The sequence below is a fragment of the Providencia sp. PROV272 genome (assembly GCF_049901975.1).
GTDB classification, from domain to species: domain Bacteria; phylum Pseudomonadota; class Gammaproteobacteria; order Enterobacterales; family Enterobacteriaceae; genus Providencia; species Providencia stuartii.
This window is the reverse complement of sequence record NZ_CP096292.1, coordinates 112916-156586: the sequence shown is the minus strand read 5'-3', so window position 1 is coordinate 156586 and position 43671 is coordinate 112916. Positions and strand designations below refer to the sequence as shown.

The following is a 43671-nucleotide window of genomic DNA, read 5'->3' as shown; positions in this document are numbered from 1 at the left end:
CTGCAATATCTAATTATGGTTCTGTTAAAACAAACTTTAAACAAAAAAACGGCCATGAAGGCCGCTTATTGACAAGGTTTGTGCTGTCAGCGCAATTGATTTGCTGCTCCAAGCCCATTCGCCAATAACTGCATCGCATCGTTGAACAGCGCGGAGCCCCGTTCCGGTGTGAGCAATTCCGGCATATCTTCTCGCGGCCAAGTACCGGCTACTTGAATGAGCAAACTGGCAGCCCAGTGGATCTGCTTTTCTTCACTTTCATCGGCCAGAGTGCATACGACGGGGAAACCGTACTTACGCCCCCAGCGACTCACCTCTTTGAACGATACCAGCTCAGGCTTTTGCAAATCCCGGCTGTAGGCCTCAGCTATCATGTGGTTCAGTTCTTTAGCGTCCATTTATCCCACTCTATTGTAAACAAGACATTTTTATCTTTTATATTCAATGGGTTATTTTCCTGCTAATTGGTAATACCATGAAAAATACCATGCTCAGAAAAGGCTTAACAATATTTTGAAAAATTGCCTACTGAGCGCTGCCGCACAGCTCCATAGGCCGCTTTCCTGGCTTTGCTTCCAGATGTATGCTATTCTGCTCCTGCAGCTAATGGATCACCGCAAACAGGTTACTCGCCTGGGGATTCCCTTTCGACCCGAGCATCCGTATGAGACTCATGCTCGATTATTATTATTATAGAAGCCCCCATGAATAAATCGCTCATCATTTTCGGCATCGTCAACATAACCTCGGACAGTTTCTCCGATGGAGGCCGGTATCTGGCGCCAGACGCAGCCATTGCGCAGGCGCGTAAGCTGATGGCCGAGGGGGCAGATGTGATCGACCTCGGTCCGGCATCCAGCAATCCCGACGCCGCGCCTGTTTCGTCCGACACAGAAATCGCGCGTATCGCGCCGGTGCTGGACGCGCTCAAGGCAGATGGCATTCCCGTCTCGCTCGACAGTTATCAACCCGCGACGCAAGCCTATGCCTTGTCGCGTGGTGTGGCCTATCTCAATGATATTCGCGGTTTTCCAGACGCTGCGTTCTATCCGCAATTGGCGAAATCATCTGCCAAACTCGTCGTTATGCATTCGGTGCAAGACGGGCAGGCAGATCGGCGCGAGGCACCCGCTGGCGACATCATGGATCACATTGCGGCGTTCTTTGACGCGCGCATCGCGGCGCTGACGGGTGCCGGTATCAAACGCAACCGCCTTGTCCTTGATCCCGGCATGGGGTTTTTTCTGGGGGCTGCTCCCGAAACCTCGCTCTCGGTGCTGGCGCGGTTCGATGAATTGCGGCTGCGCTTCGATTTGCCGGTGCTTCTGTCTGTTTCGCGCAAATCCTTTCTGCGCGCGCTCACAGGCCGTGGTCCGGGGGATGTCGGGGCCGCGACACTCGCTGCAGAGCTTGCCGCCGCCGCAGGTGGAGCTGACTTCATCCGCACACACGAGCCGCGCCCCTTGCGCGACGGGCTGGCGGTATTGGCGGCGCTGAAAGAAACCGCAAGAATTCGTTAACTGCACATTCGGGATATTTCTCTATATTCGCGCTTCATCAGAAAACTGAAGGAACCTCCATTGAATCGAACTAATATTTTTTTTGGTGAATCGCATTCTGACTGGTTGCCTGTCAGAGGCGGAGAATCTGGTGATTTTGTTTTTCGACGTGGTGACGGGCATGCCTTCGCGAAAATCGCACCTGCTTCCCGCCGCGGTGAGCTCGCTGGAGAGCGTGACCGCCTCATTTGGCTCAAAGGTCGAGGTGTGGCTTGCCCCGAGGTCATCAACTGGCAGGAGGAACAGGAGGGTGCATGCTTGGTGATAACGGCAATTCCGGGAGTACCGGCGGCTGATCTGTCTGGAGCGGATTTGCTCAAAGCGTGGCCGTCAATGGGGCAGCAACTTGGCGCTGTTCACAGCCTATCGGTTGATCAATGTCCGTTTGAGCGCAGGCTGTCGCGAATGTTCGGACGCGCCGTTGATGTGGTGTCCCGCAATGCCGTCAATCCCGACTTCTTACCGGACGAGGACAAGAGTACGCCGCAGCTCGATCTTTTGGCTCGTGTCGAACGAGAGCTACCGGTGCGGCTCGACCAAGAGCGCACCGATATGGTTGTTTGCCATGGTGATCCCTGCATGCCGAACTTCATGGTGGACCCTAAAACTCTTCAATGCACGGGTCTGATCGACCTTGGGCGGCTCGGAACAGCAGATCGCTATGCCGATTTGGCACTCATGATTGCTAACGCCGAAGAGAACTGGGCAGCGCCAGATGAAGCAGAGCGCGCCTTCGCTGTCCTATTCAATGTATTGGGGATCGAAGCCCCCGACCGCGAACGCCTTGCCTTCTATCTGCGATTGGACCCTCTGACTTGGGGTTGATGTTCATGCCGCCTGTTTTTCCTGCTCATTGGCACGTTTCGCAACCTGTTCTCATTGCGGACACCTTTTCCAGCCTCGTTTGGAAAGTTTCATTGCCAGACGGGACTCCTGCAATCGTCAAGGGATTGAAACCTATAGAAGACATTGCTGATGAACTGCGCGGGGCCGACTATCTGGTATGGCGCAATGGGAGGGGAGCAGTCCGGTTGCTCGGTCGTGAGAACAATCTGATGTTGCTCGAATATGCCGGGGAGCGAATGCTCTCTCACATCGTTGCCGAGCACGGCGACTACCAGGCGACCGAAATTGCAGCGGAACTAATGGCGAAGCTGTATGCCGCATCTGAGGAACCCCTGCCTTCTGCCCTTCTCCCGATCCGGGATCGCTTTGCAGCTTTGTTTCAGCGGGCGCGCGATGATCAAAACGCAGGTTGTCAAACTGACTACGTCCACGCGGCGATTATAGCCGATCAAATGATGAGCAATGCCTCGGAACTGCGTGGGCTACATGGCGATCTGCATCATGAAAACATCATGTTCTCCAGTCGCGGCTGGCTGGTGATAGATCCCGTCGGTCTGGTCGGTGAAGTGGGCTTTGGCGCCGCCAATATGTTCTACGATCCGGCTGACAGAGACGACCTTTGTCTCGATCCTAGACGCATTGCACAGATGGCGGACGCATTCTCTCGTGCGCTGGACGTCGATCCGCGTCGCCTGCTCGACCAGGCGTACGCTTATGGGTGCCTTTCCGCAGCTTGGAACGCGGATGGAGAAGAGGAGCAACGCGATCTAGCTATCGCGGCCGCGATCAAGCAGGTGCGACAGACGTCATACTAGATATCAAGCGACTTCTCCTATCCCCTGGGAACACATCAATCTCACCGGAGAATATCGCTGGCCAAAGCCTTAGCGTAGGATTCCGCCCCTTCCCGCAAACGACCCCTGGAAGCCCCGTAGCGACGCGGAGAGGGGCGAGACAAGCCAAGGGCGCAGGCTCGATGCGCAGCACGACATAGCCGGTTCTCGCAAGGACGAGAATTTCCCTGCGGTGCCCCTCAAGTGTCAATGAAAGTTTCCAACGCGAGCCATTCGCGAGAGCCTTGAGTCCACGCTAGATCTATCTCATCTGCGCAAGGCAGAACGTGAAGACGGCCGCCCTGGACCTCGCCCGCGAGCGCCAGGCGCACGAGGCCGGCGCGCGGACCCGCGCCACGGCCCACGAGCGGACGCCGCAGCAGGAGCGCCAGAAGGCCGCCAGAGAGGCCGAGCGCGGCCGTGAGGCTTGGACGCTAGGGCAGGGCATGAAAAAGCCCGTAGCGGGCTGCTACGGGCGTCTGACGCGGTGGAAAGGGGGAGGGGATGTTGTCTACATGGCTCTGCTGTAGTGAGTGGGTTGCGCTCCGGCAGCGGTCCTGATCAATCGTCACCCTTTCTCGGTCCTTCAACGTTCCTGACAACGAGCCTCCTTTTCGCCAATCCATCGACAATCACCGCGAGTCCCTGCTCGAACGCTGCGTCCGGATCGGCTTCGTCGAAGGCGTCTATCGCGGCCCGCAACAGCGGCGAGAGCGGAGCCTGTTCAACGGTGCCGCCGCGCTCGCCGGCATCGCTGTCGCCGGCCTGCTCCTCAAGCACGGCCCCAACAGTGAAGTAGCTGATTGTCATCAGCGCATTGACGGCGTCCCCGGCCGAAAAACCCGCCTCGCAGAGGAAGCGAAGCTGCGCGTCGGCCGTTTCCATCTGCGGTGCGCCCGGTCGCGTGCCGGCATGGATGCGCGCGCCATCGCGGTAGGCGAGCAGCGCCTGCCTGAAGCTGCGGGCATTCCCGATCAGAAATGAGCGCCAGTCGTCGTCGGCTCTCGGCACCGAATGCGTATGATTCTCCGCCAGCATGGCTTCGGCCAGTGCGTCGAGCAGCGCCCGCTTGTTCCTGAAGTGCCAGTAAAGCGCCGGCTGCTGAACCCCCAACCGTTCCGCCAGTTTGCGTGTCGTCAGACCGTCTACGCCGACCTCGTTCAACAGGTCCAGGGCGGCACGGATCACTGTATTCGGCTGCAACTTTGTCATGCTTGACACTTTATCACTGATAAACATAATATGTCCACCAACTTATCAGTGATAAAGAATCCGCGCGTTCAATCGGACCAGCGGAGGCTGGTCCGGAGGCCAGACGTGAAACCCAACAGACCCCTGATCGTAATTCTGAGCACTGTCGCGCTCGACGCTGTCGGCATCGGCCTGATTATGCCGGTGCTGCCGGGCCTCCTGCGCGATCTGGTTCACTCGAACGACGTCACCGCCCACTATGGCATTCTGCTGGCGCTGTATGCGTTGATGCAATTTGCCTGCGCACCTGTGCTGGGCGCGCTGTCGGATCGTTTCGGGCGGCGGCCGGTCTTGCTCGTCTCGCTGGCCGGCGCTGCTGTCGACTACGCCATCATGGCGACGACGCCTTTCCTTTGGGTTCTCTATATCGGGCGGATCGTGGCCGGCATCACCGGGGCGACTGGGGCGGTAGCCGGCGCTTATATTGCCGATATCACTGATGGCGATGAGCGCGCGCGGCACTTCGGCTTCATGAGCGCCTGTTTCGGGTTCGGGATGGTCGCGGGACCTGTGCTCGGTGGGCTGATGGGCGGTTTCTCCCCCCACGCTCCGTTCTTCGCCGCGGCAGCCTTGAACGGCCTCAATTTCCTGACGGGCTGTTTCCTTTTGCCGGAGTCGCACAAAGGCGAACGCCGGCCGTTACGCCGGGAGGCTCTCAACCCGCTCGCTTCGTTCCGGTGGGCCCGGGGCATGACCGTCGTCGCCGCCCTGATGGCGGTCTTCTTCATCATGCAACTTGTCGGACAGGTGCCGGCCGCGCTTTGGGTCATTTTCGGCGAGGATCGCTTTCACTGGGACGCGACCACGATCGGCATTTCGCTTGCCGCATTTGGCATTCTGCATTCACTCGCCCAGGCAATGATCACCGGCCCTGTAGCCGCCCGGCTCGGCGAAAGGCGGGCACTCATGCTCGGAATGATTGCCGACGGCACAGGCTACATCCTGCTTGCCTTCGCGACACGGGGATGGATGGCGTTCCCGATCATGGTCCTGCTTGCTTCGGGTGGCATCGGAATGCCGGCGCTGCAAGCAATGTTGTCCAGGCAGGTGGATGAGGAACGTCAGGGGCAGCTGCAAGGCTCACTGGCGGCGCTCACCAGCCTGACCTCGATCGTCGGACCCCTCCTCTTCACGGCGATCTATGCGGCTTCTATAACAACGTGGAACGGGTGGGCATGGATTGCAGGCGCTGCCCTCTACTTGCTCTGCCTGCCGGCGCTGCGTCGCGGGCTTTGGAGAAATTCTTCAAATTCCCGTTGCACATAGCCCGGCAATTCCTTTCCCTGCTCTGCCATAAGCGCAGCGAATGCCGGGTAATACTCGTCAACGATCTGATAGAGAAGGGTTTGCTCGGGTCGGTGGCTCTGGTAACGACCAGTATCCCGATCCCGGCTGGCCGTCCTGGCCGCCACATGAGGCATGTTCCGCGTCCTTGCAATACTGTGTTTACATACAGTCTATCGCTTAGCGGAAAGTTCTTTTACCCTCAGCCGAAATGCCTGCCGTTGCTAGACATTGCCAGCCAGTGCCCGTCACTCCCACTCGATTGTAAACAAGCACACAAAACCCTTTAGTGACAACAATTTGCAAGAACTATCAGGCTCAGTGCCATGAAAAATACCATGACCAGATCATGAGGTTGAACACGGCTTGCGCCGGCAGCGTTCACGCTCCTGGTCGGCGATCTCGCCCGGCTGCAATGCTAGCTCAGCATCGGTCATGCGCTCCAGCACGTCGCGTAGGCGGATGGTGCAAGGAATGGGCGGCAGCTCGAACTCATAGCCGCCGGCGATCATTTCGGCCGCAATCTCCTCGGTGATGAAAAACGGCTCGTCGTCTTGGTTCGGCTTCTTCATGCCCTTTCCTCCTGGCGCTCATCCTGGCCGACAGCGGCCAGGGCATCGGCTTCCGTCAATGCGTCCTCCACGAACGCGCCGTGCTGCTTCGCTTCGGCCTGGCTGACCTCGGCCCATATCCGTTTCACCTGGGCCGCACTGTACCCGGCCAGCTCGGCGGTCTTGTTGATGCTGTAGCCGGACTTGCGCAGCGCGACAACTTGGGCGCGGCGCTTCGGATCAGCACGGCGGCCCTTGTACCGCCCGGCCTGGCGGGCCAACTCAATGCCTTGGCGCTGGCGTTCGCGCCTGTCCTCGTAGTCGTCGCGGGCCATCTGCAAGGCCAGGCGAAAAAGCATGATCTGCACGGCTTCCAGCACGATCTTGGCGACGCCCTGGGCCTCGGCCGCCAGGTCGGATAGATCGACCACGCCAGGGACGGCCAGGCGTGCGCCTTTGGCCTGTATCGAGGCCACCAGGCGCTCGGCCTCGGGCAAAGGTAGGCGGCTGATGCGGTCGATCTTCTCGGCAATGACCACCTCGCCGGGCTGTAGGTCGCCGATCATGCGCAGCAGCTCAGGCCGGTCGGCGCGTGCGCCGGATGCCTTCTCACGGTAGATGCCGGCGACGTAGTAGCCGGCGGCCTTCGCGGCCGTAGTGATCGCCTCTTGGCGTTCCAAGTCCTGCGCGTCGGTGCTGACGCGCAGATAGACCCGCGCCACCATCGGCGCGGCTACTGGCTTCGTCCTGCGCATACTTGCGGGCTCCTTTGGGCATACGCAAAGTGTCCGGTCATGCTACCCCCGGCCAAAAAGGCCGTCATGCGATTTATCTTGGCCGGGTCGTTATTGGCGGGTCTAAATGGCCGCTCCGTGGATCTCATCGCCAGAAATGGCGATGCGAGATCCAGGGCAGGGCGGCCGCCATCGTCAGACCTGGCGATGGTCGACGCCGGCGCGCATCGTCGGATGTGGCGATGCGAGCTCGAGGTCGGTGGCCACCGCCGGCGACCTGGTGCCATCGTCGGCAATGGCGATGCTGCAGCTCGACGTGCGCGGCCTGGTCGTCTCGGCATCGTCGGATGCGGCGATGCTCGAGCGAGGCGAAAAAAAACCGCCTCGGGGTGTCCGAGGCGGCAAGTCTGCATGCGGTTCAGGGAGGAAGAAACCGCGCCGGCGATCAGGGAGGAAAACCGCGCGGCCTGATGTGCAGCTCGGCCACTTTAGCCGGATTTTTCGACTTATCCGATGCGAGCGGCCCGCCGTGGGCGCTGCTCGATCTGCTGTTGCTTTTTCTCGACGTGCTTCTGCTCCTGGTGCTGCTGCTCGTCGCGCGGCACTGTTGCAAAGTTAGCGATGAGGCAGCCTTTTGTCTTATTCAAAGGCCTTACATTTCAAAAACTCTGCTTACCAGGCGCATTTCGCCCAGGGGATCACCATAATAAAATGCTGAGGCCTGGCCTTTGCGTAGTGCACGCATCACCTCAATACCTTTGATGGTGGCGTAAGCCGTCTTCATGGATTTAAATCCCAGCGTGGCGCCGATTATCCGTTTCAGTTTGCCATGATCGCATTCAATCACGTTGTTCCGGTACTTAATCTGTCGGTGTTCAACGTCAGACGGGCACCGGCCTTCGCGTTTGAGCAGAGCAAGCGCGCGACCATAGGCGGGCGCTTTATCCGTGTTGATGAATCGCGGGATCTGCCACTTCTTCACGTTGTTGAGGATTTTACCCAGAAACCGGTATGCAGCTTTGCTGTTACGACGGGAGGAGAGATAAAAATCGACAGTGCGGCCCCGGCTGTCGACGGCCCGGTACAGATACGCCCAGCGGCCATTGACCTTCACGTAGGTTTCATCCATGTGCCACGGGCAAAGATCGGAAGGGTTACGCCAGTACCAGCGCAGCCGTTTTTCCATTTCAGGCGCATAACGCTGAACCCAGCGGTAAATCGTGGAGTGATCGACATTCACTCCGCGTTCAGCCAGCATCTCCTGCAGCTCACGGTAACTGATGCCGTATTTGCAGTACCAGCGTACGGCCCACAGAATGATGTCACGCTGAAAATGCCGGCCTTTGAATGGGTTCATGTGCAGCTCCATCAGCAAAAGGGGATGATAAGTTTATCACCACCGACTATTTGCAACAGTGCCCGAAAAACCACGTTAAGAAAGCAACCTTCTGAAAAGGCGACGTTTATCAGTTTTTTTTCCGGCCATAAAGGGGGCGGAAATTATTCCCTGCACGGGTATTCGCAAGGATTTCGGTAGTGCTCTGGCTCTGCCCCCCATAACCTGGCGGACAGAGCATGATTGGGAAAGCGGTACCCTCACGGCAGAAACGATTGACGCAGGCTATATTTCTATTATTCTGGAAATATAGATAAAGGAGGTATTATGGATTTAAACACTGCTGCAAACGCACTTCGAGAACTGGGCCACCCGACACGTCTCAGCATATACCGGGAGCTGGTCAGGGCGGGTCATGAAGGCCTGCCGGTTGGCGAACTGCAGAAGCACCTTGAGATTCCTGCCTCCACGCTCAGCCATCATCTTTCAGCGCTGATATCCGCTGGACGGCACTGTTGCAAATAGTCGGTGGTGATAAACTTATCATCCCCTTTTGCTGATGGAGCTGCACATGAACCCATTCAAAGGCCGGCATTTTCAGCGTGACATCATTCTGTGGGCCGTACGCTGGTACTGCAAATACGGCATCAGTTACCGTGAGCTGCAGGAGATGCTGGCTGAACGCGGAGTGAATGTCGATCACTCCACGATTTACCGCTGGGTTCAGCGTTATGCGCCTGAAATGGAAAAACGGCTGCGCTGGTACTGGCGTAACCCTTCCGATCTTTGCCCGTGGCACATGGATGAAACCTACGTGAAGGTCAATGGCCGCTGGGCGTATCTGTACCGGGCCGTCGACAGCCGGGGCCGCACTGTCGATTTTTATCTCTCCTCCCGTCGTAACAGCAAAGCTGCATACCGGTTTCTGGGTAAAATCCTCAACAACGTGAAGAAGTGGCAGATCCCGCGATTCATCAACACGGATAAAGCGCCCGCCTATGGTCGCGCGCTTGCTCTGCTCAAACGCGAAGGCCGGTGCCCGTCTGACGTTGAACACCGACAGATTAAGTACCGGAACAACGTGATTGAATGCGATCATGGCAAACTGAAACGGATAATCGGCGCCACGCTGGGATTTAAATCCATGAAGACGGCTTACGCCACCATCAAAGGTATTGAGGTGATGCGTGCACTACGCAAAGGCCAGGCCTCAGCATTTTATTATGGTGATCCCCTGGGCGAAATGCGCCTGGTAAGCAGAGTTTTTGAAATGTAAGGCCTTTGAATAAGACAAAAGGCTGCCTCATCGCTAACTTTGCAACAGTGCCTTTTCAACACAAGCGTGATCATCGGTGCATCCGCACCCTATACATTTAGCAGTGAGCATAAGCGCCTCCCCAAGTAAATTAACAACATCATAGTATCATTATGTGATGCTGTAAATATTAAAAAGAAAGCGGCCATAGCCGCCCTTCCGAAGTAATTTTCCTTTAGTGGTTGTCTTGGCCCTGTTTCCAAGCGACGAATGCCTGCACTAGCGGTACGCCATCATCACTCAAGGCATTCCCTTCTATCCATCCGCCTCGTATGACGACAGACTGCCCTGATTCCAAGCCAAAAGGTTCCCACTCAGAAGCCACCGGGGAACCGTCCACCAGCAGGTCGAGATCTTCAATCCATTTATCCCGGCCATCCAGAGTTTTCCAAACTGAGTCATCGACCCAAAAGGCCTTGATTTGTTCTGGTGTGGCATTGGTCCAATCGTTGTCTTTCCCGTCAGCAAGTGAAAGTACAGAGTCAACCGTTTGCTGCCAGTTCGGCCAATCTTCTTCGACAACAACGCAAGTAAGCGAGCTCTTGCCATTTGCTCTGCGGCCATCATCAACCTTCCGGATCAGCCTTTCCAGTGTCGCCAGCTCCTCATCGCAGAGCACGGCCTGTGCATCGCTTATCTTTGCCACGAAGTAACGTGCTTCAAGCATCGACATAATTATTTTCCTCCCCAGGGCACAAGTTTTGTCGAATATCCAAGCATTAGTGGGTGCTTCGGGTCCCCCGAACCAGTCACGCCAAATGCCAATACCGGCTTCCCAGATGCAACGAGCTGCTCTAAAAGCCTGTCCAAATGAACATGCAAAGACTTAGGCAGCTTAGTTCGGCTCCCCCAGCAGGGCACCAAGACATCAGCATCCCGAATAATCCTTTCCAAGTGGATTTCATTTTCAGGCCCGACAGGATCAACCGCCGTAGCCAGCTCTCGAACGTCGGTCGCCCGAAAAGCAAAAGCATTACCGACTATGAATCGCCTCCCTCCGTTGACCTTGGTAAACCCTATCCACTTTCTGACCGTGTGATCGTCCTCGGTGGCCGTGGCCGTAGAGCCGTTTACACCAAAATAACCGAACACAAGGCCTTCGGGTTGCACATCCCTTTCCAGACGGTATCTGTACATGCCGCACTTGCTGATAATTGCACTCAAAGTGTCACCTCTTTTTGAATGAAAAATGCCCTTTCACAGTTGCATTTTTTAATGCTGTGATAGGATAAAAGTGTAAGTTGAAAAGGAGAGATGACCATGAAACATGTACTGAATATCGCGCTGATGGCTGTTGTTATTCTTGGCCTGGCTATGCTTGAGGCCACCAACTGGGGTTACGCAGTGCTGGCTATCCCGGCAGTGATTTGGGCCAAGTCGGTGCTCAACCTTCTGCACAAACTGCCGGTTCTGGCTGCTGCTTTTTGGATTCTGGTTGCTGTTTTCGCGTGGCAAGCGGCACTTGTTGGTATCCTGTTCTATGGCGTACTTGCGACCCCTAAAGCGCCAGCAAACACCAATGGCAAGAAAAGCCGAAAAGCCAATCTGATGGGCACTTACAGCTACGACTTTAAAACCGGCGAATGCTTTAGCTAAGACTGGCTCCACGGTTATTTCTCCTCAGCCTTCCTGATGGGCGCTCTCAGCGCTCTCAGGACAGCTTCTTCAAGAGCTGCGGCCCCTGCCCTATCACGTCGCTTTGTTAATGCCCCATATTGCTTCCTGATGGGTAGCATCAGCTCTTCGAGTTCATTGCGCTTCCTATCGTCGGCTTCAAGTTTCTCGCTTCGCGCCAAGGCTTCGGCTTGCTCGCTTTTTGCTTGCCACTCTATCTTGTCGCCTTGCACTTCCCATGCTTTAACGTAATGAGCATCATCCAGACCTTTTGCTCCGTTGTCCGAAAACGAGGCCCCTGAGTAAATGCCACCGACAACCCAGCGCCTTTTGCTTTTTCCCTTTGAGAAATACATCTCACGGCCTAAAACACCATCGCGCAAAGTGGCTACCGAGATAAATAGCCCAGCGTCCCCTTTCCTAAAGCCGCAGAACACAAACTCAAGCGGTTCGTATAAATCACTCATGCTGATCACTCCGAAGAACAGACAAGACCTTCTCAGCTCGCTCCTGGAGGTCTATGAGTTCGGCAGCATCATTACCGCTCAATGACATGTCCCCGCCATAGAGGCGATACTCAACGCTGTCCATCGCCTGGCGAAGCAATCCTAGAAGAGCATTCACGTTTGCCGGTGTTGATAGGGCGACGGCTTCACCTTTCAGCTCACGTCCATTAAATTCCGACCACTCGGCTATGCCTGTCAGTTCGCAACAATTTGAGCAGGACATACTGGCAACATTCTGGGGATCGTCTGGACAGTGTTCATTGATGACAAAGTTCATCTCGTCACTGCCGCACTTTCCACAAATGATGTGTACTTTTTTGCCCATGCTGCTGCCCTTAGTGGAGAGTCTGCTCTTCCACAACAATCATCCCGTCAACCAAGCTGATTGTGGCGGGACCGCAGTTACCCAGCACCTCAGCTTTGACTCCGTTGTTCAACGCGACATAAAGCCGTCTCGCCCCGTTGGTGACGCGGATGCCTTTCTGGTCGAGTTGTTCAAGCATTTCTTCGTAGGTAATTTTTTCGTCCATCAGTTCTCCTCAGCAAGGATCTCGTCGATGAGGTTCTTTGCTATCAATCTGGCATCCAAAGGGACAGCCAGGCTGTCAATTCTGCCTCTTTCATGGGCAACAATGAGTTGCGCCTTCCAAGCTATCCCGGAAAGAGAAGCATCAGGTTCTTTACCTGAGCTTCTCATACATCTTGCGTTTCGGTACGCCGCCAGCCACTCAGGTCTGGTTGAGTTATAACGCCCAAGGCCAGCTTTTCGTTGGAAGCACATTCATCGCGCACCTTTACAGATTCATTTTATGATACTGTAAACAATAAAAAGACACCTTGCAAGACTTTCACATGTGAAAGTTTTCTGGTTTACATCTGCTCGCTTGGATCAAACCCCAAAGCCTTGCACACGTCATCCAGGTCATCGAGCGTGAAGAATCCCAGCGTCAGTTCCCCGGAGCGCTTCGCGGGGTTATAGCGAACTTTGATAGGCCTACCCGTAGCATCGCTCATCAGGGTCTCCAGGCGCTTAATGTCTGCATCCCTGTCCACTTCTTTGCCCTTCGCTATCGCCTCAAATTTATGAACCGGTGTCCTGGTATGCAGGAGATCCCTCAGGAGCTTTTCTCTCTTGCTGAAAGGTAACTTAGCCACGGCCCTCACATGCCCCAGGGTGATCTTGCGTGGATTTCTGAGCCAGAGTGTTAGCTCTTCCTCCGATAGCGTACCGGCGCGTTTCAGGTGTGTAACCGTATAGACCTTCTCAATACCCAGATCCTCTCTGATCTGACTGTTTGAACGCCCCTCTCCGCTTAGGAACGCGACCACATAGGCCTTTTCTGCATCAGTCATGCCTGGATGCTGGTGGTAGTAGTCAATGGCTTCTCTTGCATCGAGCAGTAGGGGTAGGTTGTTCATTCAGGACACCTTTTAGTCACATGACTATATCGAGGCTTATTCTACCCCCTATTTTAGTCACATGACTACTTACTGACATTTCGGCCCCCATCGCCGCCGATTTTTCTTGATTATAGGTTTGAATCTATATAGGATTGCACCTATATTAAGTAAGGAGAAATCATGTGGGTCATCGAGACAACCGACACCTTTGATGAGTGGTTCGATGCTCTGGATGATACCGATAGAGCAAACGTGCTGGCTTCGATGATGGTGCTGCGAGATAGAGGCCCCATGCTGTCGAGGCCATACGCGGATACTGTTAACGGTTCATCCTACAGCAACATGAAAGAGCTTCGGGTCCAAAGCAAAGGAGATCCTATCAGAGCGTTCTTTGCGTTCGATCCAAAGCGTAAGGGGATTCTTCTCTGCGCCGGTAACAAGACCGGGGACGAGAAAAGGTTTTATGAAGTAATGATCCCAATTGCAGACCGTGAGTTTGCGGCGCACTTGGATAAATTGAAGAAGGAGTGACGTTATGGCAAGAACTCTTGACCAAATGCTGGCAACAGAAAAGCCTGAGGTTGTTGCCAAAGCACAGAAAGCGGCCACTGAGATGTTACTGAACATCCACTTGGCAGAGCTTCGTGATCGCATGAACCTTACCCAGGGGGAAATTGCTGCATCTCTGGGTGTGAGACAGCCGACAGTCTCCGAGATGGAAAAACCTGGACGAGATCTCAAGCTGTCGTCCATTAAGCGGTACGTTGAGGCCTCCGGTGGCAAGCTACGCCTCGATGTTGAACTTCCGGACGGCACCCACTACGGCTTTGCCGTTTAACTCGATACGCCCCGTTATGGGGCGTATTACTTCTCTTGCTCTTCTTCCAGCCGTTTTCGGTATATCTCTCCTGCACGTTCCCTGCCATCGTCGGTCAGCCTAAAGGCCAGCTTTAGAGAAGCATTCCGGTACTTGTTCAACAGGCCGTTCTCCACCAGCGTGTGGCATGACGTTCGGAAGTTCGTTCCATGAATACCGCTCTGGCGAGCTGAATTGATCATCTCCAGTATTTTTACACCTGGTACAGGCTCGGCTTTTCCACCGGCCTCAATTGCGTATAGAATGAACAAAACGTCTTTTTGAGTTGACGACAATCTCATCCCTTCCCCTTATTCATGTCTGATATGAATAAGGCTCCCACGAAGGAGCCTTATGTAAACCTTATTCATGTGTCACATGATTAAGATCTAGTTCACGGAGTCTTTCAACCCCTTACCAGCTTTGAACCCAGGAATGTTGGCCGCCGCGATCTGGATGTTCTCTCCAGTCTGGGGATTCCGCCCGGTTCGCGCTGCGCGTTCCTTAACGTGGAAAGTACCAAACCCAGTGAGCGCTACTGTCCCACCCGCTTTAAGCTCCTCTGTCACTGAGTTGATCAGCGCATTTACCGCAGCTTCGGCCTTTGCTTTGCTAATGTCAGCGTCTTCGGCCACTTTCATAATCAGTTCACTTTTGTTCATCGTTATTCCTGTTTGTTTTCTTGGTTACTGTTTACACCTGCATACTCTGGGGTGTGGTTAGTGCTTTCTTCGCCACTCCCAAGGGGGAGTTCTCTCCGATTCCGGTAATGCCCAGAGACCTCGCTTATCGGCTTTGGCTTCGGCCTCCAGCTTGAACAGCTCCGGTGTTTTGGCGTACTGCCGGTACACCCACGCACTCCCAGAACGGACCATTTCGGCATTGACCCATTTGCCATCGACATAAAGGTTGGCGACCAGACGGCCATAACGGTCTTTGTCGATTTGCTCGACTTTAATCATTCGACCAAACACCAGATCGGACAACGCCTGTTTCGCCTTTGAGCCGTAGGGTTGTTTCTTCTCTGGGGTGTCGATTTCCGCCAGCCTTACCCGGTACTGGATTTTGCCGCTCCGGCAATCTTTCCCGGAGTCACAGCTTTGTTCAGTCAGGACCTTGACCGTATCACCGTCAGACACCCCCACAACCTTCGCAGTAAAGGTTTCTGCCCATACCTGAGGGGCCACCACCAGCATGGCTACCAGGAACGCTGAAACCCCCGTATTTTTCACAAAACCTAACCTCATAATCACTCCATCCAAATTACTTTTTTTTCCCAGCCGGTAGAGCCTTGGCCCAACAGAGCCTTGTTTCATCCACCTTGCTGTCTACGATTCGACAGGCATCCCAGTTAAGAGATGACCAGTGAGCAATGGCAGAGGCCAACCAGTACCACGGTGCCGTAAACACCGGCTGGCCCCCTTCCTTCGTTTTAAATACCTGGTATCGCATGTTGATCCTCCTGTTTGGGTGAGGCTTAGGCCTCGTAATAGAAATTTTTTGTGTCCGGATAGGGTTTAAAGCAATGAGCCGTGGCTCTCCCCAGGGAAAGCACTGAAGCCTCAGCTTCCGGCGCTTCCTCAGTGTCTTCACGAAATTCCCCGCCAAGTTGCTTCACCCATTCGGCAGCGAGCTGCACACCTTCATCAAAGGGAACTTTGTTCTTTTGAAGCACATCCAGATAGGAAAGCAGCAAGCAGTGAGGCGTAATGACGGCGGTGTTCCAATCGGTTGCGAGCCGTGTTTCGTCCATATCTGCATACCAGGCATCAACCTGATGTTTCAATCCGATCTCGGCCATCATGCCGTGCTTACCGGCGACCTTTCTGCCTTCCTCTACCACATCAACCGGGGCGTCCCAGTAGAGGACTCCCCCGTCCGCTTCTTGGGTCGCACAGGTTGCACCTTGCGGCCAATGCCTCCGTTCCATAACGAGCTCGCAGAGCGTTTGGTTGCCTACAGGAGCCTTGTAGTCCTCATCGAGATTCACCACGATGGTTTCCGGCTCCTGTTCAACCGGTGGCAGGTATCTGGCGACCAGAGGCATTGTCAAAATCACAGCCCCATCCATGTGAAAGGATGTTGGAGCCTTCACTATTCGGTCCATTACCCAGCACCAAGCATGAAGCAACCGATCCTCTACCTTGTCGTCAGCCTCAATCTCTTGAACGAACTGGTTGAAACGAACCTGACTATCCAGAAACAGGCCTGTGCTCTGACACTTATCGCTGATCGTATGAATGAGCTCCGCCTGCTCCAGAAGCATTTCTCGGGTGACTTCCTCCACATCACCAAATGCGTCAAACAACTTTGTCATGTAGTCACGAATTTGCATGTTCTTCCCCCTCGGCATCGAATTGCTTTGCAAGCTCAGGATCACCGGCCCAGCGAAGGGCGTCTCCCATATGCGTGAAAGCGCGTTTATTGTTATCCTGCTTATTCACCCTGACCGGCGTCTTTTGGTCACGAGGCTGTAGTAGCCAGTACCCGGCCTCTTCCCTGATTAGTTCTGCGGCCACCAGAAAGCCGTTCTTCGTTGCAATGATCATCATCAGCTCCCGTGGTTAAGCCAGTAGGCATAGATAGTGATGGCAAGGCCTCCCGCGAGCACAATGACTGCGGCGGTACGCTGGACCCACTTCGATGCACCAAACCGCGCCAGGTGTCTCCCCAGGAACTGGAAAGGTGCTGTCTTTCCGATAGCGCGAATCACCCAGGAGATTGCCAACAGAAGGATGGCTGTGGCCGGGTATATACCAACCCCTAAGAGATTCATCTCTCCGACCGCGAGCTGATAGATGAATGCCAACAGCATGGCTACCGCAGTCAATACAGCTACAACCTTGGTCCCGTTTCGCCAGTCCCACGCTCGACGTGCGTCACTGGTAAAACTCACCATCGAGACAAGGAACGGCATAAATGGCAGGTTCATGCTGGTGGGTTTATCCATGAATGCGTCAAGACCCACAAACATGGCCGTCATCACCACATAGAACAACAGGGCGGGGACAAGCATGTCGCGTAAAGACCGAACCTGGTTGGCGTTCGCGTTTTGAGTATTCGTCGTCATTGTGTTTGCCCCTTCAACATTCCCCATAGCTGACGGTGAAGATCAGCGATTACCTTGTACGTCCCCTTCACTGCTGGTTGCTCAAGGGTCTTGAGCATCCACAAAGCAATAAACAGGCTGGAAAGCAGTGCCACCACCAACTGGATGTTGTGGCTACTCAAATAGACGGCATAGCCGTTTAGGCAGGCACTCAATAGCAACCAGACCCTGGCCGTCATCAGCCCCCAGCGGTGATAGGTCACGAGCAGGTAGGCTGTTACGACAGAACAGAGTGTCATGGCACCAGAAGTGGCTAGGTAAACGACCCATGTACTGGCCTCGCCAGTGACGTAAGTGCCACCAACGGAGAAGGACAAGCCAAAGATCCAAATTGCTGCATTCCGGAGTAGGGCATCAACAATGATGTAACTAGCAGCGAGATTGATAATTCCGCGTTTTAGCATTACCCCCTCCCGTTATTCTGATACCTGCCCAGCTCAGCCCTGAGCCTATTAATTTCTTCCGTGGCTTCGGCCAACTGCTCCCGATACTTCTTGAACTGCTGATATGAATGCCAGGACTGTCCTTTCGATACTGACTTCGTGATGGCGGCGACCTCATCCGGCGTCAACCGGGTGAGCTGCTCTTCCGGATAGATCAGGATGGTGTTGCTGTCCCAGTCAAAGCCTGCGTGAATAGCTTTCACCCCCACTGTAGGGGTTCCACCAATCCCACCTGGCTGGTGGATGACAAGCCTCAAAGGCGCTGAGGCCTTGTGTGGATGAAGGCTATCGAGAGCCTCTTTTGCTTCTTGTAACTCCATAGATTCACCTCATAGTGAAATCAGGCCCCGGAGAGCCTGACTTTCACATGTGAAAGTTAATTTGCCTTCTGCTGTCTGGCAGAAACCCTCAAGGCCAGCGCCTTTTGCATGTCGGGCTGCTGGAAACGCACCTTGGTCCGATCAGGCCAACTGTCCATTTCATTGCACCGCAGGGTGTCTATGGCCGCATCACGGTAAACCTGATAGAAGTCGGTTCCACCTATGGAGTTAATTGCCATCATGGCGGCAAACATCGGGTTACTGTTCATGACGCTTGTAAGAGTCTCGGGGGTCATTGGGGTGTCGCATGACTTGTTGAGGGCAACCAGCAGGTCATTACCAACCAGGGCACAGGCAGCGCATACCTGTTTGGTATCATCCAAGGCCTTCGCGTATTCGTTGTTTGGCTGAGGGACGCTTGAGCAAGCCGACAGGACAAGCAGCCCCGCCAGAAGGCATCCCAATTTAGTTGTAATCTTGATCATCAGTTCTCACTCCACTTTCACATGTGAAAGTTTTTATTGGTTCGCGGAGTCGTCTTGTTGCGACTCAATCATCATTTTTCGCATCACGGCCATGATGGCTTGCGCCGGTTGAGCGCCGCCGAGAAGCTGGCTCTTGCCGGTATGGTTGTCCACTACAAAAGTGGCTGGTGTCCCGTTGACGCCATAGCTCTTGGCTTTCTGGATGTCAGCTTCAACCTTGTCTTCGTACTTTCCTGAGCCGAGGCACTCCCGGAACGCATCCAGATCAGCACCAACACCAGTGACAACAGAGGCCAGGTCAGCAACACCGCCACCATTCCCCTGGGTATGGTGGAAAATGTCGTTAACGAAGACCCAGAAGCCACGGTTGCCCTTCTGCTCAGCAATACATTCAGCGGCCAGAGCTTCCTTGTGAGCTGCCGGGTTATGGAAATCGAGAGGCATGTGCTTCCACTGCCAATTCACATTGCCTTTGCTGGCATCCACAATTTGTTTGGGTGTGTCGTGGAATCGCTTGCAGAATGGGCACTCCATATCGGAGAACTCCACCAGCGTGAACCGAGCACCAAGGTCCCCGTAGATGTGTTTGCCTTCTTCGACCTTCTCAGGTGCTGCCTCGAACTGGGCATACTTCTGATCGATGTCGGCTTGTTGTTTCTGCGCGACAAACTTGTTGATGCTTTCGGCCACAGCAGCTTCAAACTCTGCCTTGCTTTTGAAGGTGACGCCTTCGGCATCCTTCACCTGGTTGACCGTAGACTTCACGTTGGCGATCTCTTGCGCCAGATCCTTCTCTTTCACGAACTGGTAGATCCCGAACCCGGTTCCTACGAGCCCCAAAAGAATGGCGGCAACAACCCCGAGACGTAGTGATTTGGTACTTTGTTCTGTCATATCAAACTGCTCCTATCAGTAAACTTTCACAGCGCTGAGTTCTTGCACGAAGGAACTGGCTTCGAGCTTCGCTCGTTGGGTCAGTCGCCGGATGATGTCTTCGGTTGGTGTGTAGTCCACCAAGTTGCTCTGGTGGATGACGTCTCGCGCCACGGAGTTCAAACTACCCAGGCCATCAATCAGCCCAATGTCTTTGGCCTGCTCCCCGTTCCAGAGCAATCCAGAAAACACCTCTGGGTCGTCTTTCAGTCGATCACCCCGCCCAGCCTTCACTCGTTCGATGAACTGCTGGTGGGTTTTCGATAGAACGCCCTCCCAGAATTTCTTCATGTCAGAGGTAAGAGGGGAGAATGGGTCGAGAAGCGCTTTGTGCTCTCCGGAAGTGATAGCCCGGCGCTCGATGCCGAGCTTGTCCATCAAGCCGGTGAATCCAAACCCCGAGCTGATGACGCCGATAGAACCGACAAGGCTGGCGCGGTCAGCATAGATTTCATCCGCAGCAGAGGCGATGTAGTAACCGCCAGAGGCACCGATGTCATCAATGATGGCGTAGACCTTTTTCTCCGGATGAAGGGCTCGCTGCGCCTTCACTTCGTCATAAATCCGTCCTGCTTGAACCGGGCTACCGCCAGGGCTGTTTATGCGAAGCACGATAGCTTGTGAGTTCGGGTTGTCGAATGCAGCTTGGATGGACGGGATAAGGTGATCAGCATCGGCCAGAGTGCCAGCAGCAATTTCACCACGGATGTTGATATACGCGGTGTGAGGGGCTCCTGCCTTGGCGCTTTGCCACGGCATCCCACCCGGATTAGATGCCAAAATGATGAAGCCGATCATGAGAAGCACGAAACCAGATGCGCGAAGCACACGCAACATGGTCCGCCAGCGCCGGTCTTTCACCTGCTCTTTATGCAGGGTGAACATGTACTTCTCAATGAGTTCTTTCTCCCAGGGGATCTCTTTGTTTTCTGCCATTAGTTTTTCCTTTTGCATGTTTCGATTATCAGTCCCCAGAACTCTTCATCAGCGCTATCAGCCCGGTCTTTGACTTTCTGGTAAACAAGGTTGGTGTTGAGCTGATGCTCACGACAGAACTGAGCAATGTTGCTGTAGGTCCTGTCCAGATAGGTGAAGGGTTTCCCTTTACCTTTTTTCTTGGCGAGGATGAGCTTCCACTCATCATTGGAGAGTTTGTCTGCGGCCTTCCCGGTGTCCGCAATGCGCCTACGCACCGTTACCGGATCAAGTCCATGTGCTCTGGCTATGCTGGCAACGCAGTTGAACTTCCGACCGTCAATCATGACAGTAGGCAAATCACCAGCGGCAGCCTCCTTGAATCGGAAACCTCTGTAACCTGGTTTGAAGATCCCAGGAGCAAGTTGCTCACGGAACTCGATTGCTTGTTCTGACCTGACAAACTTGCTGTCGATTTTGCCGAGCATGTACTTAGCCCGAGCGATTACCTGGTAAAGCGTCTTCTCCAGGAGCATGGCGTCAGCAGCTCGACTCGGAAGACCTATGTCGTCTTCTTGCTCGATACCCAACATTTCTGCATGGCTGGAGCCTTCTGCATGTCGGAAACAGCCGTCGTACTCAAAAAGAAAGGAGGCCAAACCTCCTCTCAGCTTTGCTTTGAACCGGGTGTTGGCCGCGTTCTCTGGCGCTGGTGCCAGCTCGGACACTTCAAGCCCTAAATTTGCGGCCAACTTCCGCAGGTCTTCCTCTCCAATTCGGCATCCAGGCTGCATAACCTGCGCCAGAGCAGATTCATCAGCACATCCGCGTTCTTTCAGCTCAGCCAAGAGGTAGGGAACTCGTACTACCCCCATAAGCTCAAGCTCCCTGAATCGCGTGGACCACCAGCTCACAGAGTTTCCCGTACACAGGAGCAAGGCAGAGTGAAGCCATCACCATGCCAAAGGCTTTCGATGGAGCCTCTTTGGCGAACTTGGTCAACCACGGCATCATGCCGCACAGAGCAGCAACCATAGCGCCAGCCACCCCCAGGGAAGGGAATGCCATCACTTGGGCCAGAATGAAGAAACACTGGGCGTATGCCGCATGGGTCATCGCCTTCTTATCTGCTGCCGTGAACTCCACGGCATCTACGCTTTTGACTTTTTCCATCACATTGTCCTCATGCAACATCAGGTTTTCCGAAAAATTTCTCATACACTTCGAGGTCGAAGGCCAGCATGGTCTTTGCCGCCTTTTCACTAAGCTGGTGGAGGCTAAGCATCTGAACCTTGTCAGTGCCGGTCACTTGCAGATCCACCGCGAACCACGTCCCACCTTTGGTCACGGCCAGAACTTGCACCGCCCAGGGCTTATCCAGTCGTTCGGGCGGAGTGATCATGTTCGACACTTTGGCGACCGTCGCGGTTGAACCTACCCAGTGCTTGTCGAACGCAATGACGTTCAACGCTTCAAACGCATCCTTCGCAGCTTTAAACCGGCTCCGGACAGCATCTTGTTGCTTCCAAGCCATGAACTGGAGAAGGGTCATTCCACCAGCCATAAGGGTGAGAAAACTCAAGCCATTGGCGGCAGCTACGACCGTCGCTACCAAGGACCCCAACATGACGAAGCGGTTATGTTTAAGCTGGGCCACTATTCACCTCCTATACCAACCAGCGTACAGGACTTTTCAAAAATGCAACCCCGCCTAGCTGCCCAATTCGGGCAACCCTGATTCAATCCAGAACTTTCACATGTGAAACTTTCCGCCACAGGAACAGGAGGTTTTTACCTGACCAGAACGGATGGATTGATAGCGGTGCCACAGCTTGACCACTTCTTTTTCGCTGAGAAGGTTTGTCTTGATGTAACGGACTCTATCCCCGTCCGCTGTCTCAACAACGGTTCGGACATAGCCGTACTTGGCAACGGGTGCCTTGTACTTGTGTGACAGAATTACCCGGTAAACCGAGAGCTGGATAATGTCCGACTCATAGATGTGGTTTACCTGGCGCAGCTTGGTGTCCAAGGGAATGAGAACCCCATTCTTGGTTTGGTACACCTGATCAACCCTGCCGTGCATGGGCACCGGCTGTGTGGTTGATATGTCCTGTTCGGACAAAAACAGAGTGGCCGAGCGCAGCTCATAAGGCATGTTCTCTGATTTCCACCACGCCCAGGTGTCTCCAATGCCGCGTTTGCGCCATTGGTCCACTTTCGCAATGACGAAAGGGGCGATGATCAGGACGAATATCCAGAGAACTGGCTTCATGACTACCTCCGGCCCCTAAACCACTCTGGATGATTGGATACATCCATGCTCTTAACCTGTGATGAGAAGACCAGTAGCTCTTGGGTCGTCAGGACGGTCTCAGGAGCCCGAGCGATGAAAGGTCTCAGCAATTCAGAACCCGCATAGATATTGATGACCATATGCAATCGCTCTGTTGCTCCAGAAACTCTCCGCCAGCTCCGGTAGGTTTCTGTTGATTTGGCATAGCCAACCAAGGCAGGAGCCAGCGTGTCGGACTCCTTCGTATTCAACTTCCCTTTTGCTGCCTTCGATACGAACTCAGCGATCACCGAAGCCAGCATGTCGGAGGTAAGGTGAAGCGGCAGCTTTATCGTGTCGAAGTCAGCCTGCTTGATGGTGAACAGGCGGATGTGATCGTTGCGGTAGTCACGCACATAGATGACATGACTCTCAAATGGGTTGGAGTGGTTAAAGGCATCCATACCCCAGCCTGCGGCCTCAAGATGTGCGTTTGATACTGACTTGTCGTAATCAAATTCCACGCTATTACTCTCCGTCTTGTCGTTCAGGAACTTTCACATGTGAAAGTTTTCCGTCGGTCATGATGTCCAGGACGGCTTTGCCCAGTCTCATCCCTTTATGGTTTTGAACCGGGTCTCCCTTGTAGAAAAGTCCTGGCTCGTTATCGGGATGGAATACCCCGTGAGGAATGTTGTCGTGATCGCCCAGCCACATGCGTAGCCTCAGATCCACCAGCCACCCATCATCCAGGACAACCCAGAAATGCGGTGTCACGATGTCCTTGGTCTGTTCGTTTCGCACAAAGCCATACATGCAGTCATGAGGTACACCCGCTTCATTGAGTAGGTGGCTTACTGCCCATGTCATACCGTCACATTCCATCTGGCAGTCATCCAAGGTCATAAGGACGGCTTCCAGTTCCCGGTGCCACTCCGTCATTTGCTTGGCCGCAGGTTTTACCACCAGCTCGTTTTTGTTTTCTGCCAAGATGATGTCTTCCTCGTCAATATTGCATTCGTCTATCGCTTCCGAACGGATGGATACCGCTTCATCCCAGTCATCGCTCGATCCGAAAATGCTCCAACCCTCAAGACCGTAATTCACCCATACGATGAACCGCTTTATCGTTTTCATGTGCGGCCCCCTTTAACCGTGCAACGTTCCCACATACTCACCCCTTCAAACCGTAACCCCACCAAAAAGCCACTTCTTGATGATTTCCAATCAGCAGCGGCAGGTTGCCCCTGAACTAACCTCACCGAAAAACCACCTTTAGATTGCTTTCTGGTGCTTATCAAGTTCTCCTGAGTGATTAGTCGTTCTGAAAACTTTACTTTTCACAGTATCATTTTATAATACTGTAAATCATAAAAACAACCCAGTAAAGAAAAAAGAGCGACTTATGTTGAGACGAGAAAACCAAGGAGATTTGTTCGATGACCAGGTGGTGTTGCCATCACTGGAGTCGGTTCTTACCGGCATATCTTCCAGTCAGCGTTGTGACGATAGAACAACGTACTTCTCCGCTCCGGATGTGGACCTGAGTTTGTACGATCACATCATTGTTTGCCTGTCTGGAGGCAAAGACTCGATTGCTGCGTACTTGCGGCTGGTGGACATGGGTGTTGATAAGTCAAAGGTGGAGTTCTGGCACCATGATGTTGATGGTCAGGAAGGCAGTTCGTTGATGGATTGGGCCTTCATGCGTGATTACTGTCGTCAGCTCGGGGAAGAACTGGGTATCCCAATGTACTTCTCGTGGCTTGAGGGCGGCTTTGAGGGCGAAATGCTCAAAGACAATGCCTATAGCCACCCCCATCGTGTAGAGACGCCTGAGGGGCTTCTGGTGCTGCCTAGAGACCATAAGCGCTCTAAGCCTGGTACGCGCCTTCGTTTCCCTCAGCAATCGCCATCACTCCAAACAAGGTGGTGCTCATCAGCCTTGAAGATCGATGTTGGCCGCAGAGCTCTTAATAACCAGGAGCGCTTCAAGGGGAAGAAGATCCTTTTCATCACTGGTGAGCGCCGGGAGGAAAGTGCAAACAGATCCAAGTACAACCAGCTTGAGGCTCATGCCTGTGACAGAAGATATGGGAAGACTGCACGGTTAGTTGATGCCTGGAGGCCCGTTCTTCATTGGACTGAGGAGGAGGTATGGGAAGTAATCGAGCGTCACCGCATCCTGGCCCCAGTCCCTTATCGCCTTGGCTGGAGCCGGTCGTCGTGTATGACCTGCATCTACAACTCACAGCGTATCTGGTCCACGATCCGTCACTACTGGCCTGAACGAGCTGGGAAAATTGCTCAGTATGAACAAACCTTTGGTGTGACGGTATCAAGAAAAAAAATCGACGTAATAGATTTAGGTTCTGCTGTTGCGCCGATACAGATTAGTGATGTTGAGGCATTGGAGCAGGTATCCAGAGAAGATTACACGCTCCCGATTTTTGTGCCGGAGGGGCAGAAGTGGGTTCTCCCTGGTGGCGCATTTGGCCGAGAGGCCTGTGGTTCTGATTGATTTGTGCAGAGGTGGCAATGTTGGATTTTGTTTTTTTTTCTACCATCCCACAAAAAAGTTCGTGGTGGAGAAAAGATAAGCTATGCAAGGCTTTAGGAGACGTGGTTTTTCAGGATGACGAAGAACGATTCGGCGCTAGGTGCAACATAGGTGCATCGCACGAGCGCTAGGAACGGCGAAAAAAGGCGGACGTGGCGAAATCGGTAGACGCAGCAGACTTTAAAATTGGAGTGCCCGCGGGGAAATCCGCGGAGTAGAACCGCTCAAAGTCGGGGAACGCTAACGGGCAATACCCTAAGCCAATCCCGAGCCAAGCCCCTTCGGGGGAAGGTGTAGAGACTGGACGGGCGGCGCCTAAAGCCTTCGGGCAATGGCGAAGGGACAGTCCAGACCACGAACGTCATCAGACGGCGGCGAAAGTCGAGGTGGTACGAAAATCTGCTTCTCTGTGAGAGTACGGGTTCGAGTCCCGTCGTCCGCACCACAAAGCCAAACATCCCTGCGATGATCGACCTCTGGGCGTTTGGTCGTGAGCCCGCCACCCTCGCGCTACGCTTTGCGCAGGCGTCGAAGGCGATCAGGTGCGCCCATCGATTCCGTCGAGCACCATCGCTGCGAGTTCATCGCTGGTGTGTGCACCACTATCGAGAACACGGGTTGTGCATGGAAGCCGTTCCCTTGCGGCCAAGCATCGGGCGACATTCGCTAATCGCCACTCTCGAATCTCCGCATTTCGATTCGGGTCAGGATGCATGGTCTGGTTCGCGATCCGGTGACGCAATAGGTCCTCGTTGAGCGTCAGAAAGATGTGCAGCAGCTGATCGTCGATCCGCCTTACCCCGTCGAGTATCTCAGTCAGATAGTCCGGGTGCACGAGCGTCATTGGGATGATGATGTCCTGCGAGTAATTCCTTCGAATCTCCCTGACCGCCGCGATCGTAAGTCCCCTCCACAAGGGGAGATCCTGATAGTCTCCGCTCGCTGGCATGGGGACCGTTTCTTTCACCACGAACCCGATTTCCTCGGGGTCAAAGATCAGCGATTTGGAACGCCGATCGCGCAGCCGCTTAGCGAGCGTCGTCTTTCCGGCGCCGAAAGGTCCGTTGATCCAGATTATCATTGTCGACGGCCTCTAACCTGAAGGCTCGCAAGAGCGCTCGACGGCCTCGTGCGGAGGCACGATCGGAGTGGTTCCGAAATGCTTCTCAAGATAGGTGACGCCGAACGTCACGATGTCCTGCGCGTCGAACAGGTAGCACTGAGCAAAGCCCACGACACCTTCTCGATGGCGACCGAGCTTCACGTAAGCATTTGCTATAGTTTCAACCGCATCCGGCTTTCCTTCGATAGCAAAGCAATCGAGAATGCCGTTTGAATCGTAATCCGATGCCGTTTTCCAGGCGACTTCACCGTCTCTTCCAAGCATCGGCATCTCATACGTCACCCACCGTTTGTTGGGGATATCGGCAACCGCCTCGGCGTAGTGCAATGCGGTAACGGAGTTTAGCGGCGCACCCAACAGCAGGGCCTTCCCGCCAAGGCGAACGAACCGCTCGACGGGCGATCCTTCCCCCAAGGCGTGACCGAGTTCGTGAGGCTCCGTCAGCGTTTCAGCCAGCGGACCAACCGCGACCATCGATGCATCGGGGTGCGCGCTGCGCCGCGCGCCGGGGGCTTGAACCAGAAATTGATTCAGCAGGTCGAACCCACGGTAAGTCCCGGCTGTTGCGGGATCGAACGGCAGCCAGGTACGGCGGGCTTCGTCATCCAGCCGAGCGCCATTCAGAGTCTCCTCGTAGGGTGATCGGTCCCACGACGCGTATCCCATCACAGTGCCAGTCGGCCCAACCGCGGAGCGTAACGCGGCAACGACCGTCTCCGCTCCTCCTTCGACCGGACCAATCGCTTTAAGTGAGGCATGCACCATCAAGAGGTCACCGGTTTGGACTCCGAGTTTTTGAAGCGCCTCCGTTATTGCCTTCCGCGTATGCATCGCGATATCTCCTCTAAGGGGTTCTAGGGATTTTCCCCTCTAAAGTAACATAAATCGCCACACATGTACAGGATCTTTAGCAGCAACCAATTGAAATAGATATAAAAATGGCTTCGATTGTGATCTGATTTTATCGCCAAACAAAACCGCCACGCACGAAGCCATGACCATTATCGATGCCAACCACTATCTTGAGCAACTTCTCTCTCCTGCCGAACTCGACCGCATTGCCCGTGACTGCCAATTTTGCTTGCGCAAACGAGCCATTACGCCTGCCATGCTGGTGACTGCACTCTTGCGGGCACTTGGCTGCGACCAGGTCGATGGTATCGCTGGATTGCACCATCATTTCAATGCCTTGCAACTGGTTGATGCCCATCAGGTTTCCTACAAGCCCTTTCACAACCAGTTGCGCAAAGCGTCGTTCGCCCTGTTCATGAAGGCGCTGGTTGAACGGGCTATCGCCTTGCGTATCGGCCAACAGATGAAGACTGCATCCCTTGGCGCATTCAAACAGGTGTTGTTGCAGGATGGTACTTCCTTTGCCGTCCACAAAAGCCTGGCCGAAGTGTTTCCGGGAAGGTTCAAGACCATTAGCCCGGCGGCAATCGAGTGTCATATGCTCATGTCTCTATTGGAGCAAAGTCCAGTTTGCATGCAGGTCTCTGCCGATACGGCGTCAGAGCGCCAGTTCCTGCCTGAGCCCGAGCGGCTCAATAACAGCCTGCTGTTGGCGGACGCGGGTTACATCGATATGGCCTACTTTGCGAAACTAAACGAGGCGGGCGGTTTCTATCTGGTCAGGGGTAGTAAGAGCCTGAACCCGAAGATTATCCGGGCATGGCGCGGTGACGAACGGGAAGTGCCGAAGCTGGCGGGCCTGTCACTCAAGGATGCTGGACGGCGGCACTGTCGGGCAGAGGTACTGGATATGGTGGTGAAATCGGGCAAGTTCGAGTATCGGCTGATCCGACGCTGGTTTGCCGAGGAGAAACGGTTCTGTATCTGGATGACCAATCTGCCACGAGAGGCATGGCCAGCAGAGCGGGTGATGAGCCTGTACCGCTGTCGTTGGCAGGTGGAGCTGCTGTTTAAGGAGTGGAAGTCGCACAACCGGCTCAAGGGCTTTGTGACAGGTCAGAAAGCCATTGCCGAGGGGCTGGTGTGGGCCAGCCTGTTGTCGCTGGTGATGAAAAGACGGGTAGCTCAGACGCTGATGGGGGACGGTTTATCCACACTGAAAGCGGCGAAAAATAGCGGAACCTGGTGGTTCCCGTTATTGGAAGCGGTGGCTCATCGGGTGTTGGTGGAAATAAGAGAGCGTCTGGAATGGGCTGCCGTTTACTTGGCGAAAAATGCCCGTCGAACCAAGCAGCGAAAATCGATACAGAACAGGACCTTAGAAGGAATTTCAAATGAAGTGTTTTCTTAAGGTCCTGTATATGAATCGCCACAACCCTCGCAGTTAATGGCTTGTGGAGCTGGGTTACCTTTCATTTTAGACTTCATTTTCAACAATAGGCCTAGTTATTTCCTGTAAATCAGGTAGTTTGCGGTTACTAGCGAACTGATAAGTGCCGCTCAGATTAATGTTCTGCCATGCAACGGGTGATACTTGTCGAGTTATTGCTGCTTTTTCCTCGTCACCAACTTCTTCAAAGTGCAGTAATAGATGACTTAGGATCATCGAGTTAAAGTAGATAATAGCATTTGCCGTCAAACGGGCACACTCGTTCCAGACGACTATTTCTGATTCGTTTTTTCCACGGAACTGGTCACGATTGACCGATGCAATAGCTCGCCTGAGGAAATGCCAGGCTTCGCCTCGGTTCAGTGCTCGTTGAACATATTGGCGCAGACTTGCATCATCAATATAATCAAGTAAATATTGGGCTTTGATGAGCCTATTATATTCCGTTAATGCTTGTAATATAGGGTGTCTAGATGGATAACCAGATAATTTGCGTACTAGCAATGCCTGTGTTGTGCGTTTTTCTTGAAGGGATAACACAATACGCTGAATATCCTGCCAGCCTTCTTCAATCACATTCATTTTTATCGGCTTTTTCAGCGCCAGATGCGTGTTTCCGTCGTCGCTTTCAGTTACGTTAAATAGGTCATTGATCACACTGGTGAACTGAGCATACCTAGGCGCAAAACTATAACCGCATAAATCCAATAAGGCATAATTAACATGATTAACACCATGGGTGTCGGTTGAGAGGACATCTGGCTTAAGATCACTAGTATTAGATTGTAGTAAGTCGTAAATATAATGGGACTCATGCTCATTAGATCCTATGATACGGGCATTTAACGCACTATGATTGGCAACTAACGTCATGGCCGTAATACCTTTGTTGGTGCCGAAGTATTTCGAGGAGTAGCGAGTTTTAAAAGTCTCAAGGTGAGTTTCAAATTTTTGCCCATCGGTACTGGCGTGCAGGACGTCTTCTTGGATGTGATAGTGGCGGAAAATAGGGAGTGCCGCTACTGCGTTATTGATGATATCACTAGCCTCTTGCAAGGTTTCAGGCCTAATATAATTAGCTTGTATAGTGCTTAGATGCTCATAACTGCGATCAGATATTTGTGCCATCCCATATACGCCGCGATGTGTCGCATTCGCAATTAGAATAGCCAATAAATCATCCTGATTGGCGCCTACTTGTTTTTGTATTGGCAGCACGTGTGCGAAGCATTGCATAAAGTTGGTTTCTTGTTCAACATAACGCAACACATCAGCAATACTGACGGGGATCATTTGTTTAAAGAAAGGGTTGTTGACAAGTGATTGGGAGCCTTTAACTGGCAGTCGCCATCGTGTGCCACTTCGGCTCTTCATGATCACATTGCGGTTATCACCATTATCAATGTGACGAGCAACATCTTCTAGGGATGTTGTTAAGCGTATTTGTTTTACTTGCAGTAGCTTCTGAATCGGCTGCTTTAGCTTTTCCAATGTTGATGATGCCAATAGATCAGGCTGTATTGACGATGCAATTAAGTCGTCTTCTAGCGCACGATATTTAGTGACGTTTGATAAGTAAATTCGACCATTAAGCCGAGAAGCCAGTTGACGGTAAAGCAACCATTCGTATCGCTGTGGATGAACAACATCCTTGTTAATTAACCATGGACGATGTTTTTGTTGGATAAGTGTACTATCCATTGTTTGCAATGTATTACCTGCTAATAGTTCTGTTTTTGTGGTTTTGAGCTGGGTCACTAATGCTTCTGAGCCTTTACCTGCTTGGCATTCAAGACATAGAAACACGGGCCTTAATAACTGCTCAATTAACCCGTTTTGATCATCATAATATTGCCATTGATATTCTTCTACCGTGCGTTTTTGCTTTTTTAAGTACAGGCATAGCGTTTCTATATCTTGGTTATTCATTACACTTAATGCTTGTTGCCTAACCGTTGCAAATGGTGTGGGAGGAAAATAAAGTGTCATCCTAACTACAGGACCCTGCAACGTAGCAATTCCTGCAAAAATCCATTTAAAACAATGACTTATTTCAATTCTGCCATCTGCAAGCGTTTTGTGGGGATGGAGGCCGGAATCATTAAAGTATCATCCTAATTTTCGCTCAACCTTGGAAAATGCTGAGAATCGTAAAAATAAAGTTTCATCCTTTCCGCTACTAGTTCAAGGCTTTCTTCCGGCCGCCGGCAACAACGCTGCTTGGCTGAGGCGATCCACTTGCGCTACCGCTCACTGATCAGATCGAACTTGAACTCGACGAGCAGCCAACCATCAGGCCGAGCGTGATCGCCAAAAAAAACGGATCATGCGAAATCCTTCGTTGAGTTTGGCGCGGGTTTTAGCAAATCAGCTGGCCCGCGATCCGGTTGAGAGTGATCCGAAGCGGTCCTTGACGACCGGCACAAATCGGCCGATTCTGTTGAAAAAGTAGCTTTAGCGGCAGCCTGCCGATCAGGTGTGCCTGCTGTCGAAGTGGCTGCAAGCCACTTCAAGTTGCCTTCCGGCGTTTCACTGAGCGTCCTTGCTCAGGTTTAAGGGTTAATTTGAGGGTTTCTGCTCGTAGCAGGCATACCTATCCCGTCAGCGGTGGCCCTTGAGGCAAAAGCTTGGCCATGCGGCGCAGGTTCTGCACCATCGCAGCCAAGGTGAATTCGTCAGTGGCACCCGTTAGGCCACGCAGTCGTAAACGGTCGAGTTTCATGATCCGTTTGAGGTGGGCGAAAAGCATCTCCACCTTCTTTCGTTCGCAGCGAGAGACGAGGTACTCCGGTGTCTTGGCGATGCGTCGAGCCACGTCGCGGGCAGCCTCATGGATGCTGCGGACGATCTTCCGATTCGGCGTGTTGGGGCAGCATTTCGCTTTCAACGGGCAGGTGGCGCAGTCGGTTTGGCTGGAGCGGTAAATGACGGTTTTGGCCTTAGTTACCCGCGACCTTTGCTGGGTGAAGGCGCGCCATTCACTGCGTAGCGGTTTGCCGGCTGGGCAGCGATATTCATTGGCGTCCTGACTCCAGTGAAAGTCGTTACTGGAGAGGCTGTCGTCCTTGCGCTCGGTCTTGTCCCACACTAGCACATGCGGTTCGATGTCCTTTTCTTCGACCATCCAGGCCAGCATCGGGGCGGTGCCATAAGCGGTATCGCCGATAAGGCGTTCCGGTGTGAGATCGAACTGCGCCTCGACACGCTCGACCATCGTCCTAGTCGAATCGACTTCGGCGGTACGGTGCGCCGGGGTAGCTTCCACGTCCATGATCACACCGTGCTCAGTGTCGATCAGGTAATTCGTGGAGTAGGCAAAAAAGGCCGGGCCACCTGGCGCTGCTGTCCAACGGGACTGAGGATCAGTGAGCGAAATTTTCTTGGGAAGAGCCTCAGCCAGCGCCTCTTCATCAAGGGCTTCGAGGTACTCGCGCACTGCGCGGCTGCTGAGCTTTGGATCGTTCCAATCGACCTCATCTCCCGCCACCCCACGTTGCCGGCTGGCATCCGCCTTAATGATGCTGGCGTCGACGGCGAAACCTTCACCCTTGACTAGGCCGGCTGCCATGCAGCGCCGCAGCACCTCATTGAATAACCAGCGGAATAGATCGCTGTCACGAAAACGCCCATGGCGATTCTTCGAGAAGGTCGAGTGATTGGGGACTTCGTCTTCCAGACCCAACCGGCAGAACCAGCGATAGGCCAGGTTCAGGTGCACCTCTTCGCACAATCGCCGCTCGGAACGAATGCCATAGCAAGTAGCCGACGACCAGCATGCGCACCATCAACTCCGGGTCAATCGAGGGACGCCCGATGGGGCTATAGAAATCTGCCAGGTAGGCACGTAGATCACTGAGATCCAAGCACTGGTCGATGCTGCGCAGGAGATGTTGGGCCGGGACGTGATCTTCCAGATTGAACGAGTAGAACAGGCGCTGCTGTCCTCCCGGTAACTGTCCCATCATGCTGTTCGCCCCCACGCTCGCTGACAAAGCAATTTTGCCAACGGCATGGGGAGGCCGCTACTTTTTCAACAGAATCGGCCGCACACAGCCATTCGGCTCAACAGAACCCTGCCTTTACCCCACCAAACTCCGGAAACTCGCCCGGTAGTCCGTCGGCTTGAGATGCACATGTTGGCTGAGGTCGCCGGGTAGCGTGAACAGGCGCGGACCGTCCCGAAACTGGAACACGCGATACAGATGGAATTGATCGCCCGCCTCCTTGGAGAATTCGAGTTCGTTGTGGCTGACCAAGAAAGACGAGCCTACCCCGCCATTGGTGGTTTTCACCTCGATGAAGCGCTCATGGGCGTCCTCTTCGAACGACAGGATGTCGAACCCCGCACCGTCTCCCTGGGTGTCGGACACCCAATCCAGCCGCTGAAAAAGCTCTGGGTGGCCGAGCTCGGTCAGGCGTTGCTGTTCGTAGCCAATCACCCACTGCTCCCCTGCCCGGCCCAGCTTGCGGTTGGCTTCATCGCGAGCGGCATAATCGAACTTTCGCGGTAGGCGTTGCCGTAGAGATGCCGGGGTACGCACAAGCACTTCACGGGCGGGTGGTTCTACCAAAGCCGCTCGGTAGGTTTTGTCACCCGGAAGTTTTACCTCCTCCAGGGCATCGACAAGAGCGCCGACCGTCTGCTGATGTTCCAGAACGTAGGCGTGTACGGATTTACGCAGCAGCAGTTGGCTGTTGCCGCGTGGCTTGTAGCCGTTGATATAGGGCAGGCCCAGGGCATCGAGTACGGCGCTAATGTTCTGGTGCTTGAGCTCGACTGAAGACTTGCTGCGACCGTTCAGCAGTTGGCGCAGTGCCTGGTTGTGCTCGGACTTGTTGTACGGCTCCCCAGCCGCCTCGGCACGCAGCATGTCGAAATAGTCTTCGACCGTGGCCAGGACCTCTTCTTCGGACCAGTCTTCGCCGATGCGAATGATGCGAAACCCGAGCCGCGTCAGCGCCGGAACGACGGTCGCCTCGCCACCGGAGAAGCTGTCAGCAGTGAGCGGGCCCTGCTCGGGAAATTGCTTGCCGAAGGCCACACCGGCGATGGCCTTGGAATCGCAATCGGTGCCGGTCTTCGGATCACGTACCAGGAAGTCGCGGGACTTGCCGTAGCCGTGGCGCGCCAGGAATTTCGTGCGGCCCAGTTGCACGAACTCATCGATGGCAGCCTGCACTGCGGCGGGGCTTCGAAGCTGGGAGAGTTGAGACACAGGGTCCTTCCTTACTGTCATGGTGTGCCGGGAACCGCCGAGCCACGAGATTATGAGTAGCCCCTGAACAGAAACGTCACGATAAAAGCCGTGAACGCCACCAGGCCCATTAAATCCCTTGCGTATTTGCAGCCCGTGCTGTCCAAACCTGTACCAGGTCCGATCAACACGCTCCAACCATTGAGGTACGAAAACACCGCCTGACCGAACAAAAAATGCGTGATAGCCGCCGCAGCCATGACGCCGGAATCGTCAGACAGGCTGTAGCTGTTGACCATTGCCCTGTACGCCTGCATCTGAAATGGCTATTGCCCTGATGGGAGCCGGCTTTTCAGCCACCGACACCAGCGATGCCGTCAATATTCTTTACCCGATAACCATGACCGTACAAGCTAACAAGGCCTGGCAAGCCAGCGGACTTAAAAAGTCTTTTTTTGGTGTTTTTGGGGTTGGGCATATCTACGGTGCTGGTGCGTCGGTCTTCCCGTAAGGGGATGGATCTTGAGCTGACATGGCTCCAGTCGTTGAAGGTCGTGCTGGTTCGTGGAGCTGTTGCATTGGGCCTGGGTTTTGGCATTGGCAGGCTTGTATTGATGGGGATGCAGTATGGTTTCCTGAGTGAGTCTGTCCTGAGGGAACATGCACTTGTCTCCGTAGCGGTGGTTCTGATCTGTGGGCTTGGTTCGTTCGTTGCGTTTCAGTGGATCATCGGGAGGATCTCTGGAAGATCGATCAGCGTCGTTTCTGTGATCAAAGCTGTGATGTACGAGTCTGGTTACTTTGTGCTGTCGATGCTTATCTTGTTGGTGATACTCGTCCTGTTCGGCCTTGCATACGAGACTTTTTTCTAAAAAAACAGTGTTGATTATTTTTTGTTCAGTGATCAAAAGGATAAATATAAAGATCTTTAGATCTTTGTATAAAGGATTAAAAACGGTTAAAGACAGGTTAGGCGTTCTAAATCACCACTCAACACATTGATATTACTGGTGTTTTCATATTTATTCCGTGCAACAAACCCATAGGTTGCCGTGCAGCGTTCCCATAGGTTGCCGTGCAACGTCCCCACATACCCTTGGATCTTATCCACTGTTATCCACACGGAACCCCTCTTTTTTCCACAAAATCCTTACAAAACAGAGCTTTCGTGCAGCGTTCCCACATATCAGATCTGGTGTTCGTGCAGTATTCCCACATGTCTAAGGTCATACGTGCAGTCGCCCCATATACAATTTTCTGAACGTGCAACGTACCCACATGTCAATTTTGGTCGTTTTTTGCACCGTGCAGCGTACCCACATATGATCGTGCAGCGTTCCCATATACCAAAACCCCGTTTATGCACAGGAAATGTGGATAACTTTTGGCCTCTTTTTGTGTGCGCGTGATCACTTTATGGACTATTAGAGTCATTTTGACTGCTTTTTTAGGTTTGTCCTGATCTGTCAATCTTTGTTCTGCTTCGTCAATCGTGCAGAGTTCCCATATATCGAGAGGTTCAGGACCTGCTTTCGTGCAACGTACCCACATATCAAATCTCATAACGTGCAGGTCCCCCACATCCTCACCCTTTAACTATCAATACCTTACGGGAACCACTCTACGGGAACCACTGGAGCAGCATGGCACTTATCCTTCGTCGTGGCTTACGCTTGCACGATACTGAGACTCAGCTTGCGACTACCGTGCAGCGATCCCATATATAGAGCCCCAGCCCACGCTGCATCTGGGGTCACGTTCGCTCTATCCGTGCAGCTCCCCCATATGCGGAGGCATTCCGTTTCCGGTCCTGCCTGGTGGGCGTACCTTGTGCGCTTTCTTCTGGCATAAAAAAAGGCGCTGACGCGCCTATCTTTCTTTTCCCTGGGGGGTGGGAGATTCTGGTGGCTATCTCCCCTTACGTTGGGGTTCATCAATGATGTCGTGGTCGATCATGCCGTGCTTGATGGCCCGTAGCTCTGTCTGCTGCTTACGCTTGTTGGACGCCATCACCTGCTTCACGAAGTTCTCATGAGGCCTTATGACGTACCGCACGTCGATGACTCTGCGGCCATCCTTGATCTGGTTCGCGTCGTAGTCGCTTATGACCTCTTGTTTGATGAGGGCCTCCAGAGCGAGCTTCATGGCTCTGACGTTCTCCGGCATCCGTGGGCTCAATTCACGAGGGCTCTGGGTCAGGAAGCTGATAAGCGATGGCGTGTACGGCGAATCTGGTGATGCTTGAGTCCAGTAGTGGCTCATTCGCTTGTAGATGTACCGTGCAAGAGGGGAGCGGATTTGCATTCCGATTTTGTAGTTGTACTGACGAAACGACAGATTCATGATCGATTCGTTTACCAGCGGGTTGAACTGCACATAGCACCTGGCGTTCCCGCCTTTCTTGCGAAACTCACCTCTGGTGGTCAGTCCCACCATCGGGAAGAAGCTGGAGCTGATGAAGGCTTCACCGTCATCACTGATACATTCGAGTGTTGCGCCACGACAAACCTGGATTGCTTCCTTGATTTCGTTCAGGTTGTACCCGTGACCCATCTTCGAGAGCTCTTTCTGGAGTTCGTACAGAGTGAACATGACTCCAGCCTTGCCCTCGATGATATGGCCTTTCCCGTTCACTGCGAGCTTGCGTAGAGCATCCTCAAGGATTTCCTCTCGCTGTCCCGCGTAGATCAGCACGGTTCTTCCGTCATCCTTCTCGATGATGGCTGGCTTCACCTTCACCGTGAAATGCTGGCCTCTGATGGTGCATTGTCGTGTCACTACAGCGTTGGATAAATCTTCATGCTCACGCTTTTGGTCCCAAATGTACTTCGGCAGCGCATCGTAGATCTCGATGGTGTTGGAGTAGTCGTCTTTCTTGGCCGGAGATTCAATGATCTCAAACAGGCTCATTTGCGGTGAGTCTTTGATTACGTCGAGTTTCTCCAGGTCTTTGTCTTTGGTTCTCTTGCTCATGATTGTTCCGTCGATACTTTCTAGCTGGTGGTCCATGCCGCCAGCATTGTCAATGCTCCCGCTGCTACCGTCGCTGAAAACACTAGCTGGTAGATGCGACGCTTAGCCCCCGCAGTGCCGCTCATAAAACGCAGGGCTGCCGCTTCATATCGGAAATGAGCGAACTCACCCCGAAGGGTGCTATCTGTCCCCTGTGGCGATTGTGGGCGCTTTGACAGGGCAGGGCGAGGATGGCTGGCGACTTTCTTGATCATCGCTTCACATTTCCCCAGTTTCGCCAATTCAGTGGCCGCTACAGATGCTGTCATGTTGTCACACCTCGTCGCTATGTGTCTTGTTTAGCTGGCGCTCGTACTCGTTTAGCGCCCGGCGAATTTTTGCTAAGGCAGTGGCGCGTTGTCTTAACACGGCATACCTGGTTTCAACTTGCTGGATCAACTCTTGTGCCCAGACAGGCTCTTTCTTGAAGTGCGACATGCTGTAGGCATGACCGCGACCCTTCTTGATATGTGTCGATAGAACCCTTTTCTTTTGTCCGGGAACTTGTTCGACAAATCTGTTGCGATACCACTCTGCAACGAGTGATACGCCTAGAATGCGAACCCGTGTACCGACACGCCCTTGTTCGTCCTCTGACGCTTCTTCACGCGCTGATTTGTGCGCGTTCCAGTACATGTCCGCTTCCTGCTGCGCCTCGACAGCAAGAACCGCTAAGGCGTGATCCAGTTTGCTCCGTACCTCTGCAACAAACTCTCGTCCCTCTGCCTCTAGCAGATCCTCTGTTATCTCGGATCGTTCTTCTTCGAGCTTCGGATCTAGCAGATCTAGCCATCGCTCTGTTGGTAGACTCACCTCAATACCCTCCCAATTCCTATCCAATTCCTATCCACATAACTATCTATCTGGAATTTAAAGCTGATTATTCCAATACTGGAATCTAGTTCTGTCACTAGGCTAACCCATCTTTGGAATTTGTCAAATTTCCCTCTATCTATCTGGAATCTTGATGCTCTTATTCTTTCACAGCCTCTTTACATATGAATCTATATTTAAAGATTCCAGATATATTGGATATGGCATCAAAGATTCCAAATGCCTCTTTACCACCGTCTCTCGATGCTGGAGGGCAAGCGGTTCTCGATGCGAGGGTAAGGTCTGTTTATCTGAGCCTATCCGTGCAGCGTTCCCATAGGTTCCCTTACTCAACGATCAAAAAGCCACCGAAAAGCAACCTATATGCCCCTTTTGGGCAATTACACAGGCCATCTGTCCCCGCTTTTAGCCTTATTCTCTATCCAACACGCGGCAAGCAATCGAAAAGCAATCTAAAAGCAATCTTTGGAGGATTTCATGAGTCAATTTGTTCTGGGTTTGGATATTGGTTACTCCAACCTGAAAATGGCAATGGGGTATAAAGGTGAGGAAGCTCGCACAGTCGTCATGCCGGTGGGGGCAGGTCCATTGGAACTGATGCCACAACAGTTAACTGGCGGTGCAGGGACCTGCATTCAGGTTGTGATTGATGGAGAGAAATGGGTTGCAGGCGTCGAGCCTGACCGATTGCAAGGATGGGAGCGTGAGCTTCACGGCGACTATCCTTCGACCAATCCATACAAGGCTCTTTTCTACGCTGCACTCCTGATGTCCGAGCAGAAGGAGATCGATGTGCTGGTGACTGGCCTGCCTGTTAGTCAGTACATGGACGTAGAGCGCAGAGAGGCGTTGAAATCTCGGCTTGAGGGTGAACACCAGATCACGCCAAAACGATCGGTAGCGGTTAAGTCTGTCGTGGTTGTACCTCAACCTGCCGGTGCTTACATGGATGTTGTAAGTTCAACCAAAGATGAAGACCTCCTGGAGATTATCCAGGGAGGAAAAACCGTTGTAATTGACCCTGGGTTCTTTTCTGTAGACTGGGTAGCTCTTGAAGAGGGAGAGGTCCGCTATCACTCATCTGGCACCAGCCTCAAGGCGATGTCGGTGTTGCTACAGGAAACGGACCGGCTAATTCAGGAAGACCACGGCGGTGCCCCTGGCATCGAAAAGATCGAGAAAGCTATTCGTGCCGGTAAGGCCGAAATCTTCCTCTACGGTGAAAAGGTATCGATCAAAGACTACTTCAAGAAAGCCTCAACCAAAGTCGCTCAAAACGCCTTGATCCCTATGCGGAAGTCAATGCGTGAGGACGGGATGGATGCTGACGTAGTTCTGCTGGCTGGCGGCGGTGCCGAGGCTTACCAAGATGCGGCCAAGGAGCTTTTCCCTAAGAGCAGGATCGTACTGCCCAACGAATCCGTGGCATCCAATGCCAGGGGCTTCTGGTTCTGCGGCTGATAGATAGGAGGTCGTTGTGGCTGGTAGCAAATGGGATGGAAAAATATCTAATCTGAACATATCGGAGCAAGCCTTTCCGGAGCTCTATCGTGAACTGTCCCAGATGCAGCATAAGGCGCGTAGTGATCGGCTCCGCGCCCTTGCTCTATTGGGTCTTTATTCTCTTCGATTTTCTGGCAACATTGGGTCTTTTGAGCAACAGAGTTCAGAGAGTCAACCTGCACAGCATCAAAATTCGCCAGTGCAGACTGACGCAAAACTGAACTCTCAACGTGATTCACTTAAAGGAAAACTGATGGGCTCCGTATGACATGAAAGACCACGAGGAGTTCTCTACGCTATCAGCGGCTGAACGTAGAGAGTTAATAATCGCAGAGTTAAAGCGTAAAAGCCGCATTCGCACCCTGTTGCGAGGACTCCCGTTAGATGAAGTTCGGGAGATCATTGACAGAATGAAGGGCGTTCTCAATGAACTGGAGGAAGAGTACAAAAAGCGAGAAGAAGAAGAAAAAGAAAAGCGAGCTCAGGCTGAGCGAATAATGAGCGACATGGAATCCTGCGGTGTGGACATCGGCTTGCTCAACGAAATGTTCACGAGCAGATCAGAACCTGATAATGCTAAATATTCAAAAGACGGAGTTTCGTGGAGTGGGCAAGGACGTCGCCCGGATGCTTTCAAGGGGTTGGGAGCTGTCGAGCTGGAGCGCTACCGTATCCCACAGAAGAAGTAAAAAAATGAGCGCCGCAAAGTTTGGGCGCTCATCTTCTGGTCCGAAATGTCATAGTCTACTCAAGCACACTCTTTCTCCCCACCACCATGCCTTCCTTGTTCTTTGCAGAACGGACATTCAACGCAGGTTCTTTGATTAACAGAGGTGAAGTACGTACACTTGCAGTTGTCGCACACCTCCAGCATTGCGTCCCCACTTCTCAGCTCCGAAGCAAGACACCAGGCATCAGTAATATCAAACGGAGCCCACCGAGCACCTTTCATTCCGGGCACTTCTTTGCGGATTGCGTGATACATTCTAAATGCCTTGTTCAAGGCTTTGATGTTCACAGACCGCAACACGGCTTCTCCACCAATGTTGAAGTAGAGCTGCATTAGAAGAGAGGCCTGTATCTTGGATGTGTGACTATGAATCAGTGTCGCACCACCCCGGAAAGTTCTGGATTTTCGTTCCAGAGTATATCCGTCCCTCTCCAGATCCTGGTAAAGCCGTCTGACCTGTTTGTAGGTCAGACCAGTCTCGATCATGATGATTTTTGTGATGTACCCAGCAAGGGCCATGTGTCGAGCTGTAACCCAGCGACCCAATGTACCAGAGTTGCCAATGTTCATCTCCACCTCCCACGTCCCTGTAGAGACTGTTGCAGTTTTTTCAATACCGGGTGTGTTAACTCTTCCCGGCTGTCATCGAGAATTTCTTCAATGATGCTCGGAGCAAAACGAAGCGTAAAATGCGTAACCGTTGTTCCAGACATGTGGCGCAACTGGCTGTCTGTTGCCTTAGCCACCAGCTCCGCAAGCTCTCTCGAAACCCCGAAAACTTCCTTTGCCATCTCCGGGTCTCTCGATGCGACGCGGTTAAATAGCAACCAGTAGGCAGCATCAAATTCATCAACACTATGGTTGATAAAAACTACAGGGTCGTAGTCGCCAGAGAGTCGCGTGATGATGTTCTGCTCTGCTGTTTCGAGTTTGAAAGAGATCAACACGCCAGAGGCCAGAGCTTCCAATTGGGAAGGTGTTGCCAGTGACAGCTTTTGAACGGTGTCCATGCCCAAAGAAAATTGTGAGGCCGCATCATCTGGACGTTCTTTTGCCAGAGTGGATAGCAGGTTCCACAATGTCAGATCGAACTCGTAGACGTTTCTATCAGCTTCTTCTTGATCGAGGTTGACGGCTCTTGCATCCCACGCACCAATAATATCCAGTTCCAACATTCCGCCCCCCTCACAAATCACGAAGGTTGCGATAGATAGCCAAGACTCGGCTACCATAGTTTCTGGCTCGGATTTCGTCTTCCCAGGCGTGATAGCGGCCAACGCCAAGCTCCAAGTCATTTGGAGATGACTGAATGGCTTCTGATAGCACCTCTGCCCCAACCATGACGTTGGTCTCTGGGTCGAGAAGATCTGCTGGAGAAGAAACTCTATGACCATTCCACCGGATGCTCACTTGCATAAACCCGACATCAATGGCACGACCGTACTGCTGCTGAAACTCAGCGAGCTTAGCCTTTGCCTGATCTTCCGACTTAGCATAGAAAGGAAGCCCAGGAACGCGAAGCGTCCAAGGCCAAGGACTTATAGAGCCATTACCTCTCCCTGATGCAGATTCGGCCAATGCGACCGAATACACTAGAAGAGGGTCGAGGTTATATGCTTTCGCTGCTTTGTCGAAGATGGTTCCGCTCAGGTCAATAGCATTCGCTGTTGATGAAAGGAGAGCCGCAGACAGAACTAGCGCCTTGGCTTTGTTCTTCATCAGCTTGCCTCCTTATGTCTGAGGGGTATTTCGTGTTCTTCGTCGTACCGCTCCGGCCAAATCTCAGACGGCTTCACACCCAAAGCTGTAGCTATCTCATGTTCCCAGCGTGGACTGGGCTTATAGAGTGCCGTAGACACCACCTGCCGAGATGTTTTGTGTTTTCTGCCCAATGCGGCCAGAGAAAGCCCCTGGATCTTGAGTTTGTACTTGATCCACTCACGTTTCTTCTCTGGGTCGCTTGGGATGTCTATCAATTGGCATTTATCCATTGTTTGCCACCCTTTAAACTGCGTTGTTAGCCATACAAAAAGTGCGTTATTCGATGAACGCTTTTAGAGTTCTTCTATTGTCACAAACTGACACATTTTGCGCCTTTACAAGCCCAAATAATGATGCTGTCAACAATAAAAAACCTTTAAAAACATACACTTAACTTTGTACCGACGGAACAAAGTTACAATACTTTTAGTAATCAATGGGATACGGATATTTTTGCGATAGTAATGGAAAGTGCGCCAAAAGAATGGCGGAAATAGCGCACGGGGAGTGCGGTATTTTGTGATATTAAATAGCGTTTAGGTATAAGTGATTTTAGGGATACAGCGAGGGCTGAAATTGCGAATACAGCAGGAGCTGAGGAGGGCAGGGAAGGCAAAGGCGCATCCCGACCACACAAGGATGATGGTGTTTACAGAAAGAGATATTTGAGAAAGAGAACTCTGCGGTGTTGCAGATGGGGACCAAAGCGTTAGCAATGGCCTATTCCATAGTGTATGCGATTTGTTTGACATGTTCAACTATGTAATGCTTTGTCAATAAACGCCTTGTTCCGTAAGGGCAAACTTTCACATGTGAAAGTTTGAGGGCAAATTCTAATCGAAGAAGTTGCCAATGGAATGGTTGTTTAGCAAAAAATAGTCAAACTTTCACAGTTGCATTTTTTGATGCCGTGGTAAACTGGAGGTAAAGAGTAAGGGGGTTGATATGAAACATGTGGTCAATATTCTTCTGCTGGGAATGGTGCTTCTGGGAATAGCCATGATGGCTGACACACCTTGGGGACTTGGTGTGGCGCTGGCTCCCTTCGGCGTTTGGGGTGCTCGTTTCCTATTTCTGGTTCACAAAAGCCTTTGGGCTGCTGTTATCTTTTGGGGAGGGATCGCTTACTTCCAGTGGCAAGTTGCTTTGGTTGTCGGGGCTCTGTTTGGACTAACGTGCTTTATCCGCGTTGCGCGGTCAGCATATAAAGAGGCACCACCTACCCGGCGCAGAAAAAAACAAACTGGTGGGTTTCAAGATTCCTATGATTTTGACCAGCGCTTCCATATTGGAGCTGGAGACGAATAAGGGGGCCTGCTGGCCCCCTTATTATTTGGTTGGTCTTTTAGAACCTTTGATTTGCTATGTTGTACCCCCTGACGGCAGTCAAATAGCTACCTGAACGGTCTCCAGCTTCCGTCGAGTTCTGCAATACGTTTACCAGCTTGTCCGTAAACTCTTCGTTTTGCTGAGAAAGAACAGGCTGACCTCCTTGCATCATCGGTGAGCCATCCGGGTTACGTTCTGCATACTCCATTTTCAGATTCTGAACAGCCTGGTTCATGCGACCTTCGTTTGTGTCAAACGATTCGGCATAAACAGCGGCTTGGGATTCAGTCAGCCCATAACGGCTTTGAGCGATAGACTGCATCGTTTCTTTGAACTCATCACCGTACTGGTTCATAAACTGCTGCGCGGCTCCACCACCAGCTTCTGCGGCAGAGGATAGCGCTGCTGCATAGAACGCGCCGCGTTCCTCAATGCTCATCCCTTTAGCGGCTTCCGATAGATCAGATTTACCAGTTAACCACTCCTTCGCTGCATCATAGCCGCTTGCAGCAGCTCCCATGACGTTGCGGCCAAGTTTAGCCATACCGACCATCGCATCACCGGCCCAGCCAAACTCCTCTTGCACGGCCTGGTCGCCGCGTTGAGTGGCCGCGATGAATTGGTCGCGTTGTTCAGGTGTCATAGTTCTCATTTGATCCATCGCTCTTGAGAACGCATCAGCGCCAGCTTGACCACCAGCAATGAGAGCTCCACCTGCTTGTTCAGCTCTGCGGCCCATCCAATCACTGGAGTTGT

The 43671-nt window shown here is 52.9% G+C and carries 61 protein-coding genes and 4 pseudogenes (1 of these 65 running past the window's edge); 18 read left to right on the top strand and 47 right to left on the bottom strand.

The window, feature by feature from the left end; translation table 11 throughout:
• Positions 1-86: 86 nt before the first annotated feature.
• On the bottom strand, positions 87-398 hold the full coding sequence (locus M1E93_RS19910; protein WP_000338945.1) for a hypothetical protein: 312 nt from the start codon (positions 396-398) through the stop codon (positions 87-89).
• Between the two features lie 306 nt (positions 399-704).
• Between M1E93_RS19910 and sul2 the strand changes: the two genes are divergently transcribed.
• The 4 genes from sul2 (at position 705) to M1E93_RS19890 (ending at position 3768) form a co-directional block, all read left to right on the top strand.
• On the top strand, positions 705-1520 hold the full coding sequence (gene sul2, locus M1E93_RS19905; RefSeq protein WP_001043260.1) for a sulfonamide-resistant dihydropteroate synthase Sul2: 816 nt from the start codon (positions 705-707) through the stop codon (positions 1518-1520).
• Between the two features lie 60 nt (positions 1521-1580).
• Complete coding sequence (gene aph(3'')-Ib / locus M1E93_RS19900) at positions 1581-2384, top strand: aminoglycoside O-phosphotransferase APH(3'')-Ib (RefSeq protein ID WP_001082319.1); 804 nt, start codon at positions 1581-1583, stop codon at positions 2382-2384.
• Positions 2384-3220: an aminoglycoside O-phosphotransferase APH(6)-Id gene (locus M1E93_RS19895; RefSeq protein WP_000480968.1), complete on the top strand. Its 837-nt coding sequence runs from the start codon at positions 2384-2386 to the stop codon at positions 3218-3220. The genes aph(3'')-Ib and M1E93_RS19895 overlap by 1 nt, the downstream gene beginning before the upstream one ends.
• Positions 3221-3525: 305 nt before the next feature.
• Positions 3526-3768: a transposase gene (locus M1E93_RS19890; protein ID WP_000844627.1), complete on the top strand. Its 243-nt coding sequence runs from the start codon at positions 3526-3528 to the stop codon at positions 3766-3768.
• 31 nt (positions 3769-3799) lie between these two features.
• On the opposite strand, the gene tetR(A) is transcribed toward M1E93_RS19890, so the two are convergent.
• The gene (tetR(A), locus tag M1E93_RS19885; RefSeq protein WP_001493764.1) at positions 3800-4450 is read right to left on the bottom strand and encodes a tetracycline resistance transcriptional repressor TetR(A); all 651 of its coding nucleotides are present in this window, start codon (positions 4448-4450) and stop codon (positions 3800-3802) included.
• A 105-nt stretch (positions 4451-4555) separates the two neighbouring features.
• On the opposite strand from tetR(A), the gene tet(A) reads away from it, so the two are divergent.
• Positions 4556-5755: a tetracycline efflux MFS transporter Tet(A) gene (gene tet(A), locus M1E93_RS19880; RefSeq protein ID WP_032153701.1), complete on the top strand. Its 1200-nt coding sequence runs from the start codon at positions 4556-4558 to the stop codon at positions 5753-5755.
• Here tet(A) and M1E93_RS19875 read toward each other — a convergent pair.
• From M1E93_RS19875 to M1E93_RS19855, 5 genes and pseudogenes are all read right to left on the bottom strand, one after another.
• A pseudogene (locus M1E93_RS19875) lies at positions 5701-5910 on the bottom strand (IS91 family transposase); the annotation flags it as partial. The gene tet(A) and the pseudogene M1E93_RS19875 overlap by 55 nt on opposite strands.
• 210 nt (positions 5911-6120) lie before the next feature.
• Positions 6121-6345 carry a hypothetical protein gene (locus M1E93_RS19870; protein ID WP_000743213.1) on the bottom strand — a complete coding sequence of 75 codons (225 nt, stop codon included), beginning with the start codon at positions 6343-6345 and terminating at the stop codon, positions 6121-6123.
• Positions 6342-7079 carry a recombinase family protein gene (locus M1E93_RS19865; RefSeq protein ID WP_001366550.1) on the bottom strand — a complete coding sequence of 246 codons (738 nt, stop codon included), beginning with the start codon at positions 7077-7079 and terminating at the stop codon, positions 6342-6344. Before M1E93_RS19865 ends, M1E93_RS19870 begins: the two co-directional genes overlap by 4 nt.
• Positions 7080-7564: 485 nt before the next feature.
• A complete protein-coding gene (locus tag M1E93_RS19860; protein ID WP_001044210.1) occupies positions 7565-7705 on the bottom strand; it encodes a hypothetical protein in 141 nt (46 codons plus the stop codon).
• Between the two features lie 5 nt (positions 7706-7710).
• Complete coding sequence (locus M1E93_RS19855; protein WP_001067855.1) at positions 7711-8415, bottom strand: IS6-like element IS26 family transposase; 705 nt, start codon at positions 8413-8415, stop codon at positions 7711-7713.
• Between the two features lie 306 nt (positions 8416-8721).
• Between M1E93_RS19855 and M1E93_RS19850 the strand changes: the two are divergent.
• A pseudogene (locus M1E93_RS19850) lies at positions 8722-8901 on the top strand (ArsR/SmtB family transcription factor); the annotation flags it as partial.
• Between the two features lie 64 nt (positions 8902-8965).
• Positions 8966-9670, top strand: a complete 705-nt coding sequence (locus M1E93_RS19845) for an IS6-like element IS26 family transposase (RefSeq protein ID WP_001067855.1) — start codon at positions 8966-8968, stop codon at positions 9668-9670.
• Positions 9671-9884: 214 nt separating this feature from the next.
• On the opposite strand, the gene M1E93_RS19840 is transcribed toward M1E93_RS19845, so the two are convergent.
• Together M1E93_RS19840 and M1E93_RS19835 are read right to left on the bottom strand one after the other, a co-directional pair.
• Complete coding sequence (locus tag M1E93_RS19840) at positions 9885-10382, bottom strand: hypothetical protein (RefSeq protein WP_000062185.1); 498 nt, start codon at positions 10380-10382, stop codon at positions 9885-9887.
• 2 nt (positions 10383-10384) lie between these two features.
• Positions 10385-10873, bottom strand: coding sequence for a DUF1643 domain-containing protein (locus M1E93_RS19835; protein WP_001273096.1), 489 nt, complete (start codon positions 10871-10873; stop codon positions 10385-10387).
• A gap of 96 nt (positions 10874-10969) precedes the next feature.
• Between M1E93_RS19835 and M1E93_RS19830 the strand changes: the two genes are divergently transcribed.
• The gene (locus tag M1E93_RS19830; protein WP_000683476.1) at positions 10970-11305 is read left to right on the top strand and encodes a hypothetical protein; all 336 of its coding nucleotides are present in this window, start codon (positions 10970-10972) and stop codon (positions 11303-11305) included.
• Between the two features lie 14 nt (positions 11306-11319).
• On the opposite strand, the gene M1E93_RS19825 is transcribed toward M1E93_RS19830, so the two are convergent.
• From M1E93_RS19825 to M1E93_RS19810, 4 genes are all read right to left on the bottom strand, one after another.
• Positions 11320-11790 (bottom strand): hypothetical protein, encoded by a 471-nt coding sequence (locus M1E93_RS19825; protein ID WP_001281821.1) that lies wholly within the window; start codon positions 11788-11790, stop codon positions 11320-11322.
• Positions 11783-12154: a hypothetical protein gene (locus M1E93_RS19820; protein ID WP_000516916.1), complete on the bottom strand. Its 372-nt coding sequence runs from the start codon at positions 12152-12154 to the stop codon at positions 11783-11785. Before M1E93_RS19820 ends, M1E93_RS19825 begins: the two co-directional genes overlap by 8 nt.
• Positions 12155-12164: 10 nt before the next feature.
• Complete coding sequence (locus M1E93_RS19815) at positions 12165-12359, bottom strand: hypothetical protein (protein ID WP_000343597.1); 195 nt, start codon at positions 12357-12359, stop codon at positions 12165-12167.
• 340 nt (positions 12360-12699) lie between these two features.
• On the bottom strand, positions 12700-13248 hold the full coding sequence (locus M1E93_RS19810; RefSeq protein WP_001061574.1) for a transcriptional regulator: 549 nt from the start codon (positions 13246-13248) through the stop codon (positions 12700-12702).
• 162 nt (positions 13249-13410) lie between these two features.
• Here M1E93_RS19810 and M1E93_RS19805 point away from each other — a divergent pair, with 162 nt between their 5' ends.
• Both M1E93_RS19805 and M1E93_RS19800 read left to right on the top strand, forming a co-directional pair.
• Positions 13411-13761, top strand: coding sequence for a type II toxin-antitoxin system RelE/ParE family toxin (locus M1E93_RS19805; protein ID WP_000270043.1), 351 nt, complete (start codon positions 13411-13413; stop codon positions 13759-13761).
• 4 nt (positions 13762-13765) lie between these two features.
• Complete coding sequence (locus M1E93_RS19800) at positions 13766-14068, top strand: XRE family transcriptional regulator (RefSeq protein ID WP_000124640.1); 303 nt, start codon at positions 13766-13768, stop codon at positions 14066-14068.
• Between the two features lie 26 nt (positions 14069-14094).
• On the opposite strand, the gene M1E93_RS19795 is transcribed toward M1E93_RS19800, so the two are convergent.
• From M1E93_RS19795 to M1E93_RS19705, 19 genes are all read right to left on the bottom strand, one after another.
• The gene (locus tag M1E93_RS19795) at positions 14095-14388 is read right to left on the bottom strand and encodes a chromosome segregation protein ParM (protein WP_001239997.1); all 294 of its coding nucleotides are present in this window, start codon (positions 14386-14388) and stop codon (positions 14095-14097) included.
• An 87-nt stretch (positions 14389-14475) separates the two neighbouring features.
• Positions 14476-14748 carry an HU family DNA-binding protein gene (locus tag M1E93_RS19790; RefSeq protein WP_001043047.1) on the bottom strand — a complete coding sequence of 91 codons (273 nt, stop codon included), beginning with the start codon at positions 14746-14748 and terminating at the stop codon, positions 14476-14478.
• Between the two features lie 57 nt (positions 14749-14805).
• Entirely contained in the window at positions 14806-15333 is a 528-nt protein-coding gene (locus M1E93_RS19785; RefSeq protein WP_001236377.1) for a thermonuclease family protein, read from the bottom strand.
• Positions 15334-15349: 16 nt separating this feature from the next.
• On the bottom strand, positions 15350-15496 hold the full coding sequence (locus M1E93_RS19780; RefSeq protein WP_014342196.1) for a hypothetical protein: 147 nt from the start codon (positions 15494-15496) through the stop codon (positions 15350-15352).
• Positions 15497-15563: 67 nt separating this feature from the next.
• Positions 15564-16421, bottom strand: coding sequence for a hypothetical protein (locus M1E93_RS19775; protein ID WP_001167032.1), 858 nt, complete (start codon positions 16419-16421; stop codon positions 15564-15566).
• Entirely contained in the window at positions 16408-16638 is a 231-nt protein-coding gene (locus M1E93_RS19770) for a hypothetical protein (RefSeq protein WP_000972663.1), read from the bottom strand. The genes M1E93_RS19775 and M1E93_RS19770 overlap by 14 nt, the downstream gene beginning before the upstream one ends.
• A complete protein-coding gene (locus M1E93_RS19765; protein WP_000210756.1) occupies positions 16638-17156 on the bottom strand; it encodes a nitrite reductase in 519 nt (172 codons plus the stop codon). The genes M1E93_RS19770 and M1E93_RS19765 overlap by 1 nt, the downstream gene beginning before the upstream one ends.
• Positions 17153-17599, bottom strand: a complete 447-nt coding sequence (locus M1E93_RS19760; protein WP_000919345.1) for a Fe3+-siderophore ABC transporter permease — start codon at positions 17597-17599, stop codon at positions 17153-17155. Before M1E93_RS19760 ends, M1E93_RS19765 begins: the two co-directional genes overlap by 4 nt.
• Entirely contained in the window at positions 17599-17958 is a 360-nt protein-coding gene (locus tag M1E93_RS19755) for a hypothetical protein (protein ID WP_000422768.1), read from the bottom strand. The genes M1E93_RS19760 and M1E93_RS19755 overlap by 1 nt, the downstream gene beginning before the upstream one ends.
• 56 nt (positions 17959-18014) lie before the next feature.
• Complete coding sequence (locus M1E93_RS19750; protein WP_000591074.1) at positions 18015-18443, bottom strand: hypothetical protein; 429 nt, start codon at positions 18441-18443, stop codon at positions 18015-18017.
• 33 nt (positions 18444-18476) lie between these two features.
• Positions 18477-19337, bottom strand: coding sequence for a DsbA family protein (locus M1E93_RS19745; protein ID WP_000139698.1), 861 nt, complete (start codon positions 19335-19337; stop codon positions 18477-18479).
• Between the two features lie 15 nt (positions 19338-19352).
• Complete coding sequence (locus M1E93_RS19740; RefSeq protein ID WP_000829616.1) at positions 19353-20312, bottom strand: S49 family peptidase; 960 nt, start codon at positions 20310-20312, stop codon at positions 19353-19355.
• Positions 20312-21166 carry a hypothetical protein gene (locus tag M1E93_RS19735; RefSeq protein WP_000539392.1) on the bottom strand — a complete coding sequence of 285 codons (855 nt, stop codon included), beginning with the start codon at positions 21164-21166 and terminating at the stop codon, positions 20312-20314. Before M1E93_RS19735 ends, M1E93_RS19740 begins: the two co-directional genes overlap by 1 nt.
• 4 nt (positions 21167-21170) lie before the next feature.
• Positions 21171-21464 (bottom strand): hypothetical protein, encoded by a 294-nt coding sequence (locus tag M1E93_RS19730; RefSeq protein WP_001370730.1) that lies wholly within the window; start codon positions 21462-21464, stop codon positions 21171-21173.
• Positions 21465-21474: 10 nt separating this feature from the next.
• Positions 21475-21948, bottom strand: a complete 474-nt coding sequence (locus M1E93_RS19725; protein ID WP_000057877.1) for a hypothetical protein — start codon at positions 21946-21948, stop codon at positions 21475-21477.
• A gap of 96 nt (positions 21949-22044) precedes the next feature.
• Positions 22045-22566, bottom strand: a complete 522-nt coding sequence (locus M1E93_RS19720; protein ID WP_000805800.1) for a hypothetical protein — start codon at positions 22564-22566, stop codon at positions 22045-22047.
• A gap of 2 nt (positions 22567-22568) precedes the next feature.
• Positions 22569-23090 carry a hypothetical protein gene (locus M1E93_RS19715; RefSeq protein WP_000393785.1) on the bottom strand — a complete coding sequence of 174 codons (522 nt, stop codon included), beginning with the start codon at positions 23088-23090 and terminating at the stop codon, positions 22569-22571.
• 4 nt (positions 23091-23094) lie between these two features.
• The gene (locus tag M1E93_RS19710) at positions 23095-23703 is read right to left on the bottom strand and encodes a hypothetical protein (RefSeq protein WP_000849071.1); all 609 of its coding nucleotides are present in this window, start codon (positions 23701-23703) and stop codon (positions 23095-23097) included.
• Positions 23700-23828, bottom strand: coding sequence for a hypothetical protein (locus M1E93_RS19705; protein ID WP_002210560.1), 129 nt, complete (start codon positions 23826-23828; stop codon positions 23700-23702). The genes M1E93_RS19710 and M1E93_RS19705 overlap by 4 nt, the downstream gene beginning before the upstream one ends.
• A gap of 143 nt (positions 23829-23971) precedes the next feature.
• On the opposite strand from M1E93_RS19705, the gene M1E93_RS19700 reads away from it, so the two are divergent.
• Complete coding sequence (locus tag M1E93_RS19700; protein ID WP_000946102.1) at positions 23972-25087, top strand: phosphoadenosine phosphosulfate reductase family protein; 1116 nt, start codon at positions 23972-23974, stop codon at positions 25085-25087.
• A gap of 577 nt (positions 25088-25664) precedes the next feature.
• Here M1E93_RS19700 and M1E93_RS19695 read toward each other — a convergent pair.
• Both M1E93_RS19695 and aac(3)-IId read right to left on the bottom strand, forming a co-directional pair.
• Positions 25665-26207 carry an AAA family ATPase gene (locus tag M1E93_RS19695; protein ID WP_000587837.1) on the bottom strand — a complete coding sequence of 181 codons (543 nt, stop codon included), beginning with the start codon at positions 26205-26207 and terminating at the stop codon, positions 25665-25667.
• Between the two features lie 12 nt (positions 26208-26219).
• Positions 26220-27080 (bottom strand): aminoglycoside N-acetyltransferase AAC(3)-IId, encoded by an 861-nt coding sequence (gene aac(3)-IId, locus M1E93_RS19690; protein ID WP_426207298.1) that lies wholly within the window; start codon positions 27078-27080, stop codon positions 26220-26222.
• Positions 27081-27243: 163 nt separating this feature from the next.
• On the opposite strand from aac(3)-IId, the gene M1E93_RS19685 reads away from it, so the two are divergent.
• A complete protein-coding gene (locus tag M1E93_RS19685; protein ID WP_041206016.1) occupies positions 27244-28512 on the top strand; it encodes an IS4-like element ISAeme4 family transposase in 1269 nt (422 codons plus the stop codon).
• A gap of 66 nt (positions 28513-28578) precedes the next feature.
• Here M1E93_RS19685 and M1E93_RS19680 read toward each other — a convergent pair.
• From M1E93_RS19680 to M1E93_RS19665, 4 genes and pseudogenes are all read right to left on the bottom strand, one after another.
• Positions 28579-30516, bottom strand: a pseudogene (locus M1E93_RS19680) (Tn3-like element ISKox2 family transposase); the annotation flags it as partial.
• Between the two features lie 628 nt (positions 30517-31144).
• Positions 31145-32516 (bottom strand): annotated as a pseudogene (locus tag M1E93_RS19675) (IS1182-like element ISCfr1 family transposase).
• A 114-nt stretch (positions 32517-32630) separates the two neighbouring features.
• Positions 32631-33767, bottom strand: a complete 1137-nt coding sequence (locus tag M1E93_RS19670; protein ID WP_000080860.1) for a DUF3883 domain-containing protein — start codon at positions 33765-33767, stop codon at positions 32631-32633.
• A 50-nt stretch (positions 33768-33817) separates the two neighbouring features.
• Entirely contained in the window at positions 33818-34045 is a 228-nt protein-coding gene (locus M1E93_RS19665) for a hypothetical protein (RefSeq protein ID WP_000248278.1), read from the bottom strand.
• Positions 34046-34068: 23 nt separating this feature from the next.
• On the opposite strand from M1E93_RS19665, the gene M1E93_RS19660 reads away from it, so the two are divergent.
• Both M1E93_RS19660 and M1E93_RS19655 read left to right on the top strand, forming a co-directional pair.
• Positions 34069-34257: a hypothetical protein gene (locus tag M1E93_RS19660; protein ID WP_149350430.1), complete on the top strand. Its 189-nt coding sequence runs from the start codon at positions 34069-34071 to the stop codon at positions 34255-34257.
• A 4-nt stretch (positions 34258-34261) separates the two neighbouring features.
• The gene (locus M1E93_RS19655; protein ID WP_000362652.1) at positions 34262-34618 is read left to right on the top strand and encodes a hypothetical protein; all 357 of its coding nucleotides are present in this window, start codon (positions 34262-34264) and stop codon (positions 34616-34618) included.
• 86 nt (positions 34619-34704) lie between these two features.
• On the opposite strand, the gene M1E93_RS19650 is transcribed toward M1E93_RS19655, so the two are convergent.
• The 4 genes from M1E93_RS19650 to mobI form a co-directional block, all read right to left on the bottom strand.
• Entirely contained in the window at positions 34705-34869 is a 165-nt protein-coding gene (locus M1E93_RS19650) for a hypothetical protein (protein ID WP_014342194.1), read from the bottom strand.
• Between the two features lie 785 nt (positions 34870-35654).
• Positions 35655-36755, bottom strand: a complete 1101-nt coding sequence (locus M1E93_RS19645) for a RepB family plasmid replication initiator protein (RefSeq protein ID WP_000350011.1) — start codon at positions 36753-36755, stop codon at positions 35655-35657.
• On the bottom strand, positions 36740-37027 hold the full coding sequence (locus M1E93_RS19640; protein ID WP_000127321.1) for a hypothetical protein: 288 nt from the start codon (positions 37025-37027) through the stop codon (positions 36740-36742). The genes M1E93_RS19645 and M1E93_RS19640 overlap by 16 nt, the downstream gene beginning before the upstream one ends.
• 4 nt (positions 37028-37031) lie before the next feature.
• Positions 37032-37571, bottom strand: a complete 540-nt coding sequence (mobI, locus tag M1E93_RS19635; protein WP_001447712.1) for a conjugative transfer protein MobI(A/C) — start codon at positions 37569-37571, stop codon at positions 37032-37034.
• Positions 37572-38069: 498 nt separating this feature from the next.
• On the opposite strand from mobI, the gene M1E93_RS19630 reads away from it, so the two are divergent.
• The 3 genes from M1E93_RS19630 to M1E93_RS19620 are packed head-to-tail and all read left to right on the top strand — an operon-like array spanning position 38070 to position 39784.
• Positions 38070-39053, top strand: a complete 984-nt coding sequence (locus tag M1E93_RS19630; RefSeq protein WP_000077458.1) for a ParM/StbA family protein — start codon at positions 38070-38072, stop codon at positions 39051-39053.
• A gap of 16 nt (positions 39054-39069) precedes the next feature.
• Entirely contained in the window at positions 39070-39363 is a 294-nt protein-coding gene (locus M1E93_RS19625; protein WP_000919078.1) for a hypothetical protein, read from the top strand.
• Between the two features lies 1 nt (position 39364).
• Positions 39365-39784 (top strand): H-NS family nucleoid-associated regulatory protein, encoded by a 420-nt coding sequence (locus M1E93_RS19620; RefSeq protein ID WP_000651490.1) that lies wholly within the window; start codon positions 39365-39367, stop codon positions 39782-39784.
• Between the two features lie 59 nt (positions 39785-39843).
• On the opposite strand, the gene M1E93_RS19615 is transcribed toward M1E93_RS19620, so the two are convergent.
• Genes M1E93_RS19615 through M1E93_RS19600 form a run of 4 tightly spaced genes read right to left on the bottom strand, consistent with a single transcriptional unit; the run spans position 39844 to position 41816 of the window.
• Positions 39844-40395: a FlhC family transcriptional regulator gene (locus tag M1E93_RS19615; protein WP_001020646.1), complete on the bottom strand. Its 552-nt coding sequence runs from the start codon at positions 40393-40395 to the stop codon at positions 39844-39846.
• On the bottom strand, positions 40392-41000 hold the full coding sequence (locus M1E93_RS19610) for a hypothetical protein (RefSeq protein WP_000891157.1): 609 nt from the start codon (positions 40998-41000) through the stop codon (positions 40392-40394). Before M1E93_RS19610 ends, M1E93_RS19615 begins: the two co-directional genes overlap by 4 nt.
• Before the next feature lie 10 nt (positions 41001-41010).
• The gene (locus M1E93_RS19605; RefSeq protein WP_000790610.1) at positions 41011-41544 is read right to left on the bottom strand and encodes a transglycosylase SLT domain-containing protein; all 534 of its coding nucleotides are present in this window, start codon (positions 41542-41544) and stop codon (positions 41011-41013) included.
• The gene (locus M1E93_RS19600; RefSeq protein WP_000356489.1) at positions 41544-41816 is read right to left on the bottom strand and encodes a helix-turn-helix domain-containing protein; all 273 of its coding nucleotides are present in this window, start codon (positions 41814-41816) and stop codon (positions 41544-41546) included. Before M1E93_RS19600 ends, M1E93_RS19605 begins: the two co-directional genes overlap by 1 nt.
• A 715-nt stretch (positions 41817-42531) precedes the next feature.
• Here M1E93_RS19600 and M1E93_RS19595 point away from each other — a divergent pair.
• Complete coding sequence (locus tag M1E93_RS19595; protein ID WP_000683483.1) at positions 42532-42894, top strand: hypothetical protein; 363 nt, start codon at positions 42532-42534, stop codon at positions 42892-42894.
• A gap of 37 nt (positions 42895-42931) precedes the next feature.
• Here the strand turns inward: M1E93_RS19595 and M1E93_RS19590 are convergent, their stop codons facing one another.
• A protein-coding gene (locus M1E93_RS19590; RefSeq protein ID WP_000534551.1) for a conjugal transfer protein TraG N-terminal domain-containing protein crosses the window boundary here: on the bottom strand, positions 42932-43671 show its final stretch. Its footprint extends 2875 nt past the window's final position; 740 of the gene's 3615 nt are visible here — the last part of the coding sequence; its start codon lies beyond the right edge, outside the window; its stop codon occupies positions 42932-42934.

Excerpts from the sequence above, each read along its gene's own strand:
- M1E93_RS19760 (WP_000919345.1), bottom strand. The coding sequence starts at position 17,599 with ATGCTAAAACGCGGAATTATCAATCTCGCTGCTAGTTACATCATTGTT.
- M1E93_RS19775 (WP_001167032.1), bottom strand. The coding sequence starts at position 16,421 with ATGCAAATTCGTGACTACATGACAAAGTTGTTTGACGCATTTGGTGAT.
- M1E93_RS19610 (WP_000891157.1), bottom strand. The coding sequence starts at position 41,000 with ATGTTGGAACTGGATATTATTGGTGCGTGGGATGCAAGAGCCGTCAAC.
- M1E93_RS19910 (WP_000338945.1), bottom strand. The coding sequence starts at position 398 with ATGGACGCTAAAGAACTGAACCACATGATAGCTGAGGCCTACAGCCGG.
- M1E93_RS19655 (WP_000362652.1), top strand. The coding sequence starts at position 34,262 with ATGGATCTTGAGCTGACATGGCTCCAGTCGTTGAAGGTCGTGCTGGTT.
- M1E93_RS19830 (WP_000683476.1), top strand. The coding sequence starts at position 10,970 with ATGAAACATGTACTGAATATCGCGCTGATGGCTGTTGTTATTCTTGGC.
- M1E93_RS19790 (WP_001043047.1), bottom strand. The coding sequence starts at position 14,748 with ATGAACAAAAGTGAACTGATTATGAAAGTGGCCGAAGACGCTGACATT.
- M1E93_RS19750 (WP_000591074.1), bottom strand. The coding sequence starts at position 18,443 with ATGATCAAGATTACAACTAAATTGGGATGCCTTCTGGCGGGGCTGCTT.
- M1E93_RS19620 (WP_000651490.1), top strand. The coding sequence starts at position 39,365 with ATGAAAGACCACGAGGAGTTCTCTACGCTATCAGCGGCTGAACGTAGA.
- M1E93_RS19800 (WP_000124640.1), top strand. The coding sequence starts at position 13,766 with ATGGCAAGAACTCTTGACCAAATGCTGGCAACAGAAAAGCCTGAGGTT.
- M1E93_RS19615 (WP_001020646.1), bottom strand. The coding sequence starts at position 40,395 with ATGAACATTGGCAACTCTGGTACATTGGGTCGCTGGGTTACAGCTCGA.
- M1E93_RS19695 (WP_000587837.1), bottom strand. The coding sequence starts at position 26,207 with ATGATAATCTGGATCAACGGACCTTTCGGCGCCGGAAAGACGACGCTC.
- M1E93_RS19755 (WP_000422768.1), bottom strand. The coding sequence starts at position 17,958 with ATGGAGTTACAAGAAGCAAAAGAGGCTCTCGATAGCCTTCATCCACAC.
- M1E93_RS19710 (WP_000849071.1), bottom strand. The coding sequence starts at position 23,703 with ATGAAAACGATAAAGCGGTTCATCGTATGGGTGAATTACGGTCTTGAG.
- M1E93_RS19740 (WP_000829616.1), bottom strand. The coding sequence starts at position 20,312 with ATGGCAGAAAACAAAGAGATCCCCTGGGAGAAAGAACTCATTGAGAAG.
- sul2 (WP_001043260.1), top strand. The coding sequence starts at position 705 with ATGAATAAATCGCTCATCATTTTCGGCATCGTCAACATAACCTCGGAC.
- M1E93_RS19735 (WP_000539392.1), bottom strand. The coding sequence starts at position 21,166 with ATGGGGGTAGTACGAGTTCCCTACCTCTTGGCTGAGCTGAAAGAACGC.
- M1E93_RS19840 (WP_000062185.1), bottom strand. The coding sequence starts at position 10,382 with ATGTCGATGCTTGAAGCACGTTACTTCGTGGCAAAGATAAGCGATGCA.
- M1E93_RS19595 (WP_000683483.1), top strand. The coding sequence starts at position 42,532 with ATGAAACATGTGGTCAATATTCTTCTGCTGGGAATGGTGCTTCTGGGA.
- M1E93_RS19730 (WP_001370730.1), bottom strand. The coding sequence starts at position 21,464 with ATGGAAAAAGTCAAAAGCGTAGATGCCGTGGAGTTCACGGCAGCAGAT.
- M1E93_RS19805 (WP_000270043.1), top strand. The coding sequence starts at position 13,411 with ATGTGGGTCATCGAGACAACCGACACCTTTGATGAGTGGTTCGATGCT.
- M1E93_RS19825 (WP_001281821.1), bottom strand. The coding sequence starts at position 11,790 with ATGAGTGATTTATACGAACCGCTTGAGTTTGTGTTCTGCGGCTTTAGG.
- M1E93_RS19600 (WP_000356489.1), bottom strand. The coding sequence starts at position 41,816 with ATGGATAAATGCCAATTGATAGACATCCCAAGCGACCCAGAGAAGAAA.
- M1E93_RS19895 (WP_000480968.1), top strand. The coding sequence starts at position 2,384 with ATGTTCATGCCGCCTGTTTTTCCTGCTCATTGGCACGTTTCGCAACCT.
- M1E93_RS19865 (WP_001366550.1), bottom strand. The coding sequence starts at position 7,079 with ATGCGCAGGACGAAGCCAGTAGCCGCGCCGATGGTGGCGCGGGTCTAT.
- M1E93_RS19815 (WP_000343597.1), bottom strand. The coding sequence starts at position 12,359 with ATGGACGAAAAAATTACCTACGAAGAAATGCTTGAACAACTCGACCAG.
- M1E93_RS19685 (WP_041206016.1), top strand. The coding sequence starts at position 27,244 with ATGACCATTATCGATGCCAACCACTATCTTGAGCAACTTCTCTCTCCT.
- M1E93_RS19770 (WP_000972663.1), bottom strand. The coding sequence starts at position 16,638 with ATGATGATCATTGCAACGAAGAACGGCTTTCTGGTGGCCGCAGAACTA.
- M1E93_RS19660 (WP_149350430.1), top strand. The coding sequence starts at position 34,069 with ATGGCTATTGCCCTGATGGGAGCCGGCTTTTCAGCCACCGACACCAGC.
- M1E93_RS19630 (WP_000077458.1), top strand. The coding sequence starts at position 38,070 with ATGAGTCAATTTGTTCTGGGTTTGGATATTGGTTACTCCAACCTGAAA.
- M1E93_RS19795 (WP_001239997.1), bottom strand. The coding sequence starts at position 14,388 with ATGAGATTGTCGTCAACTCAAAAAGACGTTTTGTTCATTCTATACGCA.
- M1E93_RS19820 (WP_000516916.1), bottom strand. The coding sequence starts at position 12,154 with ATGGGCAAAAAAGTACACATCATTTGTGGAAAGTGCGGCAGTGACGAG.
- M1E93_RS19785 (WP_001236377.1), bottom strand. The coding sequence starts at position 15,333 with ATGAGGTTAGGTTTTGTGAAAAATACGGGGGTTTCAGCGTTCCTGGTA.
- M1E93_RS19605 (WP_000790610.1), bottom strand. The coding sequence starts at position 41,544 with ATGAAGAACAAAGCCAAGGCGCTAGTTCTGTCTGCGGCTCTCCTTTCA.
- M1E93_RS19745 (WP_000139698.1), bottom strand. The coding sequence starts at position 19,337 with ATGACAGAACAAAGTACCAAATCACTACGTCTCGGGGTTGTTGCCGCC.
- M1E93_RS19645 (WP_000350011.1), bottom strand. The coding sequence starts at position 36,755 with ATGGACCACCAGCTAGAAAGTATCGACGGAACAATCATGAGCAAGAGA.
- M1E93_RS19810 (WP_001061574.1), bottom strand. The coding sequence starts at position 13,248 with ATGAACAACCTACCCCTACTGCTCGATGCAAGAGAAGCCATTGACTAC.
- M1E93_RS19845 (WP_001067855.1), top strand. The coding sequence starts at position 8,966 with ATGAACCCATTCAAAGGCCGGCATTTTCAGCGTGACATCATTCTGTGG.
- M1E93_RS19640 (WP_000127321.1), bottom strand. The coding sequence starts at position 37,027 with ATGACAGCATCTGTAGCGGCCACTGAATTGGCGAAACTGGGGAAATGT.
- M1E93_RS19720 (WP_000805800.1), bottom strand. The coding sequence starts at position 22,566 with ATGAAGCCAGTTCTCTGGATATTCGTCCTGATCATCGCCCCTTTCGTC.
- M1E93_RS19855 (WP_001067855.1), bottom strand. The coding sequence starts at position 8,415 with ATGAACCCATTCAAAGGCCGGCATTTTCAGCGTGACATCATTCTGTGG.
- M1E93_RS19665 (WP_000248278.1), bottom strand. The coding sequence starts at position 34,045 with ATGGTCAACAGCTACAGCCTGTCTGACGATTCCGGCGTCATGGCTGCG.
- M1E93_RS19700 (WP_000946102.1), top strand. The coding sequence starts at position 23,972 with ATGTTGAGACGAGAAAACCAAGGAGATTTGTTCGATGACCAGGTGGTG.
- M1E93_RS19870 (WP_000743213.1), bottom strand. The coding sequence starts at position 6,345 with ATGAAGAAGCCGAACCAAGACGACGAGCCGTTTTTCATCACCGAGGAG.
- M1E93_RS19765 (WP_000210756.1), bottom strand. The coding sequence starts at position 17,156 with ATGACGACGAATACTCAAAACGCGAACGCCAACCAGGTTCGGTCTTTA.